Raw genomic sequence first — 57671 nt, forward strand, 5'->3', positions numbered from 1 at the left:
TTACGGTAGATTATTTAGAACAAGCCACAAGCAAACAATTTAAAGCCCATTTCTCATTAAAAAGATAGATACAATGAATTTTAGAAAGTTTTATTTATTAGCATTACTATTTGCAGCACAATTTTCAAACTCCCAAGAAGGATTACCCGTTTATTCAGATTATTTATCGGATAACTATTATTTATTACACCCTTCGATGGCGGGAGCAGCTAATTGTGCAAAATTAAGACTAACCGCCAGGCAACAATGGTTTGGTCAAGCAGATGCACCAGCCTTGCAAACGGTGAGTTTTAATGGCTCATTAGGAGAGAGATCAGGTGGTGGTATTATTGTATTTAATGATAAAAATGGTTACCATTCTCAAACAGGAATGAAATTGACGTATGCTCACCATATTATGTTTTCCAGAGATGATGTGGATTTGAATCAGTTGTCGTTCGGGATGAGTGCTGGTTTTGTACAAAGTAATTTGGATGAAACTTCTTTTTATGATAATAATCCAGGGTATGACCCAAGTATATACGGGACGGTTATACAAAAGGCGTCTTATTTTAATGTTGATATAGGAGCATCGTATAATTTTTTGGACTTTTATGTGCATGCTACTGTAAAAAATGCATTGGCTAGTGATAGAAAATTATATACTGATAAGGAGCCAGTAAACTTGAAACGATTTATTTTAAACGCAGGTTATACTTTTGGTGATGATGAAACCATTCTTTGGGAACCATCATTTATGTTTCAGTTAGTGACTCAAACCCAGGAAAAGACTATTGATTTAAACATTAAAGCCTACAAATCATTAGATTTTGGAAAGTTATGGGGAGGAATCTCTTATAGAAGAAGTCTTGATGGTGCTCAATATGTAGATGGGAACTCTATTGCCGATCAAAAACTGCAATATGTAACACCAATCCTTGGGGTGAATTTTAAAAATTATATGGTTTCCTATACTTATTCTCATTTGTTAGGCAATGTAAAATTTGATGCCGGTGGATTCCATCAGATAACACTAGGGATTAATTTATTCTGCAAACCGGAAAAATACCACTGTAATTGTCCTGCGATTAATTAATAATTCAAATAACTGTCCCGATTTATCGGGACAATTTTTTTATATGATACTAAAAGCTGTTAACGGAAAAACTCCCCAAATTCCAGAAGATTGTTTTGTTGCTGAAAACGCGACTATTGTAGGCGATGTGGTACTTGGTTCCCACTGTAGTGTTTGGTTTAATGCGGTCATTCGCGGTGATGTGCATTATATCAAAATGGGGAATAAGGTTAATATTCAAGACGGAGCCATTATTCATTGTACTTATCAAAAGCATCCGACGGAAATTGGGAATAATGTTTCCATTGGTCATAATGCGATAGTGCATGGCTGTAAAGTTCATGACAATGTGTTGATTGGCATGGGAGCGATAGTGATGGATAATTGTGTTATCGAAAGCAATTCGATTGTGGCTGCCGGAGCGGTGGTTACTCAGAATACGGTTGTGGAATCGGGGACGATTTATGCCGGTGTTCCGGCTAAGAAGGTGAAAGATATTGACCAGTCAGATTTTGCCGGGGAAATTGAGCGTATTTCGAATAATTACGTGATGTATTCTTCTTGGTTTAAAGACGAATAAGGAAAGCCTTCAGATGGAGTCTAGCCCCGATGGAAGTGGCTACCGTGTAGCGCGAACAGCGGGCAAATGAGATAAACAATTCCCAAGCGTTTGGCTCCTAAAAATCTTTTACCATAATGTTGTATTTGTTGCTCAAGATATCACTTAAGACTTTTGGGTCTGCATTGCTGTAGAAGAGTGATTTTACGGAATGCTTTTCGGTATTTAAACCTCCTTTTTCCAATAAAACATTTTTAGTTTGTCGGGCAACGGCTTCCCCGGAGTCGATGATTTTAATGTCTTTGGGCAGGATTTTTTTTATTTGGGGCACTAGATACGGATAGTGACTGCAACCCAGCACCAAATAATCGATATTAGCGGCTATCATAGGCTCTAAGTAAAGATGTAGCAGTTGATTCATTTCGGGCGAATTGATGGCGCCGTTTTCAATCAGAGGAACGAGACCATGACCGATTTGTTCGATGATTTTTGTATCCTGAAATTTTTCCGCAGTTTGGTGAAACAGTTCGCTGTTTAAAGTTCCCTGTGTTGCCAAAATCCCAATAACATGTTTTTGCGAATTCACGGCAGCCGGTTTGATGGCCGGTTCAATACCAATAAAAGGAACGTCATAGTTGGCGCGCAATTCTTTGATAGCATTGGTTGTTGCCGTATTGCAGGCTACTACAATAATTTTAGCATTTTGATTGAGAAGAAACTCGGTGTTCTTGTTACTGAGGTGAATGATTTCTTCTTTTGATTTTTGTCCGTAGGGTGCATTTTTGGTGTCGGCGAGATAAATGGTGTCCTCATTGGGGAGTAATTCGTGTATCTCTTTCCAAATGGAGGTACCTCCAATTCCGGAATCAAAAAGGCCTATGGGATTTGTAGCTATCATAGAAACAAAAGTAAAAAAAAACTGCTCAAGTAAATGAGCAGTTTTGAATTGTATTTTTAGTATGGATTAAAATCCTAAATCTTTTTTCACATCAGCCGTTAAATCCGGTCCGTCTGCTAAAAGTAAATCAGCTACGTTTAATACGTATTGGTATCCTTTAGCTTTACCTACTTTGGCAATAGAAGCTTTAATTTTGTCCATTAATGGTTTTACCATATCCGCTTCTTTCTTTTGCAATTCTTTTTGTGCATTGTCTCTGTAATCCGTGATGCGTTTTACTAAATCCTGCACTTCCGTTTGACGGGTTTGGTTTACAGCATCCGTAACAGTAGAAGCTTCTTGGTCGTATTTTTTAATTTTGTTCTGATATTCTTCAGCCATTGTTTTGTATTCTGCATCATAAGTAGCGCTCAATTTTTCTAATTGTTTTTGAGCATCCAACATCGCTGGCATTTTAGAAATTAACTCATTTACATCTACGTGTGCAGTTTTAGCTTGAGCATTGATTGTGTGACATGTTCCTAAAAACAATACAGTAGCTATTAGTAATGATTTCAATCGTTTCATTGTTTTAAAAGTATTAATTAATTATTTATTATCGTTATTATTCTGTTTTTGGCAGTGTCGCCTTTTTTTCTTCTTTGGCCTTTTTAGCAGCCTCCCTGTCTTCCAGTATTTTTTTCTTTTTTTCTTCTAAAGCTTTTTTTCTGTCTTCAAGCATTTTGGCTCTTGCAGCGGCTTTGTCTTCTTTGTCTGCTGCAGCTGTGGAATCAGTCGCTTTTCTTGCTGTTGCTTTTTCGTCAGTAGTTGTTTTGTCTCCTGTAGTTTTATCGTTAGCAGGAACCGTGCCAGTTTTTTTCGCTTCTTTGGCATCAAGCAATGCTTTTCTTTTTGCTTCTTGATCGGCTTTCTTAGCTTCGGCAGCTGCTTTTTTATCGGCAACCAGCTGTTCACGGGCTTTTTTCTTGTCTTCTAATATTTTTTTTCTTTCAGCAAGAGCCGGATTATCATCTACGGCATCTTCTAAGGCTTCTTTGGCTTCCTGAGCTTTTACCTGTTTGGCGCTCATTTGCTCTCTCTTTTCCGCTCTTGTAATCACTCTAACTACTTGGTCGCTGATGTCGAATCTTTTGGCCGCGAATAGCATAGTTAAATCGGAAGATTTATCAAAAACATAATCAAACTTTTTGGCTTCGGCTATGTCTTGTACCGCATTGAATACTTGGTCTTGTATTGGTTTTACCAATACGGCCTTTTGGGTAATTAAATCGCCGTTTGGGCCGAATTTCTTTTGTTGGAAATCCAACAATTCATCTTCCTGAAATTTTATTTCTTCTTCACGCTCATCTACTAATTCTTTGGTAAGCAATGCTCTTTCTGTTTTTAACGCATCTTTTAATTTGGCAATTTCCACTTTCTTCGCTTCGATATCTTGCTTCCATTTTTGGGCTTTTTGCTCCAATTGACTTTTTGCTTCAGTATAATCGGGTACATTTTGTAGAATATATTCCATGTCAATGTAACCAATCTTTATGCCTCTGGATTGCGCATTGGCTTTAAATCCAATAGATAAAAGAAGAATTGTTATTGCAAAATATTTTTTCATACGATTATGATTTAGAAATATGGTACCAAATATAATTAAAATTGTTGACCAATTATAAAATGTGTTTCCCAACCATTCTTTTCGGTTAAACCGGGAACTGCATCAAATCCGTGTGCAAAGTCTATTCCTAATAATCCAAAGGCCGGCATAAATATACGGATACCAAATCCGGCAGAACGTTGCAATACAAACGGGTTGTATTCTTTGAACGTATCATATGAGGCGCCCGCTTCTACAAAAGTCAAAGCATAGATAGATGCTGCCGCTTTTAATGTCAAAGGATATCTTAGCTCCATAGAAAATTTATTGTAAACGGTTCCTCCATCGGTTGAAGACAAGGATTGGTTAGGATATCCTCTTAACTGGATAACCTCTCTACCATCTAAGGAGAAGTTGGCTAAACCATCACCACCTAAGTAGAATCTTTCGAAAGGAACCAAACCTCTTCCACTGTTGTAGGCGCCTAAATAACCGAATTCCGCAAGGGTTCTTAAAACCAACGCTTTTGATTGTCCACCGGCTAATTTAGTATACCAATCAGCTTTGAATTTTATCTTGTAATATTCCAGCCATTTGAATTTTTCCTGATCTACTTTACTTCTGTCGGCTGTTGCTTCAGTATAGGTGTATGCTTTTTCGTAAATTTTAGAACCGGTTGTTGTTTCTTTTAAATAATCGCCGGGAGCAGGTAATTCTCCAATAGAATTGGCAGCGATAGTATAACCGGCATCGGTAGCGTATTTTAATTTATAGGATTCCTGATTCTCTAAATTGCCATAATCCACTCCGTTGAATAAAGAGTAAGGCAGCGTAAATTTAGCCGAAATACTAAACTCCGAACCTGAGGTAGGGAATATAGGATTCACTCCTTTATTATTTCTACTTAAACCAACAGTATAGGCTAAGTTTCGAGAGGCACCGTCTCCAAAAGTAAATAATCCGGTGTTGTAATTATGCAAATCATAATACTGGAAAGAAACGGAACTTGAGAACACGAAATAGTCATCTGGAATGGTTAGCCTTTTGGCAATACCAACCGATAACGAAGTGATGTTAAAGCTTTTGCTTTTATCAACGCTACTGGCGCTTCCGGTATATAAAAATTGTTTACTGTGTGATATCGATGAGGAGAACTGAATTGGTTTTTTACCGCCCAACCATGGTTCTGAGAACGATAAACTATAGGTTTGGAAATAAGAACTCGCTTGTAAACGCAACGCTACTTTTTGTCCATCCCCCATTGGTAAAGGCTTATAGGCTTCTTTTTTAAACATATTTCTGGCTGAGAAATTATTAAAGGACAATCCTAGCGTTCCAATAAATCCGCCACCGCCATAACCTCCCTGAAGTTCAATCTGGCTCGATCCTTTTTCCACAACATTGTATTCAATATCTACAGTTCCGGCAGCTGGATCCACATTTTTAAATTTTGGGTCGATAGCTTCCGGGTCAAAGAAACCTAATTGTCCAATCTCGCGAATGGTTCTCACTAAATCTTCTTTGCTGTATTTTTGACCAGGTTGTGTTCTTAATTCTCGGTAGATGACACGATCATTTGTCTTGTCATTTCCAACTACGGTTATGTTGTTGAAATAAGCAATTGGCCCTTCGGTAACTCTGATTTCAAAATCGATGGTGTCGTTGGCCGTTTTAACCTCTACGGCATTAATATTGGAAAACAAATAACCATTGTTTTGATATAAGTTCGTAATATCATCGGCATCCGGTTTTGTTTTATCGGCAATTCTTTTTTGCAACAAAACACCATTATAAACATCTCCTTTTTTGATGCCTAGTACTCGACTCAATAATTGATCGGAATAGACCGAGTTTCCTAAGAATTTAATGTTTCCAAAGTGGTATTTGTCACCTTCTTCGACTTTTACATTGATGGCCAGTTTGGTTTTTTTTGCATTTAAAAATACGGAGTCTTTTACTACTCGGGCATCTCTATATCCTTTTTCTTTATACTTATCAATGATGGTTGTTAAATCCTCGTTGTATTTGTCTTTGATGAATTTAGAAGCTTTAAAAATCCGAATCGGATTGATTTGCTTGGTGTTTTTCATGGCTTTTCTCAGTTTGGCGTCTGAGAATTTTTCATTGCCCTCGAAAGTGATTTTCGAAATTTTCAACTTATCACCTTTATCAATGTTAACAAGCATTTTTACCTGATTTCCTTCGGTAGTATCAGGAATAGTGGTTATGAAAACTTTGGTGCTGTAGAAGCCGTCTTTTTTGTATTTGTTTTCGATGTAATTCTTGGTAGTGGTAATCAAATTTTCGTTGACAATCTTTCCTTTGGTTAAGCCGTTGTCTTTGATTAAACCTTCTGTTTTCGATTTTTTAACGCCTTGAAATTTTACTTCACTCAGTTTTGGAAGTTCAACGATGTCAAGATCCATCCAGATGCTGTCGCCTTCCGTTTTGGTTACATAAAAATCGATGTCGCTAAAAAGGCCCAGTTTTCCCAGCTTTTTGATGGCATTGCTGATTTCTTCTCCGGGAACGGTAATTTCCTGTCCCTTTTCTAAACCGGCAAAAGTTACCACTGTTTGTTGGTTGTAACTGATTTTGCCATTTACTTTAACATCGGCCAAAATGTATTTTTTAGCTTGGTCAAACGGAATTCTATCTTGGGCTTGTAATTGAAAAATAGTTCCGAATAATAGTATCGTTAGAACTATTTTTAAAGGTGTAATCTGCACTGAAATTTTATTTAATTTGTTCACTTGTTTTTCCAAATCTTCGTTCTCTTTTCTGATAGCTAATAATGGCTTCATATAAATCTTCTTCTTTAAAATCGGGCCACAAAACCTCCGTAAAATAAAATTCTGCATAGGCGATTTGCCATAACAGAAAATTACTAATTCGGTGTTCACCACTGGTTCTAATCACTAAATCTACATCGGGTAAATTGTGCGTGTAAAGATGCTGATTAATAATTGATTCATCAAGTGTGTCTATCGAAATTATATTATTTTTAACTTTATTGCTTATAATTTTAACAGCATTTAACAATTCCTCTCGGGAACCATAGCTCAAAGCTAAAGTCAGAGTCATTCGGCCGTTGTTTTTTGTTTTTTCTATTACAGCCAAAAGCTCTTTTTTGGCTTTGGCAGGCAGTAAATCTATGTTGCCGATACAGTTTAATCGAATGTCATTTTTCTGTAAAGTTTCCAACTCATTTTTTAAGGAAGAAATCAGAAGACGCATCAAAGTGTCTACTTCTAATTTGGGGCGTTTCCAGTTTTCGGTAGAAAAAGCATAGAGCGTTAGGTTCTCAATGCCTAATTTGGCACAGGATTCAACGGTAACTCTAACGGATTTGGTGCCGTTTTCGTGACCAAAAGCTCGTAATAAACCTTTCTGTTTTGCCCATCGTCCGTTACCATCCATGATAATGGCTAGGTGTTTGGGTAAATTGTCTTTGTTTATAGTATTTTTTAAGCTCATTTTTTAATCGGCGCAATAACAAGGTTTGTCTCCAAAAGTATACGTTATCGTAAATCCTGTAAAAACATACCAGTCTTTGCTATTTAAATTACCAAATTTCAATGGTTCTAAATTTTTATTCTTCGGCGAACTTCCATCCAAATTATCGGTGAAGGTGTATCGGGCGCCCACTTCAATTCCAAGGATTATGTTTTCAAAAATATTGCCTTTCACACCCACAGTCATCGGGATAGCCAAGCTGCTGGTTGTTTTGTCTTTTCGGGTTATGCCATTTTGAACATACAATTCGTCGTATCTCAAATAAGCCAGGCCAGAATAGACATAAGGCGTTATTTTTCTTTTTAATAATTCGTGCAGATTAAAATCAAAAAAATCGAATTCTAATCCGGCGGAAAGCTCTTTAATGTCATTTTTGAATTTATAGCCTCTGTCATACCTTCCGGGCACTTCAGAATCTAAATCATTACCCGAAATAGACGATTGTGTATAGGAAAACCTATACGAATGTCTTGGACTTTTATTCCATTTGTACAAAATCCCAAAGGCTAATTCATTTGGCGAAATATAAGTGGTTTTGCCCACATCGCCTATAAAATTACTGCCTCCCAAGAATACACCAATTTCATGAATCTGTGCATGCGATATGGTATGGAAAATCAAACAAAAAAATAACACTAAAATCTTTTTCATCAAATTGAAAATAGCGTGCAAATATAATAATTCTCAGTACTTATCTAACATGAAATCAGGATTTCTGTTAAATAAAATAAAGCACTGATAGTTACGGCAGTCAACACGGATTATATTCTAAAACGGAATTTTTAGAATTGTAGTATATAATGAGGTAGATTTTTTTCTAATTTCTCTTGTCTTCTCCCCAAAGTAATTTGTTGCGAAGGGTTTTTAGAAAAGTCTCTCCCGGAATTTCCACCATCTTTATTTGGAAAGGCGTTTTTTTAATGATCAATTCCGAATGGTTGCTGATATAGGTTTTTCTGGCATCTAAGGAAACTAAGTATTGCTCATCTCTTCCCGAAACTTTAAGGCGAATTTCAGTATCATCCGGAATTACGAGTGGTCTGGCTGTGAGGTTATGCGGTGCAATAGGAGTAATGACTAATGCTTTTACGTCGGGGGTTAATATCGGTCCGCCGCAACTTAAGGAATACCCCGTTGAGCCGGTTGGTGTGGAAATAATCAACCCGTCGGCCCAGTACGAACTCAGATATTCGCCGTTCAAAAAGGTCTCAATAGTAATCATCGAAGTGGTGTCCTTTCTGTTGATGGAAACTTCGTTCATGGCAAAATTGAGGTCTGTTGTAGCTTCATTCGGGAAATAGGTCATCGACAAAAGGGTTCTTTCGGAAATGGTGTATTTTTTTTCCATTACAATTTGTAGAAACGATTCGATGTTTTCTTTTTGCACTTTGGCCAAAAAGCCCAATCTACCGGCGTTCACACCCAGTATCGGGATGCCCGAATCGCGTACGAAAGTCGTGGCCCGAAGCATTGTTCCGTCACCGCCAATGCTGATGAGGATATCAAAACTTTTGTCTAAATCGGCATGAGAGGAAAAGGTATTGTATTGTTTTTCGACAATTTTTTCTTCGTGTAATATCTTCAGAAACTTCTCTTCAATGACCAACTCGACATTGTTTCTGTTGAAAAAAACAAAAATGTCTTTAATGATTGGTCGCGTGTCGTTTTGGTAATATTGTCCGAAGATGGCAACTTTCATGGCTTACATATTTAGGTATTTATCCAAATATTCCGAACGCTCTTTCAGGTTGTTCAGATAATTGTCTTCGTTGTGTTCCGAAATGATTTCATAATTGTAGCGACGAAACGTTTGAATGATTTCATTCATCGCGCCCAATGTGGTTTTTATAGTCACTTGTACTTTTTCTGCATTAGCTTCCGAAACAAAAACACCCAATAATTTACCGTTATTGCTTTCCACAATCTGCGTAATCTGGCTCATAGAATAATCCGCCACTGGTTTTTCAACCACTATAATGCCGCCGGTTTCCTTAAGGAAAGGCGTTTCGTTTAAAAACTTAATAACATCCGTAATCTCATAATAACCAACATATTTGTTGGTTTCGTCCAGTATAGGAACCACATTAGCATTGTTTCGGGCAAAAACTTCCAAAACATCTAGCCAAATCATAGTATTTCTAACAAAAAAACCTTCCAAAGCATAGCGATAATCAACGATGCTTTTTTGCGTTTCAAAGGTTTCAGCATCAACAGCCGAAAGACACCCCATAAAAATGTCATTATCCAAAATAGGGAAATGGGAATAGGTGCTCTCTGCAAAAAAATCCTGGATTTCAGCAACGGATTCCCCTATCAAAAAAGGCTTAAAATCGTTATTGATATAATCTGAAAGTTCTCTCATGTATTCTTTTCTTTTAGCGACTGCAAAATAATCAAATTTTGGGACATGCCGACTTAGTTTTACTTTGTATTTTTGTAATCAAATTTTCAAAAAGGAATTGAAAACCCAAAATCCCATGACAAAATTAAGCGTAAACATCAATAAAATAGCGACTTTGCGAAATGCGCGTGGTGGTAATGTGCCTGATTTACTGCAAGTAGCCAAAGACATTCAAAAGTTCGGAGCCCAAGGAATCACCATCCATCCAAGACCGGATGAAAGGCATATCCGTTACCAGGATGCCCGCGATTTAAAACCGATTGTTTATACCGAATTCAATATCGAAGGCAACCCACAACACAATTTTATTGATTTGGTTTTGGAATGTAAACCCGAACAAGTGACTTTGGTTCCCGATGCGATTGGTGCGATTACGTCATCTGCCGGATGGGACACGATAAAGTTTCAAGATTATTTAACCGATGTCATTGCCGAATTCAAACGCAATGGAATCAGAACTTCGATCTTTGTGGATCCGGTTTTGGAAATGATTGAAGGCGCCAAGAAAACAGGAACTGACCGAATCGAATTGTACACCGAAGAATTCGCCCATCAATATGGTTTAGGCAATCCATCAGGAATCGAACCTTATATCAAAGCTTCAGTTTTAGCCAATGAATTGGGATTGGGAATCAATGCCGGACATGATTTGAGTTTGGATAATATCAAATTTTTCAAAGACAACATTCCGGGCTTGTTGGAAGTCTCTATTGGTCACGCCTTGATTTCGGAAGCTTTGTATCTTGGTTTGGATAATGTAGTGAATATGTATTTAAACAAATTAAAATAAATGGTGTATTCCAGAATTGAAGGCGAAGGCAAGCCACTTATCATCATTCACGGGTTTCTCGGTATGAGTGACAACTGGAAATCATTCGGTTCGCTATATGCTGCGGAAGGTTTTCAGGTACACATGCTAGATTTGCGCAATCACGGCAAAAGTTTTCATTCGGAGGATTTCAATTATACGGTCATGGCGAATGATTTGCTGGGGTATTGCCAACATTATGATTTGAAAGATATTTCGATTATAGGTCATTCCATGGGTGGAAAAGTAGCGATGCTTTTTGCTACCACTTATCCGGAATTAGTGGAAAAATTAATCGTTGCCGATATTGGTCCGAAATACTACGCGCCACATCATGACGACATTCTAGCCGGATTAAACGCAGTAGATTTTTCAACCAAACCCGACAGAGCAACGGTAGAAGAAATACTGTATCCGTTTATTCCCGATTTTGGGACTCGACAGTTTTTAATGAAAAACCTATACTGGGTTGAGCCGGGTCAATTGGCTTTTCGCTTTAATTTGCCGGTTTTCAATGCTAAAATTGAGACAATAGGGGAAGCTTTGCCAGCAGAAAATCATTTTGACAAACCAACCATGTTTATTCGTGGCGGAAACTCCCGCTACATCCTGGATACTGATTTGCCCGAAATCAAAAAGCATTTTCCTAACTTTGAATTGGCAACGATTCCCAATGTCGGACATTGGTTGCATGCCGAAAACCCAAAAGTCTTCTTTGTAGAAACGATTCAATTTTTAAAATAAAACAAATTATGAAATTACTCATCCGAATATTTATTACTGCGCTTTTGGTTATGGCCATTGCCTATCTTATGAAAGGCGTGTACGTCAAAGAATTTACCACGGCACTAACTGTGGCAATTGTTTTAGGGTTGCTCAACTTTTTTGTAAAACCTATATTGGTTTTGTTCACCTTGCCGGTAACTTTCTTTACGCTTGGTTTGTTTTTGCTGGTTATCAATGCTATAATCATTATGCTTTGTGACTATTTTATTGATGAATTCAGCGTCAATTCGTTTTGGACAGCCATGCTCTTCAGTATCATCTTATCGCTTTCGCAATCATTGGTTTACCAAATCACTGGCGAAGCAAAATAAAACTTTAGAAATCAATAAAATAAAATTGCTTGGGTTGCAGAAATGTTATAATTTTGCAACCCAATTTTAGTATGTAAAAAACACAAGAAATGAACATCACAAGAAATAATGTAGACGCATTAAATGCAGTGGTTACTGTAGAAGTATCAAAATCGGATTACGCAGAAAAAGTAGAGAAAGTTTTAGCAGATTATAGAAAAAATGCTGCTATTCCGGGTTTCAGAAAAGGAGCGGTGCCGATGAGTTTAATCCACAAACAATACGGTAAAGCCGTTTTGTTGGATGAAGTAAACAAATTGTTGCAAGACAATCTGAATAATTATTTAGTAGAAGAAAAGTTAGATATCCTTGGTAATCCACTTCCAAAAGTAACGGAAGATTTCAACTGGGATGTAGAAGATTATAAATTCGAATTTGAATTAGGTTTGGCTCCTGAATTTTCAGTTGATTTAGCGGCTAAAAATACTTTGGTACAATACAAAATCGTTGCTGACGATAAAATGTTGAACGACCAGGTAGCCCGTATCCAAAAACAATACGGAAAACTAATCGCCAAAGATACCGTTGAAGAAGGAAATGACGTTTCGGGAATTTTTGCCAACGAAGAAAAAGGCATCAACAACAGAACAACACTTTCTTTGGATGTGTTTAAAGACAAAAAAACAGCCAAAGCGTTCATCGGTAAAAAAGTGGGCGATGTAGTTACCTTAAAAACTAAAGGATTATTCGATGACGATCACAAATTGATGGATTTCTTAGCAGTAGGACACGATGATGTTCACGGTTTAGATGTAGAAGTGACTTTCACTATTGATGAAGTAACCACGCACGAACCAGCGGTTTTAGATCAGGAATTATTCGATAAATTATTTGGGCCAAAAGTAATCACTTCGGTGGATGAGTTGAAAGCCAAAATCAAAGAAGATGCCGAAAAACAATTCGCGCAACAAGCGGATCAAAAATTCTTAAACGATGTGACGGAGTTTTTAATTGCTAACACTAAGTTTGATTTGCCGGCAGGTTTCCTTAAAAAATGGATTCAATCAGCTGGTGAAAATCCACTAAGTGCGGAAGAAGCGGAAGCAGAATACAGTAAATCAGAAAACGGTTTGCGTTACCAATTAATCGAAGGAAAAATCATCACAGAAAATGGGTTGCAAATCACTTTCGAAGACTTGAAAGCTTACACTTCTGAAGTAATCAAAAAACAAATGGCACAATTCGGTCAAATGGATCCGTCTGATGAGGATGTTCAGGGAATCGTAGCCCGTGTAATGTCAAACCAAGACGAAGTACGTCGTTTGTCAGAGCAAGTAATGAACGAAAAAATGCTAAACCTGTTTAAAGACAAAGTGAAAGCGAAGTCAAAAGAAGTTTCTTATGACGATTTCATCAAAGCTATGTACGGTGAGATTTAATTAGAAAAATTAGTATATTTGAGCGTCAGAGTCGGAAAGATTTTGACGCTTTTTTATTTTTTTGTCACAATGTCATACCTTATTTTTAGGCACGACCTTTGACTAACTAAAGGAAATAGTTTTTAACTCATAATTCATAACTAATAAAATGGACTACGGAAAAGAATTTAAAAAATTTGCTACCAAAAAACACGGCGTAAACAGCCTGTATTATGATAAAATCGTAGGTAGTATGACGCCTTATATCATCGAAGAACGTCAAATGAATATTTCACAACTAGACGTGTTTTCCCGTTTAATGATGGACAGAATCATCTTTATGGGAACCGGTGTTGACGATTATATGGCGAACATCATTCAAGCACAATTATTATTTTTGGAAAGTGTTGACGCTTCCAAAGACATCCAAATCTACATCAACTCTCCGGGCGGTAGCGTGTATGCCGGTTTAGGAATTTACGATACGATGCAATACATCAAACCCGATGTAGCTACGATTTGTACCGGAATGGCAGCTTCGATGGGTGCGGTTTTATTGTGTGCCGGTGCAGCCGGAAAACGTTCCGCATTACCACATTCAAGAGTGATGATTCACCAGCCTTCAGGCGGAGCGCAAGGGGTTGCGACTGATATGGAAATCAACTTGAAAGAAATGTTGAAACTAAAAGAGGAATTATACCAAATCATTTCGCACCATTCGGGTCAACCCATGGATAAAGTATACAAAGATTCAGAACGCGATTATTGGATGATTGCCGATGAAGCCAAAGAGTACGGAATGATTGATGAAGTGTTAAGAAGATAAATTCAGTTTACAGTTTACAGTCTCAGTTTACAGAAAAGTAACTGCGACTACGACTGCGACTGCTAACTATAAAAGATGGCAAAACAAGTTTTAGAATGTTCCTTTTGTGGGAGAAAAAAACCGGAAACCAATTTATTGATAGCCGGTATCAATGCGCATGTGTGTGATCGTTGTATCGAGCAGGCACACGGCATTGTAATGGAGGAGTTGAAAGGAAATGCAGTAAAACAATCGGCTGATTTGGTGTTGAAAAAACCAAAGGAAATCAGGGCATTCCTTGATCAATACGTTATTGGGCAGGACCAAACCAAAAAAGTAATGTCGGTGGCCGTATACAATCACTACAAACGATTGATGCAACTCCAACACGAAGAAGATGTAGAAATTGAAAAATCAAACATCATCATGGTGGGTCAAACCGGAACCGGAAAAACATTGGTAGCCAAAACGATTGCCAGAATGTTAGACGTTCCGTTAGCCATTGTAGATGCAACGGTGTTGACAGAAGCCGGTTATGTGGGTGAAGATGTCGAAAGTATTTTGACACGTCTTTTGCAGGCGGCCGATTATGATGTGGCAAAAGCCGAGAGAGGTATCGTCTTCATTGACGAAATCGATAAGATTGCCCGTAAAAGCGACAATCCATCCATCACTCGTGATGTTTCGGGTGAAGGCGTGCAACAGGCTTTGTTGAAATTGCTGGAAGGTACCATGGTCAACGTTCCGCCAAAAGGAGGAAGAAAACACCCTGACCAAAAATTCGTGGAAGTGAATACCAAAGATATTTTGTTTATCGCTGGTGGTGCTTTTGACGGCATTGAAAGAATCATTTCCAAACGATTGAACCGTCAGGCCATTGGCTATTCCACTTCCAAAAATCCGGAAGGCATTGATAAGAATAATTTACTGCAATACGTCATTCCGAAAGACATCAAGGATTTTGGGTTGATTCCGGAAATTATTGGGCGTTTGCCGGTGCTGACTCACATGGATCCATTGGATAAAGAAACCTTGAGAGCCATTCTGACGCAACCCAAAAATGCACTGATCAAACAATACGAAAAGTTGTTTGGTATGGACGATGTGAAATTCTCCATCTCTGACGAAGCTTTAGATTATATTGTGGATAAGGCATTAGAATATAAGCTTGGTGCCCGTGGATTGCGTTCGCTTTGCGAGGCGATTCTAACCGATGCCATGTATGATTTGCCAAGTTCGGATGAAAAAGAACTGCACATTGATTTGGATTATACGCACGATGCGCTGACCAAAAATTTATTAAAACGACTGGAAATTGCTTCTTAGTTAAAGCGATTGGTTACTAAATAAAGGGGTGTTTCAGAAATGATACGCTCCTTTTTTTATTTTCATCCCGATTAAAAAATCAAATCGTCAGCATCATTTTTTTAATTTCCGTACGGAAGTTATATCATTTCCGTACAGGAATTAATCCATTTCCGTACGGAACTTTGTCAATTCCCGTACGGGAATTTAAAAACTAATCAGCAGAAAATAAAAAAGGGATCCTGAAAGTTTGGTTTTTAGTTCCGCTTAGAAAGGAAAAGAAGTGCTGACTAAGCATAAAAAAACCCCTCAACTGAGGGGTTTTTCGTTACTAATTATAACCATTTTATTTTAGGAATCCTCCGCCCGAGTTAGTTTTCTCGATATTGATGTCAGTGTTGTCTTTTTTCAAACCTAAGTTGCCAAAGTTATAGGTCAACGAAATTCGGAACGTTCTGGAATCTTGTTTTTGGTAGAATTTGGTTTGCAAATTAGTGGATGACACCAAAGCATTCACTTCATTTGTATTGAAAACATCAAAACAATGCAAGCCTATTTTTAGGTTTTTATTCAGGAAATCTTTGTTGAACGAAATGTCAAATTCCTGAATGGGTTTGGTGATTTGATAGATTTCCCAAGTTCCTTTCGGTAAAATAAAATAGGACATAGTGTTCTTAATATCCCATGGCAAAATAAACTGTGCTTGTGCCGAATAATTCACGATAGGTTTATTGTCAAAAGTGAAGGTGTATCCTTCCGTGGTGGCTTTGATATAATTCACATTGATGAAAATATAATTCATCTTATCCATGTTGTTCATGCGTTTTTGAAACTCCTCTTTGCCTTTGAAGAAATAATCTAACGGAATCGGGAAGGAAGCAAAGAAACTCAGCGTTTTGATCTTGTCAAATTGCTGGAACGTTTGATTACTTACTAATTCCCCTGGATTGGCTTCAATGGTAAATTTGTTGATGTCCTTGGCAATGGTGTAGTTTCCACCCAATTGTACAAACTGGAATGCCGTCATTTTCAACTCAAAATTGTCGTAAAAAGTAGGGTCTAAGAACGGATTTCCATTTGAGGAATTGTATTGGTCAAAGTTGGCGAAATTATTCGGGTCCAAGACATTGTAATCAGCTTGCTGGATTTTTTTCGAATACGAAGCAGAGATATTTACATTTCCATTGATTTCATACAACGCACTTAAATTAGGAAAAAAGTTGCTGTTTTTGAAGTTGATTTTGGTCTCATCACCGTTTTCCAAAGCCGTTCGGTTTACTTTATAATCTTCAAAACGGATGCCAGCGGTGAAATTGAACTTCTTGATTTTCTTTCTCGCCTCTACATAAAACGCCAGATTAGATTCTTTGTAATCAAAATCCGTAACCGAATTTGTCGTGGTGTTTAAGTTGTAAATTCCTTTGTCATCCACTTTTATAAAGTTGTATTTTCCACCGGTATTCAAAGAGAAATCAATTTTGTTAAAAGGAATAGCGAAGTCATATTTCAAATAGTAATTTGCCAGTTTGAAATCTACTTTTCCATTATAAAACGTAGCATCGCCGTTGTTTTGACCATACGATTTGGTATTTGGCTTTTTGTCAAAAAAGTTACTAAAGGCAGTAATGTCAAGCGTTCTGCCAATGGTATCCAATTTGGTTTTGTACTGCAAGCTCAACTCGTGATTGTTGTTTTTGTTTTTGGCCAAACTGGTGTTGGTATAATCAATTCCGGTTCCGGTGGTGCTCGATTCATTGGCAAATCGATCGTTCCCCATGTTCAGATTGTAGTTGAAGAGCAAATTCGATTTTTCATTCAACTTATAATTCGTTCCCGTTCTGAAATAGAAATTCCGATTGGTAGTCACCGATAAATTCTTTTGAATAAGATGCTCATCCGGATCAAAGGATGTAAAGATCTGATCATTTTTGGTTTTGTTTTCGCCATCAATATAATTGTAACCAATCATCGTTTGCCAACTCAAATCTTTGACTTTCCCATTCAGCAAAATCTGCGGACTTGGCTTTTGGTATTTATTAAAATTATAATTGATATTGAAACTGGCGTTGACTCCTTTTTTTCTTTTGGTACTGGTGATGATATTGATTATCGAGCCACTGGCATTGGCATCAAAAGAAGCGCCGGGGTTGTAGATTAATTCCACTTTTTCAATGGCATTGGCGGGCAACGTTAATAAATAATTTTGCAAATCGGTACCACTCAAAGAACTTGGCGCACCATCAATATAAATGGTTACGCCTTTACTGTTGAGCGTAATGCTTCCCGATGGCGATGTGATAACTCCCGGAATTTTCTTTACCGCCTCCAAACTACTGCCGCTGTTGAGCATAGCGTTGTCGCGAACACTAATCGTAGTTTTGTCTGATTCTACTTTGAGGTATTGTTTTTTGTTGCCATAAACCGTTACTTCTGAAAGTTCGTTGGTCTTTTCTTGTGATGGAGTACCATCTGTTTTTGGGTTTTCTTGGCTTTGAGGGGCTTCTTGTGCGAATATAAAACTCGTGACAAGCAAGCACAAAGTGATGCTTAGTGATTTCATTAGTGATTGATTTGATTGATGATTATCCATAAGACTGTGGATTCAATCAAATGTTACAACAAGGAAAGAAAAAATTATTTTTTCACGCCAACCTGCATGTTTTTCAGTTGTTCCAAATAATCCCTTTGGTTGGAGAGCCTTGGGATTTTGTGCTGACCGCCAAGCTTATCGTTTTCTTTGAGCCAATCGTAAAATAAATTTTCCCGGGCTACGTTCACTTTCAGTTGATTTAGTGTCATGTTGTTGTAGCGTTTGGCTTCGTAATCAGAGTTTACAGCTTGCAGGTTTTCGTCCAGGGTTTTTTGGAAAACCTGGATGTTTTCCGGTTGTTTTTTGAATTCAATCATCCATTCGTGAGCGCCTTTTTCTTTGTCTTTCATGAAGACGGGAGCTACAGTATAATCCTTTACTTCACAGTTTAAAGCGGAGCAGGTTTTGGCCAAAGCCATATCGGTATTTTCCACCATCAACTCTTCGCCAAAGACATTGATGTAATGCTTCGTTCTTCCGGAAACTCTTATTCTGTATGGATCCAAAGAAGTAAAACGAATGGTGTCGCCGATTAAATAGCGCCAAAGTCCTGCATTGGTGGTAATGACAACGGCATAATTTTTAAACAATTCAACATCGCCCAGGCGAATGATTTTTTGGTTCTCGGTGCCAAAAGTATCCATTGGAATGAACTCATAGAAAATACCGTAATCCAACATCAGCAACAAGTCATTGGAATAATTCAAATCCTGAATGGCAAAAAAACCTTCCGAAGCATTGTAGATTTCGTAGTATTTGAAATTATTTCGCGGCAAAATCTTTTGGTATTGTTCGCGATACGGCTCAAAACTCACGCCTCCATGAAAGTACACTTCCAGATTGGGCCATAAATCAAACAAATTATCCTTTCCGGTTTCCGACATGATGCGATTAAGTAACACCAGCATCCAGGAAGGAACGCCGGCAAAACTGGTTACATTTTCGGTTTTGGTTTCGTTGATGATGGCGGTGAGTTTGGTTTCCCATTCGCTCATCAATGATATTTTATTGCTGGGCGTACTGCTGAATTCTGCCCAAATCGGCATGTTTTCAATTAGGATGGCCGATAAATCGCCAAAGTAAGTGTTGTTGTTTTCATAAATCTGCGAACTTCCGCCAAGGCGTAAGCTTTTGCCCAAAAACATTTCGGAGTTTTCATTGTTGTTCAAATACATGCACAACAAATCTTTGCTGCCTTTGTAATGACAATCTTCCAACGCTTCGTTGCTCACGGGAATGAACTTACTTTTGGCATTCGTAGTTCCGCTGGATTTGGCAAACCATTTGATGGGTGTGTTCCAAAAAACATTTTGGGCGCCTTTTCGCGTCAATTCTATCATCGGTTCCAAATCTTCATAAGTAGATACGGGAATGCGTTCCGAGAACGTTTGATAGGATTTGATGCTTTCAAAATCGTATTTCTGCCCAATAACTGTCCCTTCGGCTGACCGAATTAAGTTCATCATCAATTCTTCTTGCACTTCATGAGGATATTTCAGAAACAACTCAATCTGATGGATGCGTTGTTTCAAAACCCAGGAAGCGATGGAATTGATTATTGGAAAAGGCATTTACTAAAGAATTTTGATTTTGGGAATACGTTATATAACTTTACCAAATATAGGAAAAAATCTTAAAAACAGCGTATGACTTACGAAGGCGTATTAACCAAAATGCAAACCGAATTTTCGAATCCGATTCAGTATTATTTGGTTTTTGAAAATAGTTTTTTGAGTTTGAATCAGTTGCTTGATAAATCTATGGAAATCACTTTCCAAGGATACCAATGCTTGAATTGTGGCAAAAAGAAAAAGATTTTCCGTCAGGGCTTTTGCTATGATTGTTTTATGAGTAGCGCCGCAGCCGGAGACTGGATTATGAAACCGGAACTAAGCACCGCCCATCTTGATATTGAAGACCGCGATTTAGAATACGAGAAAAAGGTACAGTTGCAGCCTCACATTGTTTACTTGGCATTGTCAAGCGAAGTGAAAGTTGGTGTTACCCGACAAACACAAGTGCCCACCCGGTGGATAGATCAAGGTGCTGTGCAAGCGATTCCTATTGTGGAAGTTCCCAATCGGTACTTGGCTGGAATTACAGAGGTGGCTTTGAAAAATCATTATGCCGATAAAACCAATTGGCAAAAAATGCTCAAAAATGAAGTGCCACATGTGGATTTAATCAAAGAAAAAGCAAGTTTAAAATATCTAATTCCAAAGGAAGTCCAAGAGTTTTATTATCCCGAAAAGGAAGATTTATACGAGTTGCATTATCCGGTGTTGCAATTTCCGAGCAAAGTAAACAGCTTGAATCTGGATAAATCGCCCAATTTCTCCGGAAAACTCACAGGCGTCAAAGGCCAATACCTGATGTTCGAAGACGGTACGGTTTTTAACGTCCGTACTTTTGAAGGGTATGTAGTTAAGATTTCTGTTTAAATAAAAACCCCTTCAAACGAAAGGGTTTCTTTTTTTATTTTGTGGGTGTCGGCGTAGTTGCCGGTTTGGGTTCCTCTTTTTTCTTCTTGTTGAACAAGCCGTTGATTAAATCTTTGGCCTGCGTTTTTACATCTTCTTTTGGCGCTGCTGTTTTTGTAGTGTCTTTTGGCTTGGTGTTGTTCTTAATGATATTGCCCAGTGCCGAAGTTCCCTGTTGAATTAGTTTGTCTTTTTGCTGTTTCACCAAATTAGTAACTAGTGTGGTTGTGGCTTGTTTGACATCAGTCGTTATGTTTGGGTTTTTAAAATTACCGGTAAGAATAGCATTTATTGGTATCGTTTCAAATTTCTTGGCATCAGCCGGAGTTAATTTTCCAATCAAAGTGTTGACTTCTGTGCCCAAATATTTTGCCGGAACGTCTAGTTTTACATTGTAATTCATCAATTGGTCAAAGCCATGCGACCCGCCAATGGTGGCTTTAATATCCTGATATTTGATGTCAAATGGTTTTACATTTACTTTTCCGTCTTTGAAGGTTAAGGCGGCTTTTAAATCATTAAGATTCAATTTTTTCAAATCCACAAAACCTAATTTGTCATCTAGCTTGGTCAGCAATTCTGAGTTGCTTGAATTCACTGTAGTTGAAAGCAATTGTCCCAATAAATCTCCCGTGATGCTTTTTAAATCGGGCGTCATTTCTTTGTCTTTTAAATTTCCGGAAAGCTTGATTTTGGAATTCAGTTTCCCATTAATCACACCGGCAATTGGCGCGATTTTTCTCATCATGTCCAATTGGGTAAAGGTCTGCGCAATGTCCACACCGTTCAATCCCAAATCCATATTGAATTTTGAGATTTTTTCTTTGGTCGAAACATCTCCATTAAACGCAATGGAACCCCCGAAAATATTGGTCTTACCGTTTTCAATCGTTACTTTTTGGTCTTTAATAATCACCTTTCCGGAAACGTCTTTCAACGTTAAATTATCATACAAAACCGTATTGGCTTTCGCTGTCAAAGAACAGTTCAGGAAGGCCGGTATTTTCATCGCTTCATCAGCTTTACTTGTTTTTTTGGCTGATGCTTCGGTTGTTACAAAATCGTTTACCGCCAGTTGATTGGAAGTCAAATTAAAATTCCCTTTCAACTCTTGGTTTTTAAACACAAAACCATAGAAATTCTCCAAAACTCCGTTCACAGCCAAATCACTTTTCCCGGTGGTGGCATTGAATTGTTGCAGGTTTACACGACTCGGATCAAAAGAAACTAAAGCCCGGCTGATTTTCATCGTTTTGCCGTTTTCATCCGTATAGTTGAAACCGGTTAAGTCAATCGTTCCGGCATTTCTGATTCGGGCATAATCACTTTTTTCCACCGATTGCATGTCAAATTCTGTGGTCACATCGGCTTTCAGAATTCCGGTTAACGGTTTGTCTAGTTTTACAGGATACGCTTTGGTAAGATTTGCCAAATTGATAGTGCCTTTCAGCGCGGCGTTTACCAAAGCATTTTCGGAGATGTTTTTAATATTCGCTTTTGCATTGAAAACATCTTGGTCAATTTGAAACGACAATTTATCCAAGTTGACATATGTATCATTCATCACGCCGGTTTCGTTGATAATCTTGGTGTCGATGACGATTTTTTGTACCGATTTCGGCAAATTCGGATATTGGAACGAAGCATTATTAGAAGCAATTTCGACATTGAATTTCGGTACCGAAGTGTCAGAATAAAGTCCTTTGGCAAAACCGGCCACGGTAAAATCACCACTGGTTTTCACGTCCTTCAGATTGCTCGAATATTTCGCCGGAATCAATCCTAAGAAGTTTTTAAACGATGAGGTTGGCGTTTTGAATTTCAAATCATATTGCTGACCGGCATCTACCAACTGGATAAAACCATCAAATTCTAAAGGCAGTTCGTTGATTTTGGCTTTGTTTTCTTTGAAGGTGTATTTGCTGTTGTCTAAGTCAATGCCAAGAATCGCATCCAAAGAAATGGCCACATGATTCATATAGTTTACTTTGTCCATATCGAGCGAAACTTTGGCGGTGGATTTGGTTACTAAATCCAATTTGGAGGCCGCGAAATCTCCGGTTCCTTCGTGGTTGATGCTGTCAACCAACATTCTTATCTTGGACTTCTCATCATAGTATTTGAACTTGAAATTCTCTACCGAGTATTCTTTGATTTTTAGCGAAAGCGGTTTGCTTTTACTGTCGTCTTCTTTGCTTTTGTCTTTCAGCGCAATGTCGTAATTGCCCACGCCGTCTTTGTTGAAAATGATATTGATCAAACCATTTTTCGAAGAAATTCCGTCAATATTCATGGCTTCGTTATCGCCTTTGAACAATTCTTTGATTGACATTTTCAGGTTTAACTCGTCAAAAGCGACTAAAGTATCTCCGGCAAACGGCGCTTTGTTGATAATGGTCAATTTTTCAATACTCACACTGGCGTTGGGAAAATTTTTGAACAAACTCAAATCGGCATCGGCGAAAGCTACTTTGGCATCTACTTTTTCGTTGATCGAAGTTAAAATTTTGGCTTTGATTTGATCTTTAAAGAAATACGGAATCGCGAAAGCCGAGATGACCAACAATAATAAAACGATTCCAACTATTTTCAAGATTTTCTTTAACATGGTATGACAGATTTAGTTACGCATTAGCATAACAAAAATAATGCCTTTTCGTTATAAAGCGGTTACTATTTAATGAAGTTTTATGATTTTACAGGATTGCCATTGTTGAGAAATTGTTATTAACAGTCTGCTGGTTTTTGTCTTTATTCTAAAATAGTTTTAGTTAATTTGTGCTTCTATGAATAAGCAGCATCAAGTCATTTTATCGCTAGGCACTAACCAAGGCAATCGTCTCGAAAACATTGAGCGTTGCATTGACAGTTTGCATCAGGAAATCGGAACCATTATCAGAGTTTCTAAGCTATACGAAACACCGTCTTGGGGTTTTGAAAGTGCTGCCTTTTATAATTGTGCGGTGATTATGAACACGCATAAATCGGCGCTTCAGATTTTGGAAGAAGTTTTGCTGTTGGAAGAAGCTTTGGGTAGGGTTCGCGAAGACAAAGAAGGTTACCAAGCCCGAATTATTGACATTGATGTGATTGCTTTTAACGAAGAAATCATCGCTACCGAAAAGCTGCAGGTGCCGCATCCTGAAATGCAAAACCGCTTGTTTGTCTTGTTGCCAATGCGCGATTTGGACTTAGATTGGCGCCATCCGATTCTGCAGAAATATTTACACGAATTGTTAGTGCTTTCGGAAGATAAAAGCAATTGCAAGGTGGTTCAGAATCTTGAAATTCCAATTGCCAAGATCAAGCTGGATCATTTTAATTACATCGCCATAGAAGGAAATATCGGTGCCGGAAAAACCACACTGACCAATAAATTGGCCGAAGATTTTAATGCCAAAACGGTGTTGGAGCGCTTTGCCGACAATCCGTTTTTGCCAAAGTTTTATGAAGACCAAAGTCGGTATGCTTTTCCGTTGGAGATGTCTTTTTTGGCCGATCGGTACCAGCAAATTTCGGATGATTTAGCACAGTTTGATTTGTTCAAAGACTTCATTGTCGCGGATTATCATATTTTCAAGTCGTTAATTTTTGCCAAAGTAACGCTGGCCGAAGACGAGTATCGTTTGTACAAAACGATGTTCGACATCATCTACAAAGAAATGCCAAAGCCCGATTTGTATATTTATTTGTACCAAAGTACTGAGCGTCTTTTGAGGAACATCAAAGAAAGAGGAAGAAGCTACGAGCAGGAAATTCCGGCGGAGTATTTGGAAAAAATCAATAACGGCTATTTGGATTATATCAAATCGCAACAGGATTTGAACGTGTTAATCATTGATGTGACCAACAGGGATTTTCTAAACCATCAGGATGATTATGTTTTTGTCTTACACGAAATCCAGAAGAAACTATCGTTTTAAAGAGAAGTGTCCTTTTTTCTCAGGATATAAACCATTTATTTTGGCCACAAACCAATAATCGGTAGAAGGTAAAAGCTTGCCGTTATAAGTTCCGTCCCAAAAGAGATTCGAGGCATTTAAAATGGTAATTACTTTCCCGAATCGGTCGAAAATCTTTACTTCAAATTCAGGGAAATTTTCCTCTCCTTTGACAAACCAAACATCATTGAAGTTATCGCCATTTGGTGTAAAAAACTGCAAATAAGTAATCACTATAAAAGGTTTGCTGTCAGTGCCACAGCCATTTTTTTCTCTCACATAAGCGGTGTAAGTTCCGCCTTGCGACACTATAAACTCGTTGGAATTTTGATAATCAATACCGTTAATTGAATATTCGAAGTCACCACTTTCAGTGGTGATTATGGTAACTTTTGACTCGTCAACGGCAACCTCTGCAATGACAGGCGAAACATGTTGATTGATGTGAAAGTTCATGGTTTTGGAACAGCTTCCAGGAGGAAGTGTAGTCACCACAACTGAATAATCACTAAGTAGTCCGTTTGAGGTTATGGTTTGTGTGGTTTCACCAGTTGACCATTGATACAGCAGGCCTGGGTTTTGAGCATTTAAAGTGAGAACATCGCCCGAGCAAATGTCATAATGTTCATCGGCAACTACAGGTGGAGCATATACTTTTATATCAACTGGCTCACGTGTAGAGAGGCAGCCATTGTAGTTGGCTTCAGCATAAAAAATGGTGTCCTGATGAATATTGGGTACAATAAAATGAGTTCCTAAAAAAAATTGTGTGGTTGATGTTGGGCTGTCATACCAAAACATAATTCCGGATGTTGTTTGCACATCAATAATGGTGTAGCTTTCATCACACATATAATAGGGGGAAGTTACTGTTAAAACAGGTCTTGGTGTTACAAAAGCCTTAATGGGAACTCGCGCATCGTCATTACAATTAATAGAATGAGCCGCAATGTAAAATGTAGTAGTGCCGGTAATTGTTGGTGTTGTAAAGCTGTTTCCTGTTCCCAAAGGAGCTCCGCCGGTAGGATTTTGATACCAATTGACAACTCCTGTGTTTGAAGTGGCTTGTAATGTAACTGTTCCGGTGCCACATCGGGTGTCAGTAGTTGTGCTGGTGATGGTTGGAATGGTTAATGTAGTGCTGGTTGAGATGTGTAGTATAGGATCGCCGGGCATTCCTCCGTATTCGGCTATATATCCTTTGGGTTGGTAACTTCCACTAGCCTCACCAGTATTGGAAAGGTCATTCCAAGAGCCGGTAATTCCCACTCCTGTTGCGGTAATGTGAGCGTAATTTTCATTGCCATTCACATTATTGGGTTCGCCACCATTCCAAAAAGCGTAGTTGGGAGTGCTTCCCGTATAATCGCCATTCCAAAAGACAGTTCCAATTTCCGGACCGGTCATCCATTTCCATACCCCTTCGTTGGCTTCATCGCTTCCGCCAATCCAACCGGCACCAGAAGTTTGTTCGCCGGCAATTTGCGATTCTTCGGCAGATGTTAGCGTGGCTAAATAACCTTGTAATCCGTAATAATTGCTGGCTTGTGCAGCAGTTTTGGCGGCTGACCATGTGATTCCAATGTTGGGAACAAAAAGATAATAATGTCCGTTTGACGGCAAATAATTGGCTTGACCCACAGAGATGGAGAAATTCTTAACTCCGGTTGGATTGGCCGCGCTGGATGAAAATTCGACATCTTTTATTGCGGCTACCAATTCAATATAAGTTGGTTGTCCCGAAACTCCGGTTAGGGATAAAGTTCCGGCGATGGCATTCCAAGTTGTGGTTATGTTGGGATGACTACCGGTTAGTGTTAACACATCTTGTCCGGCATCATAGCCGCTTGAAATTTGAATATAAATAGCATCGATTCCGAGATCGTCCGGATCGACAATGGTCATATCAGTGACAATTTTCATGGAAGTTCCCGGGCAATATATTTGATCTCCTGTGGCTGTCAGCGTAGGGGCAATGTTTGCTATGGCATTTTTTACAGGCTGATTTTTTTGGGTGTTGATAGAATCTTTTGAAAAAAGAGCGTGATGGGAGCCGGTGCTTTCACTACCGATTATAAGTTGTCCGGTAAGTGTAAAAACAAGTAAAAATAGTGCCTCAAAAAACTTCTTTTTCATTTTATAAAAATAAAGAAAAGTAGTGCTGTTTTTGTGAAAATTATATTAAAAATAGCCTAGTGATTAATAATTTATTTTTTGAAATAAATCCCAAACCACAATTCCGGTACTGACCGAAATATTCAAGGAATGTTTGGTGCCCAATTGCGGAATTTCGATGGAACCATGACAAAGGTCAATGGCTTTTTGTGATACGCCATACACTTCATTGCCAAAAACTAAAGCGTATTTTTCGCCTTTTTCAATTTTAAAATCCTGAAGAAAAACGGCATTATCAACTTGTTCAATGGCGAATGTTTTAATGTTTTCTTTTTTTAGGTTTTCAATAACGTCAGTCACCTCTTTTTGATATTCCCATGAAACGGTTTCGGTTGCGCCTAATGCTGTTTTGTGAATTTCCTTGTTGGGAGGAACGGCTGTAATACCGCACAAATAAATTTTTTCAATCAAAAAAGCATCGGCAGTTCTGAAAACGGAGCCGATATTATGCAGACTTCGAATGTCATCCAGCACAATGATGATGGGTGTTTTTTCAGATTGTTTGAAATCGGTCACCGATTTTCTTTCGAGTTCTTTATTTTCTAGCTTTCGCATATTTTTTTGGCAAAGATATTCAAAAAAAAAGTCCCGATATATCGGGACTTTTCAGAATGTATAACTAAGTATGATTAACTTTTTGTTGGAGTGGCTTCAGCCGGAGCATCTGGCAAAATAGTTCCTTTGATAGTAAGAACTTTAGTTTCCTGACCTACTGCGTTTGATTTTACAGTTACTGTTTTAGTGAAAGCACCAACTCTGTCAGTAGCATAGTGTACTTTAATAACACCTTTTTCTCCTGGTTGGATTGGTTTTTCCGGTTTAGTTGGAACTGTACAACCACAAGAACCTTGAGTGCTTTCGATAGTTAACGGTTTGTTTCCGTTGTTAGTCAAAACGAATTCTCTGGTTCCTTCAGCATTGTGGGGAAGTGTACCATAATCAATAGTTTCATTTTCGAAAACCATTCCGGCACCGTCAACTTTTGGAGTTTCTACTTTAGCAGCTTCTTTTTTTACTACTTTTTTTGCTGTTTGTGCGTTTGTTGCCACACCGAAAACAGTTAATGCAGCTAATAAAATTATTTTTTTCATTTTTAAAAGTTTTTAAGTTTCTGAGACAAATCTATCCAAAAATTAAAACCACGGCTTTTTTTTTAGCTTAATATTAAATTAATTTTTATTCAGATGGCTATTCCCCTCAAAATATTTTAAATTCGCTTTCTTATAAATTTAATACGAAATCCATTGTCAGCCAAAGAAACTCAAGCCAAGGAAACTCCTTTAATGAAGCAATACAACGAGATAAAACGAAAATATCCCGATGCCTGTTTGTTATTTAGAGTAGGTGATTTTTATGAAACTTTTGGTGAAGATGCTATTCGTGCCTCTAAGATCCTAGGGATTGTATTAACCAAACGTGGCGCTGGTTCCGAAACGGAAACCGCTTTGGCCGGATTTCCGCATCATTCTTTAAATACGTATTTGCCCAAATTGGTAAAAGCCGGATTGCGCGTGGCCATTTGCGACCAGCTTGAAGATCCGAAAATGACCAAAACAATTGTGAAACGTGGTGTGACCGAATTGGTAACTCCCGGAGTTTCTATGAATGATGAGGTACTGCATTCGAAATCGAATAATTTTTTGGCTTCGATTTATTTTGGCAAAAAACAATTGGGTGTGGCTTTTCTGGATGTTTCTACGGGAGAATTCTTAACAGCTCAGGGTAATGAAGAATACATTGATAAGTTGTTGCAAAATTTCAGTCCGAGTGAGATTTTAATTCAAAAGAACAACAAAGCCCAGTTTAAAGACGCTTTTGGAGAAGATTTCAATGTCTTTTATCTGGAAGATTGGGTGTATAAAGAAGATTATGCTCAGGAGACCCTGAAGAATCATTTTCAGACGAATTCTTTAAAAGGTTTTGGAATCGAAGAATTGCCAGATGGGATTATTGCTTCCGGAGCCATTTTATATTATTTATCGGAAACACAACATAATAAAGTTCAGCACATCACTAATATTCAACGAATAGCCGAAGACGCGTATGTGTGGATGGACCGGTTTACAATTAGAAATTTAGAATTATACCACAGTCATTCCCAAAATGCCGTAACGCTTTTGGATGTGATTGACAGAACGCTTTCGCCAATGGGGTCAAGGCTTTTGAAACGTTGGTTGGCTCTGCCTTTGAAAGAGATTACAAAGATAAGAAGCCGACACGAAGTGGTTTCTTATTTGAAAGACCATCAAGAGATTCTTCAGAAGATGCAATATCAAATTAAGCAGATTTCCGATTTAGAGCGTTTGATTTCGAAAGTAGCCACTGGTAAAATTTCGCCCCGTGAAGTGATTTACCTCAAGGAATCCTTGGATGCTATTATTCCGATTAAAAGCTTAGCGCTGGAAAGCAAGCAGGAAGCTGTTCGGGTTATTGGCGATAGTTTGCATGCCTGTGATTTGCTTCGCGAAAAAATAAAAACAACCTTAAATCAGGATGCGCCGGTAGCCATTGCTAAAGGGAATGCCATTGCGACGGGGATTCATGCCGAGCTGGATGAATTGCGCAATATCGCCTTTTCCGGTAAAGAATATTTGGAAGGTATTGAGGCTAGGGAGTCGGAACGTACCGGAATTACTTCGTTGAAGATTTCGTTCAACAATGTTTTTGGATATTACATCGAAGTCAGAAATACCCATAAAGATAAAGTGCCGCCGGAATGGATTAGAAAGCAAACATTGGTTAATGCAGAGCGCTACATTACCGAAGAATTAAAAGAATACGAAACCAAAATTCTTGGAGCCGAAGAAAAAATCCATCAAATCGAAAGCCATTTGTTTGAACAATTGGTGATTTGGATTGGTACTTATATCAAACAAGTTCAGTTAAATGCTAATTTGGTAGCCCAATTGGATTGTTTGACTTCGTTTACGCAATTAGCCATAGAAAATGATTACGTGTGTCCGATTCTGGATGATACGTTTGAATTGGAAATTACTAACGGTCGTCATCCGGTAATTGAGAAACAGTTGCCTGTAGGAGTCCCGTATGTTGCTAATGATGTTTTCTTAGATAGAGAAACACAACAACTGATAATGATAACGGGACCTAATATGTCCGGAAAATCAGCCATCTTGCGACAAACGGCTTTGATTGTGCTTTTGGCGCAAATGGGAAGCTTTGTCCCAGCTGAAAAGGTAAGGATGGGAGTAGTCGATAAAATATTCACCAGAGTAGGCGCCAGTGATAACATTTCGATGGGCGAATCTACGTTTATGGTAGAGATGAATGAAACAGCTTCTATCTTGAATAATATTTCCGATAGAAGTTTGGTGCTCCTGGATGAAATAGGCCGTGGCACGAGCACTTATGATGGAATTTCCATTGCATGGGCGATTGCCGAGTTTTTGCATGAGAATCCGGCAAGACCAAAGACGTTATTTGCTACACATTATCATGAGTTAAATGAAATGAGTGAATTATTGCCAAGGATTCAGAATTATAATGTTTCGGTTAAGGAATTAAAAGATACGGTGCTTTTTATTAGAAAACTGGTAAAAGGTGGCAGTGCTCACAGTTTTGGTATCCATGTAGCTAAAATGGCCGGAATGCCGCAAATGGTGATTCAGAAGGCGCAGAAACTTTTAAAGAAACTGGAAAAGAATCATTCGAGTGATGCACTCAACGGAATCAAATCGGCCAAAGATGATATGCAATTGAATATTTTCAATTTAGATGATCCTTTATTGGAAGAAATCAGAGAAGATATCTTGAGTTTAGACATCAATACCCTAACTCCGGTGGAAGCTTTAATGAAGCTAAACGAGATAAAAAGAATGCTTCAGAAAAAATAATTTTCAAAGTAGGAATTGCTAATCAAAGCGTTATATTTTGAAAAAGTTTTTTTCAAGAAAAGGTTTGTATAATTCAATTTTAGTATTACATTTGCATCCGCAATACGGTACAAGTGTTGCCGTTCTTACTAAATTTAGAAATGCGAAAATAGCTCAGTTGGTAGAGCGCGACCTTGCCAAGGTCGAGGTCGCGGGTTCGAGCCCCGTTTTTCGCTCAACTATCATAATGCTCGAGTGGTGAAATTGGTAGACACGCTGGACTTAAAATCCAGTGAACAGCAATGTTCGTGCGGGTTCAAGTCCCGCCTTGAGTACTGAAAAACCGTAAACATTTAATTATTAATTGTTTGCGGTTTTTTTATTTCTTTTTCTTAGATTTTTTTTTGTGTCTAAATAAAGGTTTAAATATAAATTCCGGAAGTATAATGGAATTTAAATTGACTTAATTGTTGTGATAGGTAAGAGCAGTTATAGTTATGGCTTTTCGGATTTGTCCTCTTGTTCTTCCTGCTCTTTTTTTGAAAGATATGAATAATATTTTTTAATAAATTCCTCTCGTTTTATTTTTCGATCTATATCAGATAGCCAACGCATTACGAAAACTGCAATTATAAAAAAAAATATGGCAATTATAATGTCGGAAATGCTAATATTTAACATGATTGTTCGGTTTTATTCAAAGATACAATAAATCAGAATTTGTTAATCTACATTTTATGATTTTGTAGTATTAGGTTAATGATTCTTTTCAAAAAGAATATAAAAAAAGAAAGCCACGCATGGCGTGGCTTTAAATCTTTAAAAGATAATTAGTGTGTACTAATTATTTTTTTGCAGGTGCAGCTGGAGTAGCAGCTGGAGCTTCAGCTTTTGCAGCAGTTGTATCTGCAGCAGGAGCAGCAGTTGTGTCAGCAGCAGGAGCAGCAGTTGTATCAACAGCTTCAACAGCAGTTGAGTCAGTAGCAGCAGCGTCAGTAGTCTCAGCTTGTTTACAAGATACTACAGTTAATGCAGCAACAACAGCTAAACTTAAAAATACTTTTTTCATCTTACTTAATTATAAAAGGTTAATTATTAATTCGAGGCAAAGATATAAATTTTTTAATAGGTTAAAATTATTTTTTTAATTTTTTTTAAAAACCCATATTTTGCTTCGATAATTACTTACCAATAATCGTGCCAAAACAAAAAATAATGTTAAAATTCATCTTTTTCTCTTGGTGGAAATGATTTTCATCTCCTGTATCAGGTTTTCAGCACCGGCAAATTTATCCACCACAAACAAAACATACCGAATATCAACCATAATGTTTCTGCAAATTTCAGGCGAATAGAATACATCGCTCATGGTACCTTCCCAGACTCTATCAAAATTTAAGCCAATCAAATTTCCTTTAGCATCCAAAGCTGGACTGCCCGAGTTTCCTCCGGTGGTGTGATTGGTAGCGATGAAAGCCAACGGCATTTTTCCTTTTGAGCCATAAGCGCCATAATCCTTTTGGTTGTATAAATCAATTAGCTTTTGAGGAACATCAAATTCATAATCGCCGGGAATGTATTTTTCCATAACACCATCAAGATAAGTAAACGGTTCATAGGTAACTCCGTCATTAGGCTTGTAACTTTTTACTTTTCCGTAAGTTACTCTAAGTGTGCTATTGGCATCAGGAAAAATCCGGGCTGATTTTGGACTAAGTTCCAGTATAGCTTTCATGTAAGTTCTTTGGGTGGCTATGTTTCTTAAATTAATCTCATCATATTTGGGAGCAATATTTTTAGAATAAGCATCCGCCATTGCCTTGACTAATTGGTATCCTTTGTCGTTATTCAGTTTTTCTATGATGGTTTTAGTATCACCATCCAGTAATTCTTTGAAACCATTTAACGAAGTCAATTTGGAATTGTCAAACACATCCGTTGTTACTTTTGTTGCATCAATGCTGTTTAAAACTGATGGTAAAAATTGTTTTGGTGATTTTGTCGCATACAGGTTGATTAATTGTTCAAAAACAGTGCGATCTACTTCAACATTGTAATCTTTATAGAAATCTCCAATCCCGGTGGAAAGTGTGTTTTTCCGGTCGGTAAAAGCTTGCTCTCCTTTAGTGCTTAGTAATTGCTCTAATTGATATAGTTTGTAGCCAACGGAAAGAATTTCGGCATTTCTTGTAACTACTTCATTAAAATAATCTCTGGCCAAAGCGTAGTCTTTGATTTCGGCATAGTTTTTTTCAAAATCAGACAGAAGATTTCCATACTCTGCTTGTTTTCCGGCTTTTATCACTTTGTCTTGAAAAGCGGCTTCAAATTTTTGCTTGGCCGCAACCGCATTCGATTTTTTTAATCCTTTGGTTTCGCCTATCCATTTTTTCCAGGCATTCGCAATTCTACTGTATTTGGAAGCATATTGTATTTTGATAGCGTTGTCTTTTCGCATGAATCGGTCCAGGACTTTGAGGGTAGCGTCCCTAATTTCAACTTTTGCCGGGTCCGAAGTATTGACGATTTGCTCTACGGCAACAGCCGGTAAATACTCCGTAGTCGTTCCCGGATATCCCATAACCATAGTGAAATCATTTTCTTTTATTCCTTTAATGGAAATCGGGAAAAAGTATTTGGGTTTGTACGGAACGTTGTCAGCAGCATAAGCCGCCGGATGATTATTCTTATCGGCATAAATTCGAAACAACGAAAAATCCCCGGTATGACGTGGCCAAACCCAGTTATCCGTATCCGAACCAAATTTTCCAATCGAACTTGGCGGCGCACCAACCAAACGAACATCCTTATAGGTCTCTGTTACAAACAGCAAGTATTGATTGCCATCGTAAAAGTTTTTGATTTTGTTTTCCTGCCAGGCTTCTTTGGGCAATGAATTGGTAAGTGCCGTAATATTGTCTTGGATTTTCTTTTGCTTTTCGGCTTCTGAAGATAATGAAGCAACACCCTCCATAACTTTTGTGGTCACATCTTCAATTCTCACGACAAACATGGCAACGACACCGGCGCTGGGAAGTTCGTCCTGCATTTTATACGCCCAAAAACCATCGGTTAGATAATCATGTTCTACCGTCGATTGTTTTTGAATGGCACTATATCCACAGTGGTGATTGGTCAAAATTAAACCTTTGTCCGAAATCACCTCGGCAGTACAGCCACCATCAAATTGTGGCACAGCATCTTTCATGCTCGAATGGTTTACCGAATAAATTTCATCGGCACTGATTTTCATGCCCAGGTTTTTCATTTCGCTTTCGTTCATTCCGTTCAGTAACGAAGGAATCCACATGCCGCCCTGTTGGGCGCTGACTTGAACAAAAACGAACAGTAACAGTAATCTGAAAAATTTCATAAAGTAAAGATTGATTGAAGTAATGAGTTTGTGCTTTGGTTTATTTGTTACAAATGTGTTTCAAAATAACAGCCGTAGCGCCTTTGTTCATTTGTACAAAAGTTTCGCAAATGTGGCCTTTTTCATGACGAATGTCTTCGTTAGCAATCAAATTATGGAAAGCATCATTCAAATCGTTTTGAGTCGAAATCGAAACACAACCTTCCATATTAACTAAAGCAGTCGCTTCGGCAAAATGCGAATAATTAGGGCCAACCACAATAGGAATTCCGAAAGTTGCCGGTTCCAAAATATTGTGAACTCCTGGATGTCCAAAGCCGCCGCCAACATAAGCCATATCGGCATAGCTGTAAATTTTGGTCAGAATGCCAATGGTGTCAATGATGAAGATTTGAAAATCGGCCAAATTTTGATTTTCTTTTTCCGAAAATAAAACGGTTTTTTTAGTTATCGAGTTTTTCAATTCCTGAATTTGTTCCGATTTGATATTGTGTGGCGCAATGATGAACTTCACCTTTTCATTGGTTTGATTGATGAAATTTACCAGCAAGGCTTCGTCTTTTGGCCACGAACTGCCAATGACAATTGTAATTGTAGAGCCTTTAAACTGTTCGATAAAATCCAATGAATTGTCGCGTTCCAAAATTGAAACCACGCGGTCAAACCTAGTATCGCCTGATATTTTTACATTTTGATAGCCCAGAGATTGTAGTAGTTTTTTCGAACCTTCATTTTGCACAAAAAAGTAGTCGAAAGTGTTCAAAGCATTCCGATAAAAGCCACCATACCATTTGAAAAACGCCTGATTTTCCCTGAAAATTCCCGAAATCAGATAGGTTTTGATGTTGGCTTTTTTCAATTCATTCAAATAATTGGGCCAATATTCATATTTGATAAAGAAAACCAAATCGGGATGAACGAGTTTCAGAAACTGTTTCGCATTGGATTTGGTGTCTAATGGCAAGTAAACGGTAGCATCAGCAATGGTATTGTTCTTTCGGACTTCATAGCCTGATGGTGAAAAGAAAGTTACCACAATTTTATGATTGGGAAATTCCTGCTTGATTTTTTCCATCACCGGCAAACCTTGCTCAAATTCACCAAGCGATGCGGCATGAAACCATATTGTCTTGTCTTCCGGATTGATTTTGTCGGTTAACGTTTCAAAAACACTTTTCCTGCCATCAACAAACAGTTTGATTTTGGGACTGAAAAGCGCCAATACTTTCACGAGTTGTGAAGCCAAAACCAACAATACATTGTATAGAAAAAACATCCCTGAAATTTTGATGCGCTAAAATACGTTTCTTTTATGGAACATGAAATTCTACTACAGAATTTGTTACTTTTGCTACTCATAATTTTTTAAACATGAGAAAGATTCAAATGGTTGACTTAAAAAGTCAATACGAAAAAATAAAAGATACGGTAAACGCTTCAATTCAGGAGGTTTTAGATACTACAACTTACATCAATGGGCCTTTGGTTCACGAATTTCAAAAAAACCTTGAGGACTATTTAGGGGTGAAACATGTCATTCCTTGTGCCAATGGAACCGATGCGTTGCAAATTGCCATGATGGGCTTGGATTTAAAACCAGGCGATGAGGTAATCACAGCCGATTTTACGTTCGCTGCCACCGTGGAAGTTATTGCTTTGTTGCAATTAACTCCGGTATTGGTAGATGTAGATTTAGTCAACATGAATATTTCTATCGATGCCATTAAGAAAGCAATAACGCCAAAAACCAAAGCCATTGTTCCGGTACATTTATTCGGAAGAGCTGCCAATATGGAAGCGATTATGGCCATTGCCAACGAACATAATTTATACGTCATTGAAGATAATGCCCAAGCCATTGGAGCTAATTGTAAATTCTCTGACGGAACAAAAAAGAAAGCAGGAACCATCGGACACGTATCATCGACTTCATTTTTTCCATCTAAAAACTTAGGTTGTTATGGCGATGGCGGTGCTATTTTCACCAATGATGATGCGTTGGCACACAAAATCCGCGGTATTGTTAATCACGGAATGTATGTGCGTTACCACCATGACGTTGTGGGTGTGAATTCGCGTTTAGACAGTATTCAAGCCGGCGTTTTGAATGCGAAATTACCTTTGTTAGATGCTTACGGAAAAGCCCGTCAAGATGCAGCCCGCAAATATTCGGCAGCTTTTGAAGGACATAAGAATATCGTTGCACCAACGATTTGTGATAACTGCGATTGTCATGTTTTCCACCAATATACCTTAAGAATTATTGATGCCGACAGAAATGGTTTGATGGAACATTTATTAGCCAAAGGGATTCCGTGCGCTATTTATTATCCAATTCCGTTGCATTCGCAAAAAGCTTACCTGGATGTAAGATATAAAGAAGAAGATTTTCCGGTAACGAATCAATTAGTGAAGGAAGTAATTTCGCTACCAATGCACACCGAGTTAGACGACGAACAAATCAAATTCATCACGGATAGCGTTTTAGAATTTTTACAATAATTATGAAAGTAGTAGTAACAGGAGGTTTAGGGTTTATAGGGTCACACACCGTTGTTGAATTGCAAAACCAAGGTTTTGAAGTGATTGCCATTGACAATCTTTCCAATGCAGAAGAAAGCGTTTTGGATGGGATTGAAAAAATTACCGGCAAAAAACCCATTTTTGAAAACATTGATTTAAGAGAAAAAGTAGCTGTGCAGCATTTTTTCAAAAAGTATAATGACATAGTAGGAGTGATTCATTTTGCCGCATCTAAAGCTGTGGGAGAAAGTGTTGAAAATCCTTTATTGTACTACGAAAACAATATTAATGCTTTGGTGTATGTGTTGCAGGAACTTACAGCACTGCCTCAGGCGAATTTCATTTTTAGTTCTTCGTGTACGGTTTACGGTCAAGCCGAAAAAATGCCGATTACCGAAGACGCTTCGGTGCAACCAGCCTTGTCTCCGTATGGAAATACGAAACAAATTGGAGAAGAAATTATTACCGATACAGCCAAGGTTACCAATCTTAACTCTATTTTATTGCGCTATTTCAATCCGATTGGTGCGCATCCAACAGCTGAAATTGGGGAATTGCCGATTGGCGTTCCGCAAAATTTAGTGCCTTTTATTACACAAACCGCTATGGGCTTACGCGAAAAGTTATCTGTTTTTGGCGATGACTACGCAACACCGGACGGGACTTGCATTCGTGATTATATTCATGTGGTTGATTTGGCAAAAGCTCATGTGATTGCTTTACAAAGATTGCTCAGCAAACAAAATGAACAAAAAGTAGAAACCTTCAATTTAGGAACCGGAACCGGAAGCTCCGTTTTGGAAGTGATACACGCTTTTGAAAAAGTATCAGGGCAAAAACTGAATTACCAAATAGTGGCTCGCAGAGAAGGGGATATTACATCAGCTTACGCCAATACGGATAAAGCCAACAAGGTACTGGGGTGGAAATCACAACTTACGTTGGAGGAAGCTTTGGCTGCCGCCTGGAAATGGGAACAAAAAATCAGAAGCTAAATTTCTTTAACATACTAAAGATTACGGTAAAATGCGGTAATCGACTCCAACCGAAATGAGTGATAAACGCGATTTCAAACTACTTTTTTGTCTTTTTGTTGTAGCTATTGTTTGGGGTACAACTTATCTTGGTATTCGCGTGGCAGTGGAAACTATACCACCTTGGTACATCACCTCAAGCAGACAAGGTTTGGCAGCTTTAATTGTGTTAAGTGTGCTGCTCTACAAAAAACAACTTGCTTGGATCGGTTGGGAAAACTTTAAATTACAAGCAGTGGCTTCTCTATTAATGATAGTGGTAGCCAACGGATTTACCACCATAGCCGAGCAAAGTTTACCCAGCGGATTGACCTCTATATTGAGTGCGCTATCGCCTTTGGTAGTATTTATGGGCAGCACGATGTTTGGTTTGCAAAAGCCAAAAATCAGAGGTTTTGTGGGAGTCTTACTTGGTCTTTCCGGTGTCGTGTTTATTTTTAGAGATGGGCTTGGCGATATTTTAGATCCGAATTACAAAACAGGAGTATTATTTCTGAGCATCGCTATTTTGGCGTGGTCAGCGGGAACGGTGTATTCTAAAAAACATACCCACAAATCGAATAACATTGCCCTTAACTTATTCTACCAATTTTCGATTGCTTCTGTAGTTCAATTTGTATTGGCCTTAGTATTTACGCCCAATGTTGATTTCAGTGCCTGGAGTACGAGAAGTATTTTAGCGACTTTATATCTTTCGGTGTTTGGTTCCGTGATTGCATTTTTCTGTTATCACTATGCCTTGAAAAGAGTGACGGCTGTTCAGGTTTCCATCCTGAATTACATCAATACCATAATCGCGGTTTTCTTAGGCTGGTTGCTGTTGAATGAAGTCATTACTTTTGATTTCGTTATTGCAACAGCTTTAATAATTCTAGGGGTTTTTATAACCAATTACAAAAAGAAACAACTTCCGGAAGCACCAATAAATGACTAAAATTGTTTGACAATCTTTTTGACAGTTCTCGTTTTTTCTCCATCAATAATTAAAAAATAAACACCTTCCGATAAACCACCTACAGAAAAAGACTTTTCTAAGGTATTGGTTTCAATGTGCATCTTTTGATTTTCAACTACCTGACCTGCGAGGTTGGTAAGAGTAAAAGTATAATTTCCATTATCAATTCCATCTGCAGTCACATTGAACACATTGTTTGTCGGGTTTGGAAATACTTTAAAGGAATTGTCATTGGACACGTTATTAATCCCCAAAGAATGCACAATAGTAAACGTTTTAGAGCAGGTTACTCCATTGTAAGTCGCATCAAAAGTATAGGTGCCGTCAATCGTTGGCAACAATTTTGAAAAACCCCAATAACTGGTTTTGTAAAAGGTGGGTATGGTGTAATTCCAACTGTTAAAGGGACTTCCATTCGGATTTAAAATTCTCATCGCTATGGAAGTGCTGGCCGCAATTTCTCTCAGGAAAATATAAAATTTAGCATAACCCGGAGACAAGCCCGATCCTTGAAAAGGAACTAGGAAAGTATCACTTTCATTAGGCACATCGCTATTGGGACAAGTTGCCAAAGCAATATCAGAAGTATTCACAGAAACTTTCACTATAGCCGGTTCTGTATGTGGTCTTTGGGAAACCCACCACGAATTGGCATTCAAAAGATTACAGCTCCCGGAATAAGGATCTTTGTAAGTAGCACTCGTACTTCCGGAACGCACTTCAAAATGAAGATGAGGTCCGGTAGAACTTCCGGAACTTCCCACAACGCCAAGGTATTCTCCGGCCACTACCGTTTGTCCAACGACTTTACTGGTCACCGAGTTTTTTTTCATGTGCCAATACAAAGCTTGAGAGCCATCGGCATGCTGAATAATAATGGAGTTGGCGGTTAGGGAGTTGGAAGCGCAGTTTCGGTCAAAATTGCCATCAGCTCGTTGTACTATGGTGCCAGCCGCTGCCGCAACTACCTCAATCTGATTGTTGTCCATTTTGTAAAAACCATAAGGCGTGATAGCAATATCAGTTCCTTGATGACCGTCGTAGGTATTGGTTTCACAATTAAAATCCTGAATAGCGGTCGCTGCCGTATTTTGATCAACAAAAGCACCAATGAAATGGTATTGACATTGTGTAAAACCAGTAGCAGGCTTAAGTGGCCAAATAAAAGTAGTCGCCAGCGTGTTTTTGTGTGTGGTGTTTTCCAGTCGGAGTTTCTTCAGATTATCGCTGACTTCTTTGTCCAAAATGGAGTATTCCTGGGGAGAAATACACGGATGTTGTGCATCATTTTTTGGAAATAGCAGTTCACCACCATCGACTTGAAAATCTGTTGTGTTGTTTTGTGCACGGAGTAGGATTGATGCCAAAAGCAAAAAATTAAAACCTACTATTTTGAATATTTTTCTAATATTTTCCATAGTGAATGTATTTAATTATCAATCAAATGTAAACAAAAAACCCTCACAGCATTGGTTGTGAGGGTTTTTATTTCGTTACTTTTTAACGGCTTCCTTGACCTTTTTGGCGCCTTCTTCTACTTTTTCAGCGCCTTTGGCTACAACGCCTTTGACTTTTGCTTTGGCGGTGTCAATCGCCGTTTCGGCTTTCTCGGTTACCGTGTCGATTTTTTGTTCCATTTCAGTGCCAACGGCATCTTTGGCATCTTCAATTTTTTCTTTGGTTTTGTCTTGGCAGGATACCAGTGCAACAGCCATAAAAGCTGCCGCTAAGATTGTTTTTTTCATTTCTTTAAAGTTTATGATTAATTATGTTTTGACCAATACAAATGGAATGCCAAAGATTTTAATTTCTAACTATTTATGCCGAAATTGTTGCTACTTCTCTGTCGATTTTATTTACTAAACCAACCAATACTTTTCCGGGCCCAACTTCTGTAAAACTAGTGGCGCCATCTTTTATCATTTGTTGCACCGATTGTGTCCATTTTACCGGAGCCGTCAATTGAATGATTAAGTTTTTCTTGATTTCATTGGCATCCGAAACGGCACTGGCGGTTACGTTTTGATAAACCGGACAACTTGGGGTATTGAACGTGGTTGCTTCAATGGCTGCAGCCAATTCTTCCCGAGCCGGTTCCATCATAGGAGAGTGGAAAGCACCACCAACGGGTAATAATAATGCGCGTTTTGCTCCGGCTTCCTTCATGGCTTCACAAGCTTTTTCCACTGCTGAGAATTCGCCCGAAATCACTAATTGTCCCGGACAGTTATAATTCGCCGCTACTACAATTCCGTCAATAGAAGCGCAAACGTCTTCTACAATTTTATCTTCTAAACCTAAAACCGCTGCCATCGTTGATGGAGTGATTTCACAGGCTTTTTGCATAGCGATGGCACGTTGGGAAACTAATTTTAATCCATCTTCAAACGACAAAGTGCCGTTAGCCACCAAAGCTGAAAATTCACCAAGTGAATGTCCGGCCACCATATCAGGATGGAAGTTGTCTAGGGTTTTAGCCAAAATTACCGAGTGTAGAAAAACAGCCGGTTGGGTTACTTTGGTTTCTTTCAATTCTTCGGCAGTGCCTTCAAACATGATGTCTGTGATGCGGAAACCTAGAATTTCGTTTGCTTTTTCGAATAAGTCTTTGGCCAAAGCCGAGTTTTCGTATAGTTCTTTACCCATTCCGGTAAATTGCGCTCCTTGTCCTGGAAAAACGTATGCTTTCATCTGTTAGTTTTATTGTTTTGAAAAGCAAAAATACTAATAAAATTATAACTCAATCGAATCAATAATTTTCAATAACTGCTCATTTAATTCTTTATTGGAAATTAGTCCTTTCTCAACATCAAAATTTTCATTGAAACTTGGCAGCGAAAAACTACCTTTTACAATTCCACCCTGAAACGGCATTCTTTTTACCGCAATATCAAGAACAGAACTTCCACCTCTTGCACCTGGCGAAGTTGCCAATAAAAGCATTGGTTTTTCCTGAAAGGTTTTGCCATTGATACGTGACATCCAATCGAGTATGTTTTTGAAAGCCGTGGTATAGTTGCCGTTATTTTCAGCAAAGGAAATCAGGACCAAATCAGCATCACCAATTTTTTTGTAAAAGTCGTGTGCCAATTGTGGAATGCCGTCTTTCTTCTCCCTGTCTTTGGAGTAAATAGGCATTTCGTAATCATTCAAATCCAGCAAATCGACAGTTGCATTTTTAAACTGTTTTGAGGCGTAAGTCGCCAATTGTTTATTGATGGAATCGCTGCTGTTAGAAGCGCCAAAGGCTAATAGCTTATTCATTTGTCTTTATTAAGGTAATAAGTTAAAGCGCCTGATGGGCACTTTTTGATTGTCTCGATTATTTTCTCTGTTGTTGAGTCTTCGGGAGTTATCCACGGTTTTTCTTTGGGTTTGAAAACATCCGGATTGTTCCGTACGCAATTGGCAGAATGAATGCATTTGCCCGATTGCCACACTATGGTCACTTCGCCATTGGTGTATTCTTTGGTGAGGTCTTTCGGATCCATTTTATATAGTGGTGTTAATAGTTATTTTGTTTTTCAGGATTTTCGAAATCGGACATTTTTCAGCAATCAAAAGCAACCGTTCTCTTTGTTCGTCACTGATGTTGGTAGAAAAAGTTATTTCTCTGGCAATGGTAGTTTCCAATTCCGGGTTTAATTCCTGAGCTAAATTTAGTGAAATATTGATTTCGGGAATGTCCCAGCCTTTTCTATCAATGTACATTCTCAAAGTGGATAAAGTGCAACCCGCTAACGAGGCTAAGAATGTTGAGAATGGGTCAGGCCCAATATTTTGACCGCCTACATTTTCGGGTTCGTCCATCAGCAAAGTACCATTACGCCAAGAAATGGTACACAAATATTTTTGTGTACCAATTTTTCCTTCTACATTATTTTCTAAAAGATTGGCCATGATTACAACACGTCTCTAAATTCGGCAACTTTATCAAAAACACTTTTGGCAAACGGACAAAGCGGTATGATTTTGATGCTGTGTTCACGAGCATATTCCACGGCTTTGGTGACCATTTTTTTACCAAAACCTTTGCCTTCGTTTCCGGGTTTTACTTCGGTGTGATCGATAATGATTTTGTCATCGCCAGCAAAAACAAAGGTCATCATTGCCTCGTGTTTGCCCTCTACATCAATGTAAAAAAAGCCTTTTTTACCATCGATTTTTAATTGTACTTCGTTGTTCATAATGTTATGATTATTGTATCATTGGTACTTCCATTAGTAAAATCTCCGCATCACTGGTAGCTTCAAAAGTTACTTTCTCAAAATCGGTAATGCCTAAACCATCGCGTTGTTCTAATGGCTCACCGTCCACTTTTACGCTTCCTTTGATTACGAATACATACAATCCGTTGCCTTCTTTTTTGCGATCATAATCCAAAGTGGTGCCTTTATCCAAATTGCCCATGTGAAACCAGGCATCCTGATGAATCCAAACTCCGGCATCGTCTGCGTTGGGAGAAAGAATTTGTTGTAATTTATTATGACGATCCGTAGTGTCTAACGTAATTTGTTGGTAACGAGGTTCCACATTTCTGTATTTTGGAAACACCCAAATCTGCAACAAATTGGTTCTTTTATCGGTATTGGGATTGAATTCTGAGTGTTGAATTCCGGTTCCGGCGCTCATCACTTGTACGTCACCAAACTTAATTATTTCGGTGTTGCCCATGCTGTCTTTGTGTGCCAAATCCCCTTCGAGTGGAATGGTGATGATTTCCATGTTATCATGCGGATGTGTTCCGAATCCCATGCCGGATGCTACGATGTCATCGTTCAAGACTCTCAAGACACCAAACTGTACTCTGTCTGGATTGTAATAACTGGCAAAACTAAAAGTGTGGTGTGCGTTTAACCAACCGTGATCGGCATGTCCGCGTGTGTTGGCTTTGTGTAAAATGGTATTTTTCATGATGTATAAATGTATTAATTATTATGATACAAATTTACAATCAAGGAGCGCGGAGTGCACTTAATGTAGATTAAGAAATTATTTCTTCAGTAGCCGAGCCTTCATTTTGCTAAAGAACTCCGGCGTAACGCCAATAAAAGAAGCGATTTGTTTTTGTGGTACTTTTTGAATAAGCGTTGGGTATTTTTTACAGAATTTGTCAAAACGTTCTTCGGCCGTTAGGCTTAGGTTGTCCATCAAACGTTCTTGATTAGCCACTAAAGAATTTTCAATAAGGATTCTGAAAAAACGCTCCAGTTTCGGAATTTCCAAATACAGTTGTTCCTGATTTTCTTTTGACAATACCACTACTTCGGCATCTTCTAAAACTTCGATAAAAAGATTGCCCGGTTTTTGCGACAACAAACTGTACATGTCGCTAATCCACCAGCCTTCGCAGGCAAAGCTTAAAACATGCTCAACAATATTGTCATTGATGTTGAAACTTCGCAGCAAACCGGAATTCACAAAATAGCCTTCCTTACAAACCTGACCGGCATTTTGCAGTATGGTCTTCGCCTTGAATTGTTTGGTTTCGGTTTTGGACAAAAACAAAGCTTGCTCTTCTGGAGTAAGGGTTACAATTTTGGAGATATTATCTAAGATTTGCGCCATCGCTGATTACTCTTTTACCGGAAGTAATTTGAATGAGGTCACTACAAAACGATTGTTTTTTATTTCGCCAACTACTTCAGCTTTGCGAACCATATTACAAAGACCGTCTTCGGCATGAGCATCGCCGTGTTCGTCAATTTTGGTGCCGTCAACGAAATAGGTTTTACCATCTATGCGAACGGCTAAATCACAACCGTTGGCTTTCATTCCGAATTGGCATAGCCCACAGGAAACTTCAACAATTTGGGCTTTGGGTTGGTCTTGCGCGTTTATCGAAAAGCAGACCACAAGAAGTAAAACAGAGATAATTTTTTTCATAAGGCTTGGTTTTAAAAAGCCCCAAGTTTCCTTGAGGCCGTATGTTTTAAGCTAATGCTTCTTTGATTCTTTTGAAAGCTTCTGTCAGCAATGCTTCGCTGGTAGCATAAGAAATTCTAATACAGTTTGGGTTGCCAAAAGCATCTCCGGTTACCGTGGCTACATTAGCTTCGGATAATAAATACATCGAGAAATCATCGGCGTTAGCAATCAATTTACCGCGTAATGTTTTACCAAAAAACGAAGAAACATCAGGAAAAACATAGAAAGCTCCTTCGGGAACATTTAGTTTGATGCCTGGTATGGCTTTGGCTAAACCAACCACCAAATCTCTACGGTTTTTAAAAGCGGCTACCATATCGTTCAAAACGCTAGGATCCGCGTCAACAGCGGTAATCGTAGCTCTTTGCGCAATCGAATTAGCACCGGAAGTTACTTGCCCTTGCATTTTGGTACAAGCTTTGGCAATAAATTCAGGAGCGCCAATGTATCCAATTCTCCAACCGGTCATGGCAAAAGCTTTGGCTACACCATTTACTGTAATGGTTCTGTCGAATAAGCCCGGAATCGTTCCGATGCTGCAAAACGTTCCCGAGAAATTGATGTGTTCGTAGATTTCGTCAGAAACGATATAAATGTTGGGATGTTTTTCTAATACTTTGCCAATAGCGGTCAGTTCTTCGCGATTGTATACCGAACCACTCGGATTGCAAGGGGAACTGAACCACATCATTTTGGTTTTTGGTGTGATGGCTTTTTCCAATTGTTCTGCCGTCATTTTGAAATCAGTGTCAACCGAAGTTGGAACTTCTACAGGAACCCCGCCGGATAATTTGATGATTTCGTAATAAGAAACCCAGTACGGTGCCGGAAGAATAACTTCATCACCATCATTCAGCATGACTTGAGCCACATTGTATAACGATTGCTTAGCCCCGGTAGAAACCACAACGTTTGCTGGTTTATAGTCAAGATTATTATCTCTTTTGAATTTTCGGCAAATGGCTTCTTTTAAATCCATGTAACCGTCAACTGGCGTATAGGTGCTGTAGTTTTCGTCTATCGCTTTTTTAGCCGCTTCTTTGACAAAATCAGGCGTGTTGAAATCGGGTTCTCCTAAACTTAAACTGATGATGTCTTTGCCCTGAGCTTTTAATTCTCTGGCCAAAGCAGCCATCGCCAAGGTTTGCGAAGTAGATAAATTATTGATTCTGTCTGATAATACGTTGTTCATGGTGTAGTGTAGTAGATTATGGTAAATAAAGAGACGCCAATAAAGGCGTCTGATTTAAATTTATGCTAATTGAGGCTGTCTTCCCAGTTCCCTCAGATGTCTGAAGTGAGAGATGATAGCGGCTCTGGTGGTTTTGAATTCGTAGTATGGCAATTCACATTCTGCTGCGGTTTGTTTAACTATTTCAGCAATTTTATCGTAATGAACATGGCTGATGTTTGGGAACAAATGGTGCTCAACTTGGTGATTTAACCCTCCAGTGTAGTAGTTTACTAACCAGTTTTTCGGAGCAAAATTCGCAGTTGTAAATAATTGGTGGATGGCCCAGGTGTTTTCGATTTCGCCATTATCATCCGGAATAGGATTCTCAGTTTCTTCGACTACGTGGGCTAATTGGAAAACAACACTTAAGATAACGCCGGCAGTATAATGCATCACTAAAAAGCCTAAAACCACTTTCCACCACGTAATACCCATAACCATCGGAATCACCAACCAAATAGAGAAATAGATGATTTTAGTAATGATTAATGTGGTCCAACGAACGACAGGTTTTTTGAATTCACCGTAGGATAAATTTCGTTTCAAATAGCGTTTCATTTGAAGGAAATCGGTAGTGATGGCCCAGTTAAACGTCAGCAATCCGTATAAGAAAACGGAATAATATTGTTGAAATTTATGAATGCGGTACCATTTCGCTTCTTTGGTAAAACGCATGATTCTTCCTGCTTCTAAGTCTTCATCGTGTCCCAATATATTGGTGTAGGTGTGGTGTAATACATTGTGTTGTACCTGCCAGTTGTATACATTTCCGGCCAAAATATAAATGCTGCCTCCCATGAATTTGTTTACCCATGATTTCGAAGAATAAGCACCGTGATTCCCATCGTGCATAACATTCATGCCAACCCCGGCCATACCAATTCCTATAACAACATTAAGTAAAAGATATACCCAAAATGGCATATCCATAGCTAATAAAATGAAATATGGTGTTAAGAAAATGGAAAACATCACTACGGTTTTCAAGTGTAATTTCCAGTTTCCGGTTCGGTCAAGGTTATTTTCTTTGAAATAGTTGTTCACTCTGGAATTTAAGGTCCTGAAGAATTTCAAGTTATCACTTTTAGAAAATATGGGTGTTGTTGCGTTCATTTCGGTAATTCAAATTTTGCCCAAAGATAATTATATAATTATTTTTAAAGATTAAAACAAATCATAATTATTAACCAAAAGCACTATTTTTGTTGAAAATTGTATTTATGGAAGAAATTATCAAACAATTTCCTAATCTTACTGAAAATCAACTCCTACAGTTTCAAAAACTGGAAGCTTTATACCAAGATTGGAATGCTAAAATTAACGTGATTTCCCGTAAAGATATTGACGAACTCTATACCAAGCACGTGCTGCATTCTTTGGCTATAGCCAAAATTCAACCCTTTGAAGCCGGAACTTACATTTTGGATGTGGGAACGGGTGGTGGATTTCCAGGTATTCCGTTAGCGATTTTGTTTCCGGAAACGCGTTTTTATCTGATAGATGTGATTGCCAAAAAAATAAAAGTGGTGCAGGCCGTTGCTGATGCTTTGGGACTTAAAAATGTAAAAGCGGAACAGCTCCGTGCCGAAAATGTAAAAGGGGATTTTGATTTCATTGTAAGCCGCGCCGTGACTAACATGCCCGATTTTGTTTCCTGGATTAAAGACAAAATCAAAAAGCAAAACAAGCACGAGTTGAAAAACGGAATTCTCTACTTAAAAGGCGGTGATTTAACCGAAGAATTAAAAGATTTCCCAAACGCTACCGAATACAACATTGCAGAGTTCTTCTTGGACGAATTTTTTGAAACCAAAAAAGTGGTACATTTACCACTGAAGTTTAAAGCCTAATTGCTTACTCTTTCAAATTTTTGAGCACAGCCTTCGATGCAGGGAAAACTTAAGATTAAATTTTCTCCATCCAGATGATAACTAATGGTTACACCTTCCGGAAACCCGCAACTGGCAGTCGAAATTTGGTCTTCATCAGCTAAATATGGCGTTGTAAAAGTAGTAGTGGTTTCGGGACCCATTTCACATAATGAATAATTGGAAACTATGTTTCCATTACTTAAAAACTCGAGCGTTCGGTTGCCGGTTACATCCACAAAAATGCCACTGCCATCTCCCGGATCAATTAGTTCCTGGGTTAATTTCCACTTTCCTAAATAAGCGGTTGTTTCTGATTTGCTATGATCATCATTATCCGAGCAGGAAAAAAGAATTAGACACAGAAACAAATGTTTAAGTAGTCGTTTCAAGATTTTACGATTTTCTTAGTTATACTCCCGTTTTCATTACCGATGGTAATAAGATAAATACCTTTGGTAAGCGAAACAGGAATTTCAAAAGATTCGGTAATGGTTTCGTTTTTCGATTGATAAACCGTTTTTCCCATCATATCTGTAATGGAGATTGACTCATGTTCAAGAACAGTCGGAGTGTTGATTTCTATGGAATTTTGCACCGGGTTTTTTATCCAAAGCGCTCCTAAAGCATAACTCGAATTGTTTAATGGAATTGCTTCAAATTTCTCTAAAGTAGTATCCGTTTGGTCGATTGACATCAACGGAACAACAGCCGCTGTGGTAACGCTTCTGAAAATAGGATTGTTAGATACTATAGAGGAATCATAATAACTGTAAGACGTTTGTGTTACAGTTCCCACATTAGTGAAGAAACTATAATTTAAGGAAATAGTAAGCACCGTTTTCAATCGTGTCACATTCCCGGAATAGGCTCCCGTTCCGAAATTGTTAAGAGTTAAAGTTCCGTAAGCATCTACAGTAGTTACCAAAGTTCCGGAAAAAGTTCCTGAGTACGTGGTGTAAACATAATTTCCGGCCACAGTATCCGAATTTGAAAAGCCATAATTCATTGGGAAAGCGCCAAGTGTTGCATTGTTGGTGTTAAAATTGGCATCCAATCCACCGCCATTTATTCCGGTGATAGACAAGACGTTTGCCGCATTTTTAGTATACATTTTAGAGGTTGTAGTAGCGGAATTCACCGTGCTGTTCGAAACAATTACGGTTGTCGTTCCCGGATAGGAAGACGTTTCTGTTGAGGTGGGAGCCACATACGTGCGAACTTCCGTTCCAAGGGCAGTTAACTGATTGAAATTCCATGTTTGATTGGCGCCGGTGGCACTGTGGTCTAGGGCGCTGGCCGAAGTCACAAGGCTAAAGGAAGAATTATCGGCTCCGTAAAAAGTTGGTATCGGACTTTGAGCGAAAGAAAGTGCTGCGGTAAAAAATAAAGAGAAGAGTAGTTTTGTTTTCATAATTTGACAGTTATATAGAAGTCCGAAGATACAAAAAATTCATTTTCAACGGAATAAAAAAAGTCCAAGCGAATACTTGGACTTTTTGATATAAATGTAACACACAATTATTCTCCTAAAAACGGATAACGGTAGTCTTCCGGAGTTACCATGGTTTCTTTGATAGTTCTTGGCGAAACCCAACGCAATAAGTTTTGCATTGAACCCGCTTTGTCATTGGTTCCCGAAGCTCTGGCACCACCAAAAGGCTGCATTCCTACTACAGCTCCCGTTGGTTTGTCATTGATGTAGAAGTTTCCGGCACTGTTTTGTAACGCCAAAGTAGCTTCCTGAATGGCATAACGGTCTTGGCTGAAAACGGCTCCGGTCAACGCATACTCCGAAGTTCCGTCAACTAAGGCTAACGTTTCTTTCCATTTAGCATCTTCGTATACATAAATAGTCATCACCGGTCCGAAAAGTTCGGTTTCCATTGTAGCGTACTTTGGATTGGTGGTAACGATAACGGTTGGTTCAATGAAATACCCTTTTGATTTATCATAATTACCGCCCACAATGATTTCGGCATCAGCATCGGCTTTAGCTTGGTCAATGGCTTTGGCCAATTTATCAAATGACCCTTCGTGGATAACGGCTGTAATGAAATTACCGAAATCTTCCGGAGAACCCATTTTCATCGATTTCACGTCAGTGATTAATTGAGCTTTCACGGCTGGCCATAAACTTTGCGGAATGTATCCTCTGGATGCTGCCGAACATTTTTGACCCTGGAATTCAAAAGCACCACGGGTGATTCCGGTAACGACTTGTTTTACATTAGCACTTGGATGCGCTAACACGAAATCTTTTCCACCGGTTTCCCCAACGATTCTTGGATAGGTTTTATACGTATGAATATTTTCTCCAATTTTTTTCCAGATTTCTTTGAATACGAAAGTGGAACCGGTATAATGTACTCCGGCAAAATCAGGATGTTTTAAAATAGTATCAGTAATCATCACCGGATCCCCAAAAACTACATTGATAACGCCATCCGGAACTCCGGCTTCTTTGAAAATATCGATAATGATTTTGGCCGAAAATACTTGGCTGTCACTTGGTTTCCAAACCACAGTATTACCCATCAAAGCCGCACTGGCTGGAAGGTTGGCTGCAATAGCGGTAAAGTTAAACGGTGTAATCGCATACACAAATCCTTCTAACGGGCGGTATTCTACACGATTCCAGACATCAGAAACTGATTTGGGTTGGTCGTTATAAATCTGCGTCATGAATTCTACGTTGTAACGCAAAAAGTCAATCAACTCACAAGAGGCATCAATTTCAGCCTGGTAAATCGTTTTCGATTGCGCAATCATAGTTGCTGCGTTGATTCTAGCGCGGTATGGACCGGCAATCAATTCGGCTGCTTTTAAAAAGATAGCGGCTCGTTGTTCCCAAGCCATGTTGGCCCAGTTTTTTCGGGCTTCCAAAGCAGCAGCAATCGCTTTTTCGATGTGTGTTTTTTCGGCTAAATGGTATTTCCCTACGACGTGTTGATGATCGTGAGGCGCTGTCATGTTGCGCGTATTTCCGGTGCGAATTTCTTCGCTGCCGATGTAATTAGGAACATCAATCGTCTCGTTCCACATTTTCTTGTAAGCGGCCAGTACGGCTGCTTTTTCAGGTGAATTGGGAGCGTAAGATTTTACGGGTTCATTAACCGCTTTTGGGACATGAAAGAATCCTTTTGGCATAACTATTTTATTTTTGAAAATTTGACAAATTGAAAATGTAACAACTCATTTAGTATGAATTATTAAAGTTGTAGCAAAAGTACAAAGGAAATTTTGAATTTTTAGCAATAGGAAATTAAAGATTGCGTCGTTTCTCGCAAAGCCATTAATTCAAAGCAAATGGTGCGCTCAATTTAAAAGAAGGCACAATTACTTTAAAAGTTTTGGTCGAAGTAAAATTAATCATGTTGAAATAACCACTCATGGCTCCGAAAGGGGATGACAACAAACAGCCGGAATTATAAGTGTGTTTTTCGCCAGGTTTTAATACCGGTTTTTTACCAATCACGCCTTCGCCATCAACAATTTCGACATTATTAAGCGAATCTAAGATTTCCCAATGACGGGAATTTAATTGCACTGAATCCTTGCTGTGATTTTCGATGGTGATTTCATAACTAAAGGCAAAATGAATCTTGTAGTTCTTGAAGTAAGTACCTTCAAAACTAGTCAAAACCGAAATTTTTATGCCTCTTGTTATTTGTGAAACCATGTGGTACTGATTGTATTGCGATGTCAAATTTACGAAAAATACAATTTGATAGTTTAATTTGGTGTTAATTTTTATTAATTGGTAATGTCAACCGAGCTGGCAATTCCCTTCCCTATGATTCGGTCGTAACGCTGATTGTTTTCGCGATAATACACTAAGGCAAAATAATTGTTTTCCGTTTGATGAAAATTGCCGTCAATAGCATTTTCTTCATCAATTTTGCCATTGCTGTCAGCGATTACATATTGGTAATTGGTAAATCCCTGTTTAATCATTATGGCTTTTTCATACACGCCTCTTTCGGCATTGTAGTCCATTTTGTTCTCATCAGTAATAGCGTAATTGTTGAACATTCCGTTGACATAAATCGATTTGTTGCCATAATAACCCGGTGCCGAAAGGGTAAAGAAAACCCAGGAATAATCAGCTTCTACTTCATTGTTTTCAGCATTAATGTTTTTGATGATGAAATTACCATCAATGTCAGGGAAGTAAGTATAAGGTTTATCTGCTCGGGCTTCATTGGTGTATAAATGAGCATTGTATAAGCCACCTTTAGAATCTACCCGGAAGATGCTGTTATTGGCCGCCCGAATGTCTTTGTTTTCAAAAAACAGGAATTCATTGCCTGCCCAAAATTGGGTTTCAGTATCGTATTTGTAAATTAAATCGTTGCCAATGGTGTACTGTGGTTTGACATTGGTAATGGCATTACTGAATTTTCCGTTTTGCAGCAGCATTACTTTTACGTTGGTCAAAGGACTTTGAAAATTAATCGTGGCTGATTTTATAGCAAATTCGATATTTTGTTTCTGATTGATAACGGCTATGTTTCGGGCTCGTTTGACTTGCATGGGCACTGAAACCAAATCTTCATACAGGATGAATTTTTTGGTAAAAACCACTTCTTTGTCATCGTTTAAAATTTTCAGCACATAATTTCCGCTAACGCGAAACTGTGTCAATCGGTTGGGAAACGAAACGCGATAATGCGAGTAGACTTGCAGCGAATTGAACGAATTGGTATAATCCTGAATCCTTTGGTCATCAAAACCGTTTAAATATTCGTTTTTGGATAATTGCGAAGGCTGCCAGTCGTAATCACAATGCGTGATGCTGTAATAATAATTGGCTTCATTACCATACAAATCATCAAACTGCAACTGAAAACTATCACCCAAGGCAAATATAGGTACGGCATTTTGTCCGTTTTGAACAAAAGTTACTGTTTTAATGTTGTAGGGAGGAGCAACTTCCACTTCTGCCTGAGAGAAAGCAGTTATCGAAAGTAGAAGTAATACAAAAGTGATAAAGCTCTTTTTAAACATGGTTTTCGTTTTCTAATGGTAAATATAATAATTATTAGCACATTAATTATGCCGCTTTACTCACTAAGCTAATCTTAAGTTAAAAATAATCATTGCGTGTTTTTATTTAGTAGTTTCACAATAAATGTAATATTTATCCGTTATTATTTTAGTTAACAACAAAACCTAAAACTTTATGAAACAAATTTTAAAATCGGTACTAGTACTTTTTTTGTTTCCGGCAGCAATGCTTGCTCAGGATTTAAAAGAAACTGATGGGATTCCTTTTGATCCGAATGTTAAAAAAGGAACCTTGAAAAATGGAATAACCTACTACATCAGGAAAAATGCCAAGCCAGAGAATAAAGTCGATTTAAGACTGGTGATCAATGCAGGCTCTATCCTTGAAAATGACGACCAACAAGGACTTGCTCATTTCATGGAACACATGAATTTTAATGGCACAAAGCGATTTCCTAAAAATCAATTAGTAGATTATTTGCAAAGTATCGGTGTAAAATTTGGAATTCATTTGAATGCCTATACCAGCTTTGATGAAACGGTTTATTTCCTTCCGATTCCTTCCGATAATCCGGAAAAATTGGAAAAAGGATTTCAGATTATTGAGGACTGGGCTTTTAATGCCAATTTAACTCCCGAAGAAATCGACAAAGAAAGAGGCGTAGTTCTCGAAGAATACCGTCTTGGCTTGGGTGCCGATAAGAGAATGGAAGACAAGTATATTCCAAAAATAATGTACAAATCGCAATACGCCAATCGTTTGCCAATTGGGAAAAAAGAAATTCTGCAGAATTTTAAATACGATAAGTTGGTGAGTTTTTACAAAGATTGGTACCGACCGGATTTAATCAGTGTCATTGTAGTTGGTGATATTGATGTGGCTCAGATGGAACAAAAAATCAAAGATCACTTCGAAAAATATCAAAATCCGGCCAATGAAAAACCAAGGAAAACCTTTGAAGTTCCTAATCATAAGGAAACTTTTGTAGCCATTGAAAGCGATAAAGAAGCGGCACAAACGCAAGTGCAAATTCTATATAAAGATTACGGCCTGAGAAAGAAAAAGAAAATCATTAAGGATAATAAAGATGAATTGGTAGAAGGTTTGTTTACCACCATGTTAAACAACCGATTAAACGAGTTAATTAATTCGCCGACACCGCCCTTTACGTATGGTTTTACGTTTCACGGAGGTACTTTTGCCCGAGACAAAGAAGCATTCCAATCGTTTGCCATGATTGACGAAAACAAACAATTGGAAGCCTTGAAAGTCTTGGTTTCGGAAAACGAAAGAGTGAAAAAGTTTGGTTTTACTGCCGGAGAATTTGAAAGAGCCAAAAAGGAGATTTTATCCAGAACCGAAAATCAGTACAATGACAGGGACAAAACAGAATCCGAAAATTTTGTTTGGGAATGCCAATCCAACTTTTTAGAGCAGGAACCTATGCCGGGAATAGAGTGGAGTTATCCAACCATTCAGAAGATGTTACCCACCATTACTTTGACCGAAGTGAATGCTTTAATAAAAGACTTCTTAAAAGAGGATAATAGGGTAGTGGTCATAACAGCTCCGGAAAAAGAAGGGCTGAAAAAAGTAACCGAACAGGAAGTATTAGCCGCTATTAAAATAAATACGGCTGATTTGAAACCTTATGAAGACAAAGCCGTTGCCAGCAGTTTGTTGAGAAATTCAATAACAGAAGGGTCTATTGTTAAAAAAGAAACCAATGCCAAAATTGGAGCCACCACCTTAACATTGTCCAACGGAGCCAAAGTAACCTATAAAAAAACCGATTTCAAAAACGATGAAATTTTGTTGGAAGCCGTAAGTTTTGGAGGAACTAATTTGTATTCCAATGACGAAATTAAAAAAATACAATTTGCCAATGGCGGACTCACTCAGGCCGGGTTTTCGGGACTAAATCAAAACGATATTGATAAGTTTATGTCGGATAAAATTGCAACGGTTACGCCTTATATTTCCAACACTACCGAAGGATTCAGAGGGGAAACCACTCCCAAAGATTTAGAATATGCCTTCCAAATGCTTCACGCTTATTTCACAGATTTGAATTATGATGCCGCTGCTTTTGAAGGATACAAACAAAAGCAATCTAACTTTTTTGAAAATCTGGTAGCACAACCTAATTTCTATTTTCAACAGGAATTTTATACCTACCTGAATAAAGAAAATCCAAGATGGAACGGAATTGTTCCAACCGCCGAAAAATGGGCTGCTACCGATTATCAATTGGCTTATAACAAATACAAAGAGCGTTTTGCCAATGCCGGTGATTTCGAGTTTTTCTTCGTAGGGAATGTAGATGATGCTACTATGGAAAGTTTTTCCAAAAAATACATAGCCTCTCTTCCATCCAATACAACTAAAGAAACCGCAAAAGATTTAGGCTACCGACTTTTAAAAGGCGATCTCAAAAAAGTAGTTAATAAAGGTAAAGATCCCAAAAGTAATGTGACGATTATGTATTATGGTGATGCAACTTATGATGCCAATGAAGCTTATTTACTGAAAGCATTGGGCGATATATTGACCATAAAATTGATAGAGGTGATCAGGGAAAAGGAAAGCGGAGTGTATACGGTAAACGCACGTGGCAGCATGAGTAAAGTGCCTTATGGGTCTTACAATTTCAATATTTCTTTCCCATGCGGTCCGGAAAATACGGAAAAACTAATCACCGCTTCTTTGGGCGAATTGAATAAAATTATTGCCAATGGTCCAACCCAAGTCGATCTGGATAAATTCAAACAAGCCGAGCTTTTAGAGTATAAAAAGCAAATGAAAGAGAATAAATATTGGATGGCTAATTTTACTAAATCCTACACCAATGATGCTAAACCGGAAGATATTTTAGAATTGGAAGCCAAAATTAACGGAGTGACTGCTGCTCAAATTCAAGAGGTAGCTAAAAAATATGTGTCAAAAGACAAAACTATAGGAGTTTTAATGCCTGAATAGTTTATGCTTTACCAAGAAAAGCCATCATGCCGAAAAGTGTGGTGGCTTTTTTATTTAAAACAAACGGGAATGATTTCGCCTTGAGCCAAACAATACTTCTCGACCAATTCCGGCGCAATTGTATTCGTATAATCTTCTTCAACTACTTTGAAACCAATGCTTCTCAGTTTGTCAAAATAGTCTCTGCCATACACACGAACGTGGTCGTATTGCCCGAAGATTTTGGCGCGCTCTTTTTGATCTACGATGCTGTCATCCGAAAAAGTAGTAGCCCGCGATAAATCCTGTGGAATCTGAAAAATCCCCATGCCGCCGGGTTTTAGCACGCGATACAATTCCTGCATGGCTTTAGTGTCATCCGGTATGTGTTCCAATACGTGGTTGCAAAGAATAAGATCATAGCTGTTGTCTTCAAAAGGCAGATTACAAATATCGGCTTTGACATCCGCCAAGGGCGATAGTAAATCGGTAGTGGTGTAATCGATGTTAGTTTGCTTCTTAAAGCGTTTGTAAAATTCCTGTTCGGGTGCAAAGTGCAGTACTTTCTTTTTGGTAGTCGAGGTAAAAAAATCAGTTTCATTCTGTAAATACAACCACAATAAGCGATGTCTTTCCAGCGAAAGCGTACTGGGAGATAACACATTGTTTCTTTGGTTGCCATAACCATAAGGCAAAAACATTCGGAAACTTTTCCCGTCAATCGGGTCAGTGAAACGATTGCCTTTTAACAACAAAGCCAAAATTGGTCGAACCACGATACTCAAACGAATCAGTATGGGTCTCGGAATGGTATTTAGGATGAACTTAAAGATTTTTTTCATTACAGCACTAATGGGTTTTTACGGAATTCATCTTCCTCATTACTCACAATTCCTAAGGCTTTGTAGATATATCCAAAAGTCGAAAGCAATTCCGGTTTGCCGTCAATCAAAGCTACGTCGTGTTCAAAATGAGCGCTTGGTTTACCGTCAGCGGTCAAGATAGTCCAGCCGTCTTTGAGTTGTTTGATGTTTTTGGTACCCATGTTAATCATTGGTTCAATGGCAACGACCATGCCTTCTACGAACAGTTTTCCGCGACCGCGTTTGCCATAATTCGGCATTTCCGGATCTTCGTGCATTTTAGTGCCTAATCCGTGTCCGACTAATTCGCGAACTACGCCATAACCATGACCTTCACAATATTTCTGAATGGCATTACCAACATCTTCCACACGATTGCCGGCTCTGAATTCTCGGATGCCAACATACAAGCTTTCTTTGGTAACTTTCAATAATTTTTTAACCTCGGGAGCGACTTCTCCAATTTCAAAAGAATAGGCGTGGTCGCCATAAAATCCGTTTTTCAAAACCCCGCAATCTACCGAAATCACATCGCCTTCCTGCAACGGAACATTGTTCGGAATACCGTGAACCACTTGCGCATTCGGACTCATACACAACGAATTCGGGAAATCATACATGCCCAGAAATCCAGGGATTCCGCCGTTGTCTCTAATAAATTCTTCGGCAATTTTATCTAGTTGTAATGTAGTCACACCGGGTTTAATGACTTTGGCCACTTCGCCTAATGTTTTCGAAACTAATAAAGCACTTTCGCGCATCAATTCAATTTCTTCTCTTGTTTTTGGGATAATCATCTGCTTCAATTTTCAGTTGGCAAAAGTACAATTTTATACTGATTCTGAATAATCAGAACTCAGAAATGAGTTTTATCATATTTTTGGTTGTTTTAGTGGAATACCTTTGCGTAAATTTTTTAGTTATGAGCAAATATGTTAGTGCAGCAGTAGCTGTACAAGTCGTAAAATCTAATGACCGGGTTTACGTTCAGGCAGCAGCGGCAACTCCCAGTATTTTGACCAAAGCCTTGGCCGAAAGAGCCTCAGAATTGCGCAATGTTGAGGTGTGTCATTTGCATACCGAAGGCGAGGCCGCTTATGCCAATCCTGAATTAGCAGAAAGTTTTCATGTCAATTCCTTTTTTATTGGTGCCAATGTGCGCCACACCTTAGCTGCCGGAAACGGTTCATATACCCCCGTTTTTCTGAGTGAACTGCCTCATTTATTCCGCAAACAAGTGTTGTCACTCGATGTGGCATTTATCCATGTTTCCCCGCCGGATAAGCACGGGTATTGTTCGTTAGGTGTTTCGGTAGAGGCTACCGTAGCGGCTATTGAAAACGCCAAAATTGTCATCGCCCAAGTCAATCCGCAAATGCCAAGAACCTTTGGTGACGGCATTCTTCATGTGGACGAAATAGATTATTTAGTCGAAGTGGATGTGCCTATTTATGGTCATGCGCCTTCCTTATTTTCCAAAGAA

At 38.5% G+C, this 57671-nt stretch carries 53 protein-coding genes and 2 tRNA genes (1 of these 55 running past the window's edge); 19 read left to right on the top strand and 36 right to left on the bottom strand.

The annotated features are described in order from the left end of the window. Positions 1 to 73 precede the first annotated feature (73 nt). Positions 74 to 1075: a PorP/SprF family type IX secretion system membrane protein gene (locus V7D82_RS02240; RefSeq protein ID WP_333599346.1), complete on the top strand. Its 1002-nt coding sequence runs from the start codon at positions 74 to 76 to the stop codon at positions 1073 to 1075. Positions 1076 to 1118: 43 nt separating this feature from the next. Continuing rightward, on the top strand, positions 1119 to 1634 hold the full coding sequence (locus V7D82_RS02245; RefSeq protein ID WP_333599347.1) for a gamma carbonic anhydrase family protein: 516 nt from the start codon (positions 1119 to 1121) through the stop codon (positions 1632 to 1634). Positions 1635 to 1731: 97 nt separating this feature from the next. On the opposite strand, the gene murI is transcribed toward V7D82_RS02245, so the two are convergent. The 8 genes from murI to V7D82_RS02285 all read right to left on the bottom strand — a co-directional run bounded on the left by murI (position 1732) and on the right by V7D82_RS02285 (position 9974). After that, positions 1732 to 2511: a glutamate racemase gene (gene murI, locus V7D82_RS02250; RefSeq protein WP_333599348.1), complete on the bottom strand. Its 780-nt coding sequence runs from the start codon at positions 2509 to 2511 to the stop codon at positions 1732 to 1734. 66 nt (positions 2512 to 2577) lie between these two features. Beyond that, complete coding sequence (locus V7D82_RS02255) at positions 2578 to 3078, bottom strand: OmpH family outer membrane protein (protein ID WP_333599349.1); 501 nt, start codon at positions 3076 to 3078, stop codon at positions 2578 to 2580. 37 nt (positions 3079 to 3115) lie between these two features. Continuing rightward, entirely contained in the window at positions 3116 to 4117 is a 1002-nt protein-coding gene (locus tag V7D82_RS02260; RefSeq protein ID WP_333599350.1) for an OmpH family outer membrane protein, read from the bottom strand. Positions 4118 to 4152: 35 nt separating this feature from the next. Continuing rightward, the gene (bamA, locus tag V7D82_RS02265) at positions 4153 to 6900 is read right to left on the bottom strand and encodes an outer membrane protein assembly factor BamA (RefSeq protein WP_333599351.1); all 2748 of its coding nucleotides are present in this window, start codon (positions 6898 to 6900) and stop codon (positions 4153 to 4155) included. Then, positions 6833 to 7573, bottom strand: coding sequence for an isoprenyl transferase (locus V7D82_RS02270; protein WP_333599352.1), 741 nt, complete (start codon positions 7571 to 7573; stop codon positions 6833 to 6835). The genes bamA and V7D82_RS02270 overlap by 68 nt, the downstream gene beginning before the upstream one ends. A gap of 3 nt (positions 7574 to 7576) precedes the next feature. Beyond that, positions 7577 to 8263 carry a type IX secretion system protein PorG gene (gene porG / locus V7D82_RS02275; protein ID WP_333599353.1) on the bottom strand — a complete coding sequence of 229 codons (687 nt, stop codon included), beginning with the start codon at positions 8261 to 8263 and terminating at the stop codon, positions 7577 to 7579. 166 nt (positions 8264 to 8429) lie between these two features. Beyond that, entirely contained in the window at positions 8430 to 9311 is an 882-nt protein-coding gene (locus tag V7D82_RS02280) for an NAD kinase (RefSeq protein WP_333599354.1), read from the bottom strand. A gap of 3 nt (positions 9312 to 9314) precedes the next feature. Further along, positions 9315 to 9974 carry a CBS domain-containing protein gene (locus tag V7D82_RS02285; RefSeq protein WP_333599355.1) on the bottom strand — a complete coding sequence of 220 codons (660 nt, stop codon included), beginning with the start codon at positions 9972 to 9974 and terminating at the stop codon, positions 9315 to 9317. Between the two features lie 115 nt (positions 9975 to 10089). Here V7D82_RS02285 and V7D82_RS02290 point away from each other — a divergent pair, with 115 nt between their 5' ends. From V7D82_RS02290 to clpX, 6 genes are all read left to right on the top strand, one after another. Continuing rightward, entirely contained in the window at positions 10090 to 10803 is a 714-nt protein-coding gene (locus V7D82_RS02290; protein WP_333599356.1) for a pyridoxine 5'-phosphate synthase, read from the top strand. Beyond that, complete coding sequence (locus V7D82_RS02295) at positions 10804 to 11565, top strand: alpha/beta fold hydrolase (protein WP_333599357.1); 762 nt, start codon at positions 10804 to 10806, stop codon at positions 11563 to 11565. It begins immediately after the preceding gene. An 8-nt stretch (positions 11566 to 11573) separates the two neighbouring features. Further along, positions 11574 to 11918 carry a phage holin family protein gene (locus V7D82_RS02300; RefSeq protein WP_333599358.1) on the top strand — a complete coding sequence of 115 codons (345 nt, stop codon included), beginning with the start codon at positions 11574 to 11576 and terminating at the stop codon, positions 11916 to 11918. 89 nt (positions 11919 to 12007) lie between these two features. After that, positions 12008 to 13336 (top strand): trigger factor, encoded by a 1329-nt coding sequence (tig, locus tag V7D82_RS02305; RefSeq protein WP_333599359.1) that lies wholly within the window; start codon positions 12008 to 12010, stop codon positions 13334 to 13336. 148 nt (positions 13337 to 13484) lie between these two features. After that, positions 13485 to 14141, top strand: a complete 657-nt coding sequence (gene clpP, locus V7D82_RS02310) for an ATP-dependent Clp endopeptidase proteolytic subunit ClpP (protein WP_333599360.1) — start codon at positions 13485 to 13487, stop codon at positions 14139 to 14141. A 75-nt stretch (positions 14142 to 14216) separates the two neighbouring features. After that, complete coding sequence (clpX, locus tag V7D82_RS02315) at positions 14217 to 15446, top strand: ATP-dependent Clp protease ATP-binding subunit ClpX (protein ID WP_333599361.1); 1230 nt, start codon at positions 14217 to 14219, stop codon at positions 15444 to 15446. A gap of 325 nt (positions 15447 to 15771) precedes the next feature. On the opposite strand, the gene V7D82_RS02320 is transcribed toward clpX, so the two are convergent. Together V7D82_RS02320 and V7D82_RS02325 are read right to left on the bottom strand one after the other, a co-directional pair. Beyond that, entirely contained in the window at positions 15772 to 17985 is a 2214-nt protein-coding gene (locus V7D82_RS02320) for a TonB-dependent receptor domain-containing protein (RefSeq protein WP_333599362.1), read from the bottom strand. A gap of 74 nt (positions 17986 to 18059) precedes the next feature. Then, positions 18060 to 19586, bottom strand: a complete 1527-nt coding sequence (locus tag V7D82_RS02325) for a GH3 auxin-responsive promoter family protein (RefSeq protein WP_333599363.1) — start codon at positions 19584 to 19586, stop codon at positions 18060 to 18062. A gap of 75 nt (positions 19587 to 19661) precedes the next feature. On the opposite strand from V7D82_RS02325, the gene V7D82_RS02330 reads away from it, so the two are divergent. After that, the gene (locus V7D82_RS02330; protein WP_333599364.1) at positions 19662 to 20456 is read left to right on the top strand and encodes a DUF2797 domain-containing protein; all 795 of its coding nucleotides are present in this window, start codon (positions 19662 to 19664) and stop codon (positions 20454 to 20456) included. A 34-nt stretch (positions 20457 to 20490) separates the two neighbouring features. Here V7D82_RS02330 and V7D82_RS02335 read toward each other — a convergent pair whose 3' ends face one another. Further along, the gene (locus V7D82_RS02335) at positions 20491 to 23103 is read right to left on the bottom strand and encodes an AsmA-like C-terminal region-containing protein (protein ID WP_333599365.1); all 2613 of its coding nucleotides are present in this window, start codon (positions 23101 to 23103) and stop codon (positions 20491 to 20493) included. Positions 23104 to 23281: 178 nt separating this feature from the next. Between V7D82_RS02335 and folK the strand changes: the two genes are divergently transcribed. Further along, positions 23282 to 24418, top strand: a complete 1137-nt coding sequence (gene folK / locus V7D82_RS02340) for a 2-amino-4-hydroxy-6-hydroxymethyldihydropteridine diphosphokinase (RefSeq protein ID WP_333599366.1) — start codon at positions 23282 to 23284, stop codon at positions 24416 to 24418. Here the strand turns inward: folK and V7D82_RS02345 are convergent. The 3 genes from V7D82_RS02345 to V7D82_RS02355 all read right to left on the bottom strand — a co-directional run bounded on the left by V7D82_RS02345 (position 24407) and on the right by V7D82_RS02355 (position 27702). Beyond that, positions 24407 to 26572, bottom strand: coding sequence for an Ig-like domain-containing protein (locus V7D82_RS02345; RefSeq protein WP_333599367.1), 2166 nt, complete (start codon positions 26570 to 26572; stop codon positions 24407 to 24409). The two genes, folK and V7D82_RS02345, sit on opposite strands and share 12 nt — an antisense overlap. A 63-nt stretch (positions 26573 to 26635) precedes the next feature. Further along, the gene (locus tag V7D82_RS02350; protein ID WP_333599368.1) at positions 26636 to 27166 is read right to left on the bottom strand and encodes an RNA methyltransferase; all 531 of its coding nucleotides are present in this window, start codon (positions 27164 to 27166) and stop codon (positions 26636 to 26638) included. Between the two features lie 74 nt (positions 27167 to 27240). After that, positions 27241 to 27702 carry a DUF1573 domain-containing protein gene (locus tag V7D82_RS02355; RefSeq protein WP_333599369.1) on the bottom strand — a complete coding sequence of 154 codons (462 nt, stop codon included), beginning with the start codon at positions 27700 to 27702 and terminating at the stop codon, positions 27241 to 27243. A gap of 153 nt (positions 27703 to 27855) precedes the next feature. Here V7D82_RS02355 and mutS point away from each other — a divergent pair, with 153 nt between their 5' ends. The 3 genes from mutS (at position 27856) to V7D82_RS02370 (ending at position 30776) form a co-directional block, all read left to right on the top strand. Continuing rightward, positions 27856 to 30462, top strand: a complete 2607-nt coding sequence (mutS, locus tag V7D82_RS02360) for a DNA mismatch repair protein MutS (protein WP_333599370.1) — start codon at positions 27856 to 27858, stop codon at positions 30460 to 30462. A gap of 142 nt (positions 30463 to 30604) precedes the next feature. Continuing rightward, positions 30605 to 30677: transfer RNA gene (locus V7D82_RS02365), tRNA-Gly, on the top strand. Between the two features lie 13 nt (positions 30678 to 30690). After that, a tRNA-Leu gene (locus V7D82_RS02370) sits at positions 30691 to 30776 on the top strand. 509 nt (positions 30777 to 31285) lie between these two features. Here V7D82_RS02370 and V7D82_RS02375 read toward each other — a convergent pair. The 3 genes from V7D82_RS02375 to V7D82_RS02385 form a co-directional block, all read right to left on the bottom strand. Continuing rightward, a complete protein-coding gene (locus tag V7D82_RS02375; RefSeq protein ID WP_333599371.1) occupies positions 31286 to 31510 on the bottom strand; it encodes a hypothetical protein in 225 nt (74 codons plus the stop codon). A gap of 156 nt (positions 31511 to 31666) precedes the next feature. Then, entirely contained in the window at positions 31667 to 33814 is a 2148-nt protein-coding gene (locus V7D82_RS02380; RefSeq protein WP_333599372.1) for a S46 family peptidase, read from the bottom strand. A 40-nt stretch (positions 33815 to 33854) separates the two neighbouring features. Then, the gene (locus V7D82_RS02385; RefSeq protein WP_333599373.1) at positions 33855 to 35090 is read right to left on the bottom strand and encodes a 3-deoxy-D-manno-octulosonic acid transferase; all 1236 of its coding nucleotides are present in this window, start codon (positions 35088 to 35090) and stop codon (positions 33855 to 33857) included. A 95-nt stretch (positions 35091 to 35185) separates the two neighbouring features. Here V7D82_RS02385 and V7D82_RS02390 point away from each other — a divergent pair, with 95 nt between their 5' ends. From V7D82_RS02390 to V7D82_RS02400, 3 genes are read left to right on the top strand one after another with little or no spacing between them, the layout of a single operon-like run. Then, complete coding sequence (locus V7D82_RS02390) at positions 35186 to 36316, top strand: DegT/DnrJ/EryC1/StrS family aminotransferase (protein ID WP_333599374.1); 1131 nt, start codon at positions 35186 to 35188, stop codon at positions 36314 to 36316. Between the two features lie 2 nt (positions 36317 to 36318). Next, positions 36319 to 37332, top strand: a complete 1014-nt coding sequence (galE, locus tag V7D82_RS02395) for a UDP-glucose 4-epimerase GalE (RefSeq protein WP_333599375.1) — start codon at positions 36319 to 36321, stop codon at positions 37330 to 37332. A gap of 55 nt (positions 37333 to 37387) precedes the next feature. Continuing rightward, complete coding sequence (locus V7D82_RS02400; protein ID WP_333599376.1) at positions 37388 to 38305, top strand: DMT family transporter; 918 nt, start codon at positions 37388 to 37390, stop codon at positions 38303 to 38305. On the opposite strand, the gene V7D82_RS02405 is transcribed toward V7D82_RS02400, so the two are convergent. The 12 genes from V7D82_RS02405 to V7D82_RS02460 form a co-directional block, all read right to left on the bottom strand. Then, a complete protein-coding gene (locus V7D82_RS02405) occupies positions 38302 to 39744 on the bottom strand; it encodes a peptidoglycan DD-metalloendopeptidase family protein (RefSeq protein ID WP_333599377.1) in 1443 nt (480 codons plus the stop codon). The two genes, V7D82_RS02400 and V7D82_RS02405, sit on opposite strands and share 4 nt — an antisense overlap. Before the next feature lie 75 nt (positions 39745 to 39819). Continuing rightward, positions 39820 to 40071, bottom strand: a complete 252-nt coding sequence (locus V7D82_RS02410; protein ID WP_333599378.1) for a hypothetical protein — start codon at positions 40069 to 40071, stop codon at positions 39820 to 39822. Positions 40072 to 40144: 73 nt separating this feature from the next. Further along, positions 40145 to 41017, bottom strand: coding sequence for an ACP S-malonyltransferase (gene fabD, locus V7D82_RS02415; RefSeq protein ID WP_333599379.1), 873 nt, complete (start codon positions 41015 to 41017; stop codon positions 40145 to 40147). A 42-nt stretch (positions 41018 to 41059) separates the two neighbouring features. Next, a complete protein-coding gene (locus tag V7D82_RS02420; RefSeq protein ID WP_333599380.1) occupies positions 41060 to 41590 on the bottom strand; it encodes an NADPH-dependent FMN reductase in 531 nt (176 codons plus the stop codon). Further along, positions 41587 to 41817: a (4Fe-4S)-binding protein gene (locus V7D82_RS02425; protein ID WP_333599381.1), complete on the bottom strand. Its 231-nt coding sequence runs from the start codon at positions 41815 to 41817 to the stop codon at positions 41587 to 41589. The genes V7D82_RS02420 and V7D82_RS02425 overlap by 4 nt, the downstream gene beginning before the upstream one ends. Before the next feature lies 1 nt (position 41818). Further along, positions 41819 to 42226 carry an OsmC family protein gene (locus V7D82_RS02430; RefSeq protein ID WP_333599382.1) on the bottom strand — a complete coding sequence of 136 codons (408 nt, stop codon included), beginning with the start codon at positions 42224 to 42226 and terminating at the stop codon, positions 41819 to 41821. Positions 42227 to 42228: 2 nt separating this feature from the next. Next, a complete protein-coding gene (locus V7D82_RS02435; protein ID WP_333599383.1) occupies positions 42229 to 42513 on the bottom strand; it encodes a GNAT family N-acetyltransferase in 285 nt (94 codons plus the stop codon). A 10-nt stretch (positions 42514 to 42523) separates the two neighbouring features. Further along, on the bottom strand, positions 42524 to 43240 hold the full coding sequence (locus tag V7D82_RS02440) for a pirin family protein (protein ID WP_333599384.1): 717 nt from the start codon (positions 43238 to 43240) through the stop codon (positions 42524 to 42526). A gap of 78 nt (positions 43241 to 43318) precedes the next feature. Next, on the bottom strand, positions 43319 to 43894 hold the full coding sequence (locus tag V7D82_RS02445; RefSeq protein ID WP_333599385.1) for a Crp/Fnr family transcriptional regulator: 576 nt from the start codon (positions 43892 to 43894) through the stop codon (positions 43319 to 43321). Between the two features lie 6 nt (positions 43895 to 43900). Then, positions 43901 to 44212 (bottom strand): DUF6370 family protein, encoded by a 312-nt coding sequence (locus tag V7D82_RS02450; protein ID WP_333599386.1) that lies wholly within the window; start codon positions 44210 to 44212, stop codon positions 43901 to 43903. 46 nt (positions 44213 to 44258) lie between these two features. Then, the gene (locus V7D82_RS02455; protein ID WP_333599387.1) at positions 44259 to 45446 is read right to left on the bottom strand and encodes a pyridoxal phosphate-dependent aminotransferase; all 1188 of its coding nucleotides are present in this window, start codon (positions 45444 to 45446) and stop codon (positions 44259 to 44261) included. 60 nt (positions 45447 to 45506) lie between these two features. Continuing rightward, entirely contained in the window at positions 45507 to 46601 is a 1095-nt protein-coding gene (locus tag V7D82_RS02460) for a fatty acid desaturase family protein (protein ID WP_333599388.1), read from the bottom strand. 107 nt (positions 46602 to 46708) lie between these two features. On the opposite strand from V7D82_RS02460, the gene rsmG reads away from it, so the two are divergent. Further along, on the top strand, positions 46709 to 47338 hold the full coding sequence (gene rsmG, locus V7D82_RS02465) for a 16S rRNA (guanine(527)-N(7))-methyltransferase RsmG (RefSeq protein WP_333599389.1): 630 nt from the start codon (positions 46709 to 46711) through the stop codon (positions 47336 to 47338). On the opposite strand, the gene V7D82_RS02470 is transcribed toward rsmG, so the two are convergent. The 5 genes from V7D82_RS02470 to V7D82_RS02490 form a co-directional block, all read right to left on the bottom strand. Further along, entirely contained in the window at positions 47335 to 47748 is a 414-nt protein-coding gene (locus V7D82_RS02470) for a hypothetical protein (protein WP_333599390.1), read from the bottom strand. The two genes, rsmG and V7D82_RS02470, sit on opposite strands and share 4 nt — an antisense overlap. After that, positions 47745 to 48770, bottom strand: coding sequence for a T9SS type A sorting domain-containing protein (locus tag V7D82_RS02475; protein ID WP_333599391.1), 1026 nt, complete (start codon positions 48768 to 48770; stop codon positions 47745 to 47747). Before V7D82_RS02475 ends, V7D82_RS02470 begins: the two co-directional genes overlap by 4 nt. 107 nt (positions 48771 to 48877) lie before the next feature. Further along, positions 48878 to 50506 (bottom strand): L-glutamate gamma-semialdehyde dehydrogenase, encoded by a 1629-nt coding sequence (gene pruA / locus V7D82_RS02480; protein WP_333599392.1) that lies wholly within the window; start codon positions 50504 to 50506, stop codon positions 48878 to 48880. Between the two features lie 145 nt (positions 50507 to 50651). Further along, positions 50652 to 51038, bottom strand: a complete 387-nt coding sequence (gene apaG, locus V7D82_RS02485) for a Co2+/Mg2+ efflux protein ApaG (RefSeq protein WP_333599393.1) — start codon at positions 51036 to 51038, stop codon at positions 50652 to 50654. Positions 51039 to 51112: 74 nt separating this feature from the next. Next, positions 51113 to 52366, bottom strand: coding sequence for a type IX secretion system plug protein (locus V7D82_RS02490; protein WP_333599394.1), 1254 nt, complete (start codon positions 52364 to 52366; stop codon positions 51113 to 51115). Positions 52367 to 52541: 175 nt separating this feature from the next. Here V7D82_RS02490 and V7D82_RS02495 point away from each other — a divergent pair, with 175 nt between their 5' ends. Next, complete coding sequence (locus tag V7D82_RS02495; protein WP_333599395.1) at positions 52542 to 55346, top strand: M16 family metallopeptidase; 2805 nt, start codon at positions 52542 to 52544, stop codon at positions 55344 to 55346. A 50-nt stretch (positions 55347 to 55396) separates the two neighbouring features. Here V7D82_RS02495 and V7D82_RS02500 read toward each other — a convergent pair whose 3' ends face one another. Together V7D82_RS02500 and map are read right to left on the bottom strand one after the other, a co-directional pair. Continuing rightward, positions 55397 to 56167, bottom strand: a complete 771-nt coding sequence (locus V7D82_RS02500; RefSeq protein ID WP_333599396.1) for a class I SAM-dependent methyltransferase — start codon at positions 56165 to 56167, stop codon at positions 55397 to 55399. Next, positions 56167 to 56985 (bottom strand): type I methionyl aminopeptidase, encoded by an 819-nt coding sequence (gene map, locus V7D82_RS02505; RefSeq protein WP_333599397.1) that lies wholly within the window; start codon positions 56983 to 56985, stop codon positions 56167 to 56169. The genes V7D82_RS02500 and map overlap by 1 nt, the downstream gene beginning before the upstream one ends. A gap of 125 nt (positions 56986 to 57110) precedes the next feature. Here map and V7D82_RS02510 point away from each other — a divergent pair, with 125 nt between their 5' ends. Next, positions 57111 to 57671, top strand: partial view of an acetyl-CoA hydrolase/transferase family protein gene (locus V7D82_RS02510; protein WP_333599398.1) — the 5' portion only. The gene runs 708 nt beyond the window's last position; 561 of the gene's 1269 nt are visible here — the first part of the coding sequence; the start codon lies at positions 57111 to 57113; its stop codon lies beyond the right edge, outside the window.

It is taken from the genome of Flavobacterium sp., from assembly GCF_036741995.1.
In the GTDB taxonomy this organism is placed as follows: Bacteria; Bacteroidota; Bacteroidia; order Flavobacteriales; family Flavobacteriaceae; genus Flavobacterium.

Bases quoted from the DNA above. Each gene is read 5' to 3' on its own strand.
- V7D82_RS02435 (WP_333599383.1), bottom strand. From the start codon at position 42,513: ATGAACAACGAAGTACAATTAAAAATCGATGGTAAAAAAGGCTTTTTT.
- V7D82_RS02260 (WP_333599350.1), bottom strand. From the start codon at position 4,117: ATGAAAAAATATTTTGCAATAACAATTCTTCTTTTATCTATTGGATTT.
- V7D82_RS02285 (WP_333599355.1), bottom strand. From the start codon at position 9,974: ATGAGAGAACTTTCAGATTATATCAATAACGATTTTAAGCCTTTTTTG.
- clpP (WP_333599360.1), top strand. From the start codon at position 13,485: ATGGACTACGGAAAAGAATTTAAAAAATTTGCTACCAAAAAACACGGC.
- V7D82_RS02490 (WP_333599394.1), bottom strand. From the start codon at position 52,366: ATGTTTAAAAAGAGCTTTATCACTTTTGTATTACTTCTACTTTCGATA.
- V7D82_RS02280 (WP_333599354.1), bottom strand. From the start codon at position 9,311: ATGAAAGTTGCCATCTTCGGACAATATTACCAAAACGACACGCGACCA.
- V7D82_RS02475 (WP_333599391.1), bottom strand. From the start codon at position 48,770: ATGAAAACAAAACTACTCTTCTCTTTATTTTTTACCGCAGCACTTTCT.
- V7D82_RS02355 (WP_333599369.1), bottom strand. From the start codon at position 27,702: ATGAAAAAAATAATTTTATTAGCTGCATTAACTGTTTTCGGTGTGGCA.
- clpX (WP_333599361.1), top strand. From the start codon at position 14,217: ATGGCAAAACAAGTTTTAGAATGTTCCTTTTGTGGGAGAAAAAAACCG.
- V7D82_RS02345 (WP_333599367.1), bottom strand. From the start codon at position 26,572: ATGAAAAAGAAGTTTTTTGAGGCACTATTTTTACTTGTTTTTACACTT.
- V7D82_RS02390 (WP_333599374.1), top strand. From the start codon at position 35,186: ATGAGAAAGATTCAAATGGTTGACTTAAAAAGTCAATACGAAAAAATA.
- V7D82_RS02245 (WP_333599347.1), top strand. From the start codon at position 1,119: ATGATACTAAAAGCTGTTAACGGAAAAACTCCCCAAATTCCAGAAGAT.
- fabD (WP_333599379.1), bottom strand. From the start codon at position 41,017: ATGAAAGCATACGTTTTTCCAGGACAAGGAGCGCAATTTACCGGAATG.
- bamA (WP_333599351.1), bottom strand. From the start codon at position 6,900: ATGAAGCCATTATTAGCTATCAGAAAAGAGAACGAAGATTTGGAAAAA.
- V7D82_RS02500 (WP_333599396.1), bottom strand. From the start codon at position 56,167: ATGAAAAAAATCTTTAAGTTCATCCTAAATACCATTCCGAGACCCATA.
- V7D82_RS02440 (WP_333599384.1), bottom strand. From the start codon at position 43,240: ATGAAAAATACCATTTTACACAAAGCCAACACACGCGGACATGCCGAT.
- V7D82_RS02300 (WP_333599358.1), top strand. From the start codon at position 11,574: ATGAAATTACTCATCCGAATATTTATTACTGCGCTTTTGGTTATGGCC.
- V7D82_RS02320 (WP_333599362.1), bottom strand. From the start codon at position 17,985: ATGAAATCACTAAGCATCACTTTGTGCTTGCTTGTCACGAGTTTTATA.
- tig (WP_333599359.1), top strand. From the start codon at position 12,008: ATGAACATCACAAGAAATAATGTAGACGCATTAAATGCAGTGGTTACT.
- galE (WP_333599375.1), top strand. From the start codon at position 36,319: ATGAAAGTAGTAGTAACAGGAGGTTTAGGGTTTATAGGGTCACACACC.
- V7D82_RS02430 (WP_333599382.1), bottom strand. From the start codon at position 42,226: ATGGCCAATCTTTTAGAAAATAATGTAGAAGGAAAAATTGGTACACAA.
- V7D82_RS02425 (WP_333599381.1), bottom strand. From the start codon at position 41,817: ATGGATCCGAAAGACCTCACCAAAGAATACACCAATGGCGAAGTGACC.
- V7D82_RS02295 (WP_333599357.1), top strand. From the start codon at position 10,804: ATGGTGTATTCCAGAATTGAAGGCGAAGGCAAGCCACTTATCATCATT.
- V7D82_RS02400 (WP_333599376.1), top strand. From the start codon at position 37,388: ATGAGTGATAAACGCGATTTCAAACTACTTTTTTGTCTTTTTGTTGTA.
- murI (WP_333599348.1), bottom strand. From the start codon at position 2,511: ATGATAGCTACAAATCCCATAGGCCTTTTTGATTCCGGAATTGGAGGT.
- V7D82_RS02290 (WP_333599356.1), top strand. From the start codon at position 10,090: ATGACAAAATTAAGCGTAAACATCAATAAAATAGCGACTTTGCGAAAT.
- V7D82_RS02405 (WP_333599377.1), bottom strand. From the start codon at position 39,744: ATGGAAAATATTAGAAAAATATTCAAAATAGTAGGTTTTAATTTTTTG.
- porG (WP_333599353.1), bottom strand. From the start codon at position 8,263: ATGAAAAAGATTTTAGTGTTATTTTTTTGTTTGATTTTCCATACCATA.
- V7D82_RS02330 (WP_333599364.1), top strand. From the start codon at position 19,662: ATGACTTACGAAGGCGTATTAACCAAAATGCAAACCGAATTTTCGAAT.
- V7D82_RS02380 (WP_333599372.1), bottom strand. From the start codon at position 33,814: ATGAAATTTTTCAGATTACTGTTACTGTTCGTTTTTGTTCAAGTCAGC.
- V7D82_RS02325 (WP_333599363.1), bottom strand. From the start codon at position 19,586: ATGCCTTTTCCAATAATCAATTCCATCGCTTCCTGGGTTTTGAAACAA.
- map (WP_333599397.1), bottom strand. From the start codon at position 56,985: ATGATTATCCCAAAAACAAGAGAAGAAATTGAATTGATGCGCGAAAGT.
- rsmG (WP_333599389.1), top strand. From the start codon at position 46,709: ATGGAAGAAATTATCAAACAATTTCCTAATCTTACTGAAAATCAACTC.
- apaG (WP_333599393.1), bottom strand. From the start codon at position 51,038: ATGGTTTCACAAATAACAAGAGGCATAAAAATTTCGGTTTTGACTAGT.
- V7D82_RS02270 (WP_333599352.1), bottom strand. From the start codon at position 7,573: ATGAGCTTAAAAAATACTATAAACAAAGACAATTTACCCAAACACCTA.
- V7D82_RS02350 (WP_333599368.1), bottom strand. From the start codon at position 27,166: ATGCGAAAGCTAGAAAATAAAGAACTCGAAAGAAAATCGGTGACCGAT.
- V7D82_RS02335 (WP_333599365.1), bottom strand. From the start codon at position 23,103: ATGTTAAAGAAAATCTTGAAAATAGTTGGAATCGTTTTATTATTGTTG.
- pruA (WP_333599392.1), bottom strand. From the start codon at position 50,506: ATGCCAAAAGGATTCTTTCATGTCCCAAAAGCGGTTAATGAACCCGTA.
- V7D82_RS02450 (WP_333599386.1), bottom strand. From the start codon at position 44,212: ATGAAAAAAATTATCTCTGTTTTACTTCTTGTGGTCTGCTTTTCGATA.
- V7D82_RS02375 (WP_333599371.1), bottom strand. From the start codon at position 31,510: ATGAAAAAAGTATTTTTAAGTTTAGCTGTTGTTGCTGCATTAACTGTA.
- V7D82_RS02255 (WP_333599349.1), bottom strand. From the start codon at position 3,078: ATGAAACGATTGAAATCATTACTAATAGCTACTGTATTGTTTTTAGGA.
- V7D82_RS02410 (WP_333599378.1), bottom strand. From the start codon at position 40,071: ATGAAAAAAACAATCTTAGCGGCAGCTTTTATGGCTGTTGCACTGGTA.
- folK (WP_333599366.1), top strand. From the start codon at position 23,282: ATGAATAAGCAGCATCAAGTCATTTTATCGCTAGGCACTAACCAAGGC.
- V7D82_RS02240 (WP_333599346.1), top strand. From the start codon at position 74: ATGAATTTTAGAAAGTTTTATTTATTAGCATTACTATTTGCAGCACAA.
- V7D82_RS02495 (WP_333599395.1), top strand. From the start codon at position 52,542: ATGAAACAAATTTTAAAATCGGTACTAGTACTTTTTTTGTTTCCGGCA.
- V7D82_RS02385 (WP_333599373.1), bottom strand. From the start codon at position 35,090: ATGTTTTTTCTATACAATGTATTGTTGGTTTTGGCTTCACAACTCGTG.
- V7D82_RS02455 (WP_333599387.1), bottom strand. From the start codon at position 45,446: ATGAACAACGTATTATCAGACAGAATCAATAATTTATCTACTTCGCAA.
- V7D82_RS02460 (WP_333599388.1), bottom strand. From the start codon at position 46,601: ATGAACGCAACAACACCCATATTTTCTAAAAGTGATAACTTGAAATTC.
- V7D82_RS02445 (WP_333599385.1), bottom strand. From the start codon at position 43,894: ATGGCGCAAATCTTAGATAATATCTCCAAAATTGTAACCCTTACTCCA.
- V7D82_RS02420 (WP_333599380.1), bottom strand. From the start codon at position 41,590: ATGAATAAGCTATTAGCCTTTGGCGCTTCTAACAGCAGCGATTCCATC.